This is a genomic window from Actinomadura hibisca NBRC 15177, assembly GCF_001552635.1.
GTDB classification, from domain to species: Bacteria; Actinomycetota; Actinomycetes; order Streptosporangiales; family Streptosporangiaceae; genus Spirillospora; species Spirillospora hibisca.
The window spans coordinates 1-56,784 of sequence record NZ_BCRO01000076.1 but is presented as its reverse complement, the minus strand read 5'-3'; the positions used below and the strand labels follow the sequence as shown (position 1 = coordinate 56,784).

The following is a 56,784-nucleotide window of genomic DNA, read 5'->3' as shown; positions in this document are numbered from 1 at the left end:
GGCGCGCGGCCGGGCACCGACGCGCGGGACGAGCCCCGCGCGGCGCGCCCGGCCGCGGCGTCCGCGGCCTGCCGGCCGACGTCCTCTAGATCATGACACGCTTCGGGTCGTGACGTGACGCAAGTGCCACATCACTCTTCGACAAGGCGGATGACGCCGTAGTCCCAGCCGCGGCGGCGGTAGACCACCGAGGGCGAGCCGTTGGCCTTGTCGCGGAACAGGAAGAAGTCGTGGCCCACCAACTCCATCTCGAACAGGGCCTGCTCGATGCCCATCGGCTCGGCCTTGTGAAACTTCTCGCGGACGACGACCGGGCCGTCGCCGTCCATGGGGATCGGCACCAGGTTGCCATCGAGGTCGGAGGTCGCCTCGTCGGCGGCCGCCGCGGCGTCGGTGTCGGGGTCGGTACGGGTGTCGGGTTCGGCCACCGTGGCGACCGCCGCGCCGAACGCGGGCAGCGGCGCGGCCTCCATGGCGGCGAGCTTGGCGTTGTTGCGGCTGCCGTGGTGCGGCTTGCGCCGGTCGGCGTCGCGGCGGAGCCGGGACTCCAGCTTGTCCAGGGCCAGGTCGAGCGCGCCGTACCGGTCGTCGGCGGCGGCCTCGGCCCGCACCACCGGGCCGCGGCCGCGGATGGTGATCTCGACCCGTTCGCGCTGGTCGGCCAGGCGCGGGTTGCGCTCTTCGGACACCTCCACGTCCACGCGGGTGATCTTCTGGTTGAGCCGCTCGATCTTGGTCAGCTTGGTGTCGCAGTGCCGACGGAACCTGTCGTTGACGTCGGTGTGCCGGCCCCTCACGATGATGTCCACGCGGGACCCCCCTTCTCCCGGTTGTCGTTCGACGTTGGGACGGGGGTCTCCCCATCCCGACGCGAACTACACAGCTGGATGGGTCGCACCCGCCCGGCCGACCTGGTCTTCGTCCCCACATCCGCCTGCCGAGGGGCTCGCAGCTCTGTTGCCACTACTGCCCTTCTCCCGGTACGGAGGATGTCTGATCCTCCGGCGGGGCAGGACTTACCTCTAAGGCGCACCGTGATCGGTCGACGAGAAGTCGCCTTACGTGGGCCGTTTCGCCTGCGCCTGGCATCGGCTAGCCGGACCGCCTTCCGTGCTCGCGACGAGCACTGCGATCCAACGCAACCACGGACCCGGGCGGGTGCCATGTCAGGAACGCTAACCCCTTACGCCACGAATGTCAGGGGGGTGGAGGGAGGAAAAACTCACTGACCGTCATCGGAGGGCCCTCCGGAGGGGTGCCCGGGGCCCCTCCGGCCGCCGCTCACATGCCGTGAAACCCTGTATGCGCAGGGGTTGCGGCCGATCGTCGGGACGCAGGTCAGCGGGACCTCACCACCGGTCTGGTTTGCAAAATCTCTACTCGGCAACGGACCATCGGTGACCGTTGATATCGCAACCAATCACGCCATCGCCGACATCTCGGACGGTTGATGGTTACAACAGGTAACTACCGTCCGGGCGTGTCACCGTGAAGAAAGTCACCTTCCCCGGCACCGCCCAGTATCAGGCCCGCCAGTCCGACATCACCTGATCATGAGGGGTAGGCGGGGCGGCACGGCGCCGGGTCCGGCGCGGCGCGCGGGTGGTGGCGCGTCAGGAGCCGGGCCTACGGAGGGTGACCGCGACGGTCGCGGCGGCCGGAACGTCGGCGCCCGCCTCCTCCAGGGCCCGTGTCGCTTCCGCGAGGGTGTGCCCGGACGTCAGGACGTCATCCGCCAGGAGGGCCGTGCGGCCCGCTACGTCTGCGGCCGGGTGCGTTTCCAGGGCACCGGCCAGGTTCGCAGCGCGAGCGGGCCGGGACAGGGCCGCCTGGTCGCGGACGCGGCGGCACTGGCGCAGGGCCGCCAGGCCCGTGGCAGGCAGACCGGCACGGCGCAGTTCCCGGACGGCCGCCTCCGCCATGCGGCGCATGTGGTCGTGGCCACGGCGGCGCACGGCGCGGCGGGCTGACGGAACGGGGACCACCAGGAAGGGGCCGTCGGTCGGCATGTCGGCTGTCGCGGCTTTGAGGGCCTGAGCCAAGGCGCGTCCCAACGGATCGACCAGGGGCGTGCGGCCGTCGTCCTTGTAGGCGGTGATCATCTTGCGGACCGGGCCCGCGTAGGCGGTGACCGACCAGACCGGTGGCAGGACGGGCGATGCGGGGCCGGGGCTGCCCCGGGTGGGGGCAGAGTCCAGTAAGGCCCCGCAGCGGCCACAGAGAAGCCCTGAGGGCCGGGAACAGCCCGCGCAGCGTAGCGGGAGGAGCAGATCGAGGAAGGCGGTGTACGAGCGCATGAGACAAGTCTGCGCCGTCCGGCGGGACTTCGGGCGACGAGTTTCCAGCCTGTGGATAACTTCGGCGCCCAGTCGGGGTGGGGCAGGTTCGTCGGGACGGGTAGGGCAGGTCCGTGAGGCTGGGTGGGGCGGGTCCGTCGGGCCGGGGCCGTCGGGACAGGTGGGCCGGGGCCGTCAGGCCGGGCGGGCGGGATCCGTCAGTTCAGGTGGGCCGGGTCCGTTGGGGTGGGGTGGGGCCGGTTCTTCAGTTCGGGTAGGTCGGGTCCGTCGCCGGGATCGAGCATGTCCACTCGCTGAACTGCTCGCTCGGGTTGCGCTGCCGGCACACCCGCAGCCCCTCCGACGTCCGGGTGCCGATCAGCACCGGGGCCCCGGGCGCGGCCGCGATCGTGCGGGCCGAGTTCAGCACCCCGCCGCCCAGCGGCGAGATCGCGCCGCCGCCGACCGGCATCAGGTAGGGCAGCACCGTCTCGTCCAGCTCCTTGCGGCCCAGGACCGCGAGGCTGCCGTAGTCGCGCCAGGACAGGTCGCGTGCGTCGGGCAGCTCGGAGCTGACCGGCAGGAACGACCCCACGTCCAGCGCCCCGTCGGGCGCGCGGATGACGCGGCCGAGCTGCACCTGGTTCATGCCCTCGATGCGGACGATGACGGCCGCGCGCACCCCGTCGCGGGCGACCTGGAAGGCCAGCACCTGGCGGCCGCTCAGCCCCCACACCTTGACCTGCACGGGCGGGCCGCCGCGCTCGCGCACCCACAACCAGGACTTGTCGGCGCTGCTCTCGACCGTCCACAGGCGGCCGTGGCGGTCGAAGGCGGGCGCGGTGAAGCGCGACTGCTTGCCCCGCCCGGTCAGCAGGGGGCGCAGGCGCTGGTCCCCGGCCAGGTCGGTGACCAGGACCTGGTCGCCCTTGCGGCTGAGCCCGGCGGCTTCCCGGCGGTCGGGCGAGACGGCGGGGCGGCTGAGGCGGCCCGCGTCGTTGGTCATCACCGGCTGCGGCTTGTCGGCGGCCAGGCGGCTCAGGTCGCCGGCCAGGCCCATCGCGTACGCCTCGCCGCCGCGGTGCTCGCGCGGGCCGTCGGGGGCGTACTCCTCCCAGGACCGCGACACCGGCTGGGTCTCGCCCATGCCCTCGGGCGTGTAGTTCTCGCCGTCGATCCGCAACTTCCAGTAGCGGATCTCCGACAGCTGCCGCAGCGTCCAGCTGAGCTGCGCCGACATCCGCCGCAGGTCGCCGGAGGCGGCCTCCCGGCTCAGCTCCACGGTGGCGATCTCGTTGTCGACGGTGACGCCGCGCAGCTTGGTGCCGGCCGGGAACTCGCTGCGCACCGCGTCGCGCAACCACGACGTCGGGCCGCCCAGCAGCGCCTGGACGAGCTGGGCGGGCAGGCTCTGCCGGTCGACCAGCGGCAGGAAGATCCCGTTGGGCACCAGCGCGCCCCGGTCGGGGCCGAAGAAGTACAGGTCGACGGTGCGGAACGCGCGCTCCACGTCGCTCTTGGTCAGCAGCAGCCGCGCTCCGGCGTCGCCCGACAGCCCGGCGATCCGCCATCCGGCCTGCGGGTTCTTGGCCAGGTCGAAGGTGACGGCGACCTTCTTGGGGTCGGCGACGTACTGGCCGTCGGCGCGGATCGCGCCGAGCTGCTCGCCCTCCACCCGGACGGTGGCCTGGACGGCGTCCTGCTTGACCATGACGGGCTGGAGCCGGTCCTTGAAGACGGTGACCGACGGGCGCGGGCCGGGCGTCCACGCGCCGGGTTTGGCCAGGTAGGAGCGGGCGACGCGCTGCCCGTCGTCGAAGCTGCCGGAGGCCGCCAGGAAGCCCGACACGACCTGGTCGGGGGCCCAGCCGGCCTTCGGCGGGACCGGGATGATGCGGACGTAGGGGTCGTCGACCTGGTCGGCGCGCTCGACGGCCTTGCCGGACACCACGCGGCCGCTGGTGGGGACGTTGGCGCAGCCGACCGCGCCGATGGTGAGCGCCGCGGCGGCGGCCAGCGCGGCCGGGACGCGCCGCATGCGCGGCTCGCGGGCCTGCTCCGGGCGCTCCCCGAGCTGCCCTGGACGCTGCTTGCCGAGGTCCCCGGCCCGGTCGCGGCCCTGCTTCCCGGGCCCGCCGGCGGAGCCGGTCTCGTGCGCGGTGCCATACCCCGACGTCATTCGCCCGCCTCCAGTTCGGCGAACAGCGGCCGCGCCCCGCCCACGCCCGGCGGCACCAGCGGCAGCGGCGAGCCGCGCAGCTCGGTGCCCGCCACGCGCGGCAGCGACAGCCGGAACTGCGAGCCCGCGCCCGGCTCGCCCCACGCCTGGAGCCAGCCGCCGTGCAGCTGGGCGTCCTCGCGCGAGATGGACAGGCCGAGCCCGGTGCCGCCCGTCGTGCGGGCGCGCGCGGGGTCGGCCCGCCAGAAGCGGTCGAACACCATCTGGCCCTCCCCCGGTTTCAGCCCGACGCCGTGGTCGCGGACGGCCACCGCCACCGCGTCGCGGTCGGCGGCCACCGACACCACGATGTCCTCGCCCTCGCCGTGCTCGACGGCGTTGACCAGCAGGTTGCGCAGGATGCGCTCCACGCGGCGGCGGTCGACCTCGGCCATGCACGGCTCGCCGGGCAGTTGCAGCACGACCTTGCTGCCCTTGCGCTCGGCGAGGCCCTGGATGTCGCCGACGCAGCGCAGCACCAGGTCGCGCATGTCCAGCGACTCGGCGTCCAGGGTGGCCGCGCCCGCGTCGTGGCGGCTGATCTCCAGCAGGTCGGCCAGCAGCGACTCGAAGCGCTCCAGCTGGCTCTGCAGCAGCTCGGCCGAGCGGCCGACGGCGGGGTCGTCGAAGGTGTCGCGGCTCTCGTAGAGCATGTCGGCGGCGATGCGGATGGTGGTGAGCGGGGTGCGCAGCTCGTGCGAGACGTCCGACACGAACTGCCGCTGCACCTGCGACAGGTCCTCCAGCTCGCCGATCTTCTCCTGGAGGTTGGCGGCCATGTCGTTGAACGAGCGGGCGAGGCGCGCGAGGTCGTCCTCGCCGCGCACCCGCATGCGCTCCTCCAGCCGTCCGGCGGCCAGCCGCTGCGCGCCCTGGGCGGCGAGCCGGACGGGCGTGACGACCTGCCGGGTGACCAGCGAGGCGATCGCGGCCAGCAGCAGCACCAGCACCACGCCGACCCCGACCAGCGACCGGCTGACCAGCGTCAGCGTGTGCTGCTCCTGGGTGAGCGGGAACAGGTAGTACAGCTCCAGCTGGCCGGTCTTGCCGCCCATGATCAGGCCCTGGACGGGCGCGCCCTTGTTGTAGGTCAGCCAGCCGTAGGTGTAGACGCGGGCGCCGGTCGGGGCGTGCCGCAGCTCCTCGCGCATGCGCTGCGGCACGCTCTCGCTGAGCAGCTCGTTGGTGGCGAAGCCGTCGTAGGTCTGCTCGCGGGTGTCGCGGATGTAGACCTCGTACAGGCCGGACGGGCCGCTGCGGGCCTTCAGGCCGTCCACGGCGCGCTTGAGGCGGTCGGTGTCGTCGGTGGTGCTGCCCCGGTTGCCGAGGTCGCGCTGCACCTGGGCGAGGCCGTCGTCGAGCTGGGCCTGGGCCGTCTTGGCCTTGCCGTCCATCAGGGCGTTGGACATGCGCTGGGTGATGAAGATGCCGAGGATCGCCACGACGACCGCCGACAGGACCAGCGTCCAGGTCACCACGCGGATCTGGAGGGAGCGGCGCCAGCGCGAGTAGCCGCTGCGGAAGACGCGGCGCAGGGCGCGGCGGGCCCTGGCGAGGGCGCGGCGGGAGCGTCCGGCGCCGGCGCGGCCGGGACGTCCGGCCGGTCCGGTGGCGGTGCGGCCCCGGCGCAGCGGACGGACGGCGCGCCGGCGGGTGACGCCGCTCACCGGGACGCCACGCCCGCGCCGCCCGGGAGGGGGCGACGCGTCCTGCGCGTGCTGGGGCATCGGCATCCGCGCACGCTGCGCGTGTCACGCGTCCCATGGATGCCACACGTCCCGTGGGGGCCGCGCATCCCGTGAGGGCCGCGCGTCCCGTGGATGCCGCGTGTGCTGTGTGTTCCGCGGGTGTTGAGCACGCTGTGCTTCTTGCGCGTGCCGTGCGTCCCGCTAGCGGTCTCCAGGGCCCGCCGGGGCAGCCCGAGGGCCCGCGCCTGCCGGGCAGGGCGGGTCGGGCGGGGTCGGCGGGCCACCGGAGGGCGCGGCGGGCTCATCGGGACGGCGCGTTCAGGCCGGGCCGGCCTTGTAGCCGACGCCCCGGACGGTCACCACGATCTCCGGCCGCTCCGGGTCCTTCTCGATCTTGGCGCGCAGCCGCTGCACGTGCACGTTGACCAGCCGGGTGTCGGCCGCGTGCCGGTAGCCCCACACCTGCTCCAGCAGCACCTCGCGGGTGAAGACCTGGCGCGGCTTGCGGGCCAGCGCCACCAGCAGGTCGAACTCCAGCGGGGTCAGCGGGATGTGCCGGTCGGCGCGCTTGACCGAGTGGCCCGCCACGTCGATGGTGATGTCGCCGATCTGCAGCGTCTCGGGAGCGGGCTCGTCGGTGCGGCGCAGCCGGGCCCGCACGCGCGCCACCAGCTCCTTGGGCTTGAACGGCTTGACGATGTAGTCGTCGGCGCCCGACTCCAGCCCGAGCACCACGTCCACGGTGTCGCTCTTGGCGGTCAGCATGACGATCGGGATGCCGGACTCGGCGCGGATCTGGCGGCACACGTCGATGCCGTCGGCGCCGGGCAGCATCAGGTCCAGCAGCACCAGGTCGGGCCGGGTCTCCCGGAACGCCTCCAGCGCCTTGTCGCCGTCGTGCACGAACGACGGTTCGAAACCCTCGCCCCTCAGCACGATGCCGAGCATCTCGGCGAGAGCGAGATCGTCGTCGACGACCAGTACACGTCCTCTCATGGCCCTCATCGTCACTAGGTCGGGGTTCGGTGGGGATCGGGATTCCGGCGGCGGACCGCCGCCTTCGGGACCGGGTCCGGGCCCACCTCGCCAGGGTGAGATATGCCTCGGCACGCAAGGTTACCTGCGTTTGCCTCGTACATGACTCCCCCTGATTTCCCGAAACCGGGTCCTGACCCGCCTCGGCCGCGTCCGATGCCTGGCGGGCGGGCCTGCGGGACGCGGGGGAAAGGGCGCGGCACGCCGGGCCCCGACCCGGACTGTACGGGCAATCCAGGCGGTCCGACATGACAGGATGACCGGATCCGACAGGCGCATGGGGAGTTGGCATGGCGAGACCGGAGGAGCGGGGCGGCGACGCGACCGCGCCCGCCGATGTGCCCGCCGACGCCTCCATCAACCCGTCCGGCGACACGCCGGGGAGCCCGGCGGATGGCATGCCCGTCTGGACATTGGGCAGCCCGGCTGTCGGCGCGGCTGGCGGGATGCCGGGCAGCCCGATCGGCGACGCGGCCAGTGGGATGTCGAACGGCCCGGCCGTCGGCGCGGCCAACGGAATCCCGGGCAGCTCGGCCGATGGCGCGTCTCAGGGGACGCCGGGCGGCCCCGCCGACGGAACGCCGGGCGGTGCGGCCGACGACGCGCCCGCTGACCTGGCTTCCATGGACACCGCCACCCTTCTCGGCGGGGACATCCCGTTCCGCCCCATGTCGATCTCGGAGATGCTCGACGGCGCCGTCGCAGGCATCCGCCGCGCCCCCCGCACCACGCTGGGCCTGTCGCTCGCCGTCACCACCGTCATCCAGGTGGCCGGTTCGGTCACCGCCTACTTCTTCGTCGGCGACCAGGCCCGCGACGAGGTCACCCCGAGCGTGCTGCTGCGCTCGCTCGGCGCCCAGTTCACGCTGGGGATGATCAGCCTGGTGCTGTCGGCCTACGGCGTGCTGCTGCTGGCCGGGCTGCTCGGCCCGGTGCTCGGCCGGGGCCTGTTCGGGCTGCCCAACCCGCCGCGCCAGGCGTGGCGGGACGCCCGGCCCAAGGTCGGCGCGCTGCTGGTCGTCAGCCTGGCGATCATGGGGGCGGCGCTGCTGGGGCTGCTGGTGCCGGCCGGGCCGTTCCTGGCGCTGCTGGCGGTGGACGCGCATCCGGCGCTGAGCGCGCTGGCGGCGATCGTCGGCGTCCCGGCCGGGATCGCGCTGATGGTGTGGTTGTACGTGCTGCTGGTGCTGGCCGCGCCCGCGGTGGTGCTGGAGCGCCAGCCGGTCGGGAGGGCGCTGGCCCGCGCCCGGCACCTGTCGCGGGGCCGCTGGTGGCGGACCTGCGGGACGTTGCTGCTGGCCCTGCTGGTGACGGTGTTCATGGGGTTCTTCGCCCTGCGCATCCCGTTCCTGCTCGCCCAGCTGATCTTCTTCGGGGACGCGGAGGGCGGCGGCGCGGCCCTCGGCGCGCTGGCGCTGGACACCGTGGGCCGGATCGTGAGCTGGTCGGTGGTGCTGCCGTTCGACGCGGGCGTGATCGCGCTGCTGTACATGGACCGCCGGATGCGCCGCGAGGGCATGGACCTCGACCTGCGCACCCGCTCCCGGGCCGGGGCGGACGGCTTCTTCGAGCTCTGGCGGCCGGCGGAACGGCCCGCCCAGCCGCCGACGCAGCCGCCTTTCCAGCCGCCCGCGCAGCCCCCGAACCAGTGGCCCGCGGCACGCCCGGAGGCCGGACGCCGATGATCCGCACCGATCCCATCGGCCGCGACGAGGCCCGCGAGCTGGCCCGCCGCGAGCTGGACAAGCCCATCTACCAGCGCGACAAGCCGTCCTGGCTGGAGCGGGCCTGGGACTCCTTCTCCGACTGGCTGCGCGAGCTGTTCCAGCGCACCGCCCAGCCCGAGGCGCACGGCAGCGGCGCGATGGGCTGGGTGTCCTGGGTGGTGATCATCGTGCTGCTGCTGGCGGCGGTCGCCCTGGTGGTGTGGCTGATGCGCGGCGGCCGCAACGTGCGCTCGGCGCAGGACGCGCTGCTGGACGACGCGCCGTCCTCGGCCCTGGACCACCGCGCCGAGGCCGAACGGCTGGCCGCCACCGGCGCGTGGCCCCAGGCGATCCGCGAGCGGCTGCGCGCGCTGGCCCGCGACCTGGAGGAGCGCGCCATCCTGGCGCCCCGTCCGGGCCGCACCGCCGACGAGCTGGCGGCCGAGGCGGGCGAGGCGCTGCCGGACCTGGCGGGCGACCTGGCCGCCGCCGTGCGGATCTTCGACGACGTCTGGTACGGCGACCGTCCGGGCAGCGCGCCCGCCTACGAGCAGGTCAAGGCCGTGGACGACCGCGTCCGCGCGGCCCGCCCCCGCGCCCTGGACGACGAGCGCGCCGACGACCCCGCGCTGACCGGCGCCGACCAGGACGGGGGCCCGCGATGGTGACGCGCGCGGGAACGCCGGACGGGGCCGCCGTTCCGTCGGCGCGGCAGGTCGCCGGGCGGCGCTGGCGCGCCTCGCGCGGGGTGCTGCTCGCGCTCCTCGCCATGGTCGCCATCGCGGTGGCGCTGGCCGCGCTGCGCCCCTCCGGCACCGCGCAGGACCTCGACCCCACCTCGCCCGGCGCGGGCGGCACCCGTGCCCTCGCCGAGATCCTCAAGCAGCGCGGCACACCCGTCGCGGTGTCCCGCCGGGCCGCCGACGCCGCCGGACGCGCCACCGGCGACGCGGTCCTGGTCGTCACCCGGACCGAGCGCCTGACCGACGCCGACCTGGAGCGCCTGCGCTCGGCCCCCGGCGACCTGCTGCTGGTCGCGCCCGGCCGCGACGCCCTGGCCGCGCTCGCCCCGGGCGTCCGGGAGGCCGCCCCCAGCTTCGAGCGCGCCGACGACCCCGACTGCGCCCTGCCCGCCGCCGCCCAGGCCGGGCGCGCCACGTTCGCCAACGCCGAGACCTACGAGGTCCCGCCCGGCGCGACCGGCTGCTACCAGGCCGACGGGCTGCCCCGCCTCGTGCAGGCGTCGATCGGCGGCCGCACCGTCACCGTCCTCGGCTCCAGCTCCCCGCTCACCAACGAGCACCTGGCCGAGGAGGGCAACGCCGCGCTGGCGATGAACCTGGTCGGGGCCCGCTCCTCGATGGTGTGGCTGATCCCCGACCTGCCCGAGCCGGGCGCGGAGGGCGGCGAGCGGACGCTGGGCGACCTGCTGCCGTTCGGCGTCAAGCTGTTCTTCCTGGAGCTGCTGGTCGCGGTCGTGCTGGTGGCGTTGTGGCGCTCCCGGCGGCTGGGGCCGGTGGTGGCCGAGGCGCTGCCGGTGGTGGTGCGCTCCAGCGAGACCGTGGAGGGGCGCGCGCGCCTCTACCGGGCCCACCGCGCCCGCGACCGGGCCGCCGACGCGCTGCGCGCCGGGGCCCGCGAGCGCCTGGTGCCGCTGCTGGGACTGCCGCGCGGCGCGGCGCAGGACCCCGCCGCCGCGAACGGGATCGTCTCGGCGGTCGCGCTGCGCACCGGCCGGGCCGAGGCCGAGGTGGGCGCGGCCCTGTACGGTCCCGAACCGGCCGACGACGCCGGGCTCGTCCGGCTCTCCGATCTTCTCGACGACCTGGAAAGGCAGGTACGCGACTCGTGAACCACCCTGTGGACCTCGACAAGGACGACGACGTCCCGGCGGACGCCCCGCCGGCGGGCGCCGAGGAGGCGCGGGCGGCGCTGGCCGCGCTGCGCGCCGAGGTCGGCAAGACCGTCGTCGGCCAGGACTCGGTGGTGACCGGGCTGGTCATCGCGCTGCTGTGCCGCGGCCACGTGCTGCTGGAGGGCGTGCCGGGCACGGCCAAGACGCTGCTGGTCAAGACGTTGTCGCGGGCGCTGGACCTGGACTTCAAGCGGGTGCAGTTCACCCCGGACCTGATGCCGGGCGACGTCACCGGCTCGATGGTCTACGACGCGCGCACCGCCGAGTTCGACTTCCGGGCCGGGCCGGTGTTCACCAACCTGCTGCTCGCCGACGAGATCAACCGCACCCCGCCCAAGACGCAGGCGTCGCTGCTGGAGGCGATGGAGGAGCGGCAGGTGTCGGTGGACGGCAAGGCCCGCCCGCTGCCCGACCCGTTCGTGGTGTGCGCGACGCAGAACCCGGTCGAGTACGAGGGCACCTACCCGCTGCCCGAGGCGCAGCTCGACCGCTTCCTGGTGAAGCTGACGGTGCCGGTCCCGTCCCGGGACGAGGAGATCGCGATGCTCCAGCGGCACGCGTCCGGCTTCGACCCGCGCGACCTGTCGCGGGTGCGGCCGGTCGCTGGGGCGGCGGAGCTGGCGGCCGGGCAGGCGGCGGTGCGCACGGTGCACCTGGACGCCAAGGTCGCCGCGTACGTGGTGGACCTGTGCCGCGCGACCCGGCAGTCGCCGTCGCTGGCGCTCGGGGTGTCGCCGCGCGGCGCGACCGCGCTGCTGGCGACCTCGCGCGCGTGGGCGTGGTTGTCGGGCCGCGACTACGTGACGCCCGACGACGTGAAGGCGCTGGCCCGCCCGACGTTGCGGCACCGGGTCCAGCTGCGGCCCGAGGCCGAGCTGGAGGGCGCGACCGCCGACGGCGTGCTGGAGGGCATCCTCGCCCACGTCCCCGCGCCGCGCTGATGGCGCTGACCGGGCGGCTCGGGCTGCTGGCGCTGCTCGGCGCGCTGGTGCCGCTGGTGCTGCCGAGCTGGAGCACCCTGTGGGTGTTGTGGGGCGTGCTGCTGGCGGGCGTGGTCGCGGACCTGCTGCTGGCGGGGAACGTGCGGGCGCTGCGCTTCCACCGGTCCGGCGACGCCAACGTGCGGCTCGGCGAGACCGCGCACGTGGCGCTGACGGTGGAGAACCTGGGGCGGCGGCGCGTCAAGGCGCGGCTGCGCGACGTGTGGCCGCCGAGCGCCGGGGCCGCGCCGCGCGTGACGCGGATCGACGTGCCCGCCGGGGAGCGGCGGCGCGTCGAGATGACGCTGGTGCCGTCGCGGCGCGGCGACCGCGAGGCCGTGACGGTCGTGGTGCGGTCGGTGGGGCCGCTGGGGCTGGCGGCGCGGCAGTTGTCGCGTCCCGCGCCGTGGCGGGTGCGGGTGCTGCCCGCCTTCCCCTCGCGCCGCCACCTGCCGGGCAAGCTGGCCAAGCTGCGCGAGCTGACCGGCGCGCACGTGGCGCTGATCCGGGGGCAGGGCACCGAGTTCGACTCGTTGCGCGAGTACGTGGACGGCGACGACGTGCGCTCCATCGACTGGCGGGCCACGGCGCGGCGCGGCGACGTCGTGGTGCGGACCTGGCGTCCCGAGCGCGACCGCCGCATCTACCTGGTCCTGGACACCGGCCGCACCGCCGCCGGGCGGGTCGGCGACGTCCCCCGGTTGGACTGCTCGATGGACGCGGCGCTGCTGCTGGGCGCTTTGGCGTCGCGGGCGGGCGACCGGGTGGACCTGCTGGCCTACGACCGGCGCGTACGCGCGCGCGTGGAGGGGGCCTCGCGCACCGACCTGCTGCCCGCGATGGTGCAGGCGATGGCGCCGCTGGAGCCGGAGCTGATCGAGAGCGACGCGGCGGGCATGGTGTCCACGCTGATGTCGCGGGTGCGGCAGCGGTGCCTGGTGGTGCTGCTGACGGAGCTGAACACCGCCGCGATCGAGGAGGGGCTGCTGCCGCTGTTGCCGCAGCTCACGGCGCGGCACATGGTGATGGTGGCGGCGATCTCGGACCCGCGGGTGACGGAGATGGCGGCGGCGCGCGGCGATCTGGCGGCGGTGTACGACGCGGCGGCGGCCGAGCGGGCGCGCGCGGACCGGCGTCGGCTGACGGCGGAGCTGCGCTCCTACGGCGTGGAGGTCGTGGACGCGCCGCCGGAGGAGATCGCGCCCGCGCTGGCCGACGCGTACCTGGCCCTGAAGGCCGCCGGCCGCCTGTGAGGGGTTCGGACGGCACCGGGCCGAACGCCGTGAGCAGACCGGACGTCGCGGACGGGCCGGACGCCGCGAGCGAGCCGGGCGGGGGGTCAGCCGGAGGTGGGGGCCAGGTCGGGGCGGAGCTCGGCGTCGCCCGTCTCGCCGCCGCGCACCGCGCGGCGGCCCAGCACCACCACGTACGCCAGGAACGCCGCCTCGGCCACCACGCCGATGCCGATGCGCAGCCACGTGACGTGCACCCAGCCCGTCACGAAGCCCTCGATCAGGCCCGACACCAGCAGCACCCCGATGAGCCCGAGCGCGATGCTCATCGCGGCGCGGCCCTCCTCGGCGAGCGCCTGGCCGCGCCGCCGGGGGCCGGGGTCGATGACCGTCCAGCCGAGTTTCAGGCCCGCCGCGACCGCCAGGTAGACGGCGGTCAGCTCCAGCAGGCCGTGCGGCAGGATCAGGCCGAAGAACACCTCGCCCTTGTCGTGGGCGAACATCAGGCCGCCGGTGACGCCCAGGTTGAGCTGGTTGCTCAGCAGGACGTAGATCGTCGGGATGCCCAGGAAGATGCCGAAGATCAGCGCGACCGCCGACACCCACGCGTTGTTGATCCACACCTGGAACGCGAACGAGGCCGCCGAGTGCTCGGTGTAGTAGTTGGCGAAGTCGTGCTCGACCAGCTCGCGCACCTGGTACGGGGTGGCGATCGCGGCCTGCACCTCGGGATTGCGCGCCACCCAGATGCCGAGGGCGAGCGTCAGCACGTTGCCCAGCAGCGCGTTGCCGAGCCACCACCAGCGCAACCGGTAGGCGGCGGCCGGGAACGCGACCGTGGCGAGGCGCGACACGTCCCGCCACAGCGGCGCTCGCGCGCCCGCGACGGCGGCGCGTCCGCGCGCCACCAGCGACGACAGGCGCGACACCAGCATCGGGTCGGGCGAGCTGGAGCGCACCACCGACAGGTGGGTGGCGGTCCGCTGGTACAGCTCGACCAGCTCGTCGATCTCGGGGCCGGACAGCTTGCGCCCGGAGTTGATCAGCTTCTCCAGGCGCTGCCACTCGGGGTTGTGCGCGGCCACGTAGGCGTCGACGTCCACCCGGCGAGACTAACGCCTCCCCCCGCGCACCGGGCAAAATGGGCGGCCACTACCGAAGGAGGGTCATGCCCGAACTGGTGACCGGCGAGGCCGTGGCGCTGGACCTGCGCGTCGCGCGCCTGGCCAGCCGGGGCTGCGCCCTCCTGCTGGACCTGATGTTCCAGCTCGCGGTGCTCAACTTCGCCGTCTACATCGTGTCGATGACCGCGCTGGTCGCCGACGAGGCGTGGACGATCGGGCTGGTGCTGCTGACCAGCGTGCTGGTCCTGGTGGGCTACCCGTGCGCGTTCGAGACGCTGACGCGCGGCCGGTCGCTGGGCAAGATGGCGCTGGGCCTGCGGGTGGTGGCCGAGGACGGCGGGCCGGTGCGGTTCCGGCAGGCGTTGGTGCGGGCGCTGGCCGGGGTGCCGGAGTTCTGGATGTTCTACGGCGCGCCCGCGCTGCTGACCTCGCTGGGCAGCAGGCGCGGCAAGCGGCTGGGCGACGTGTTCGCCGGGACGATCGTGATCCAGGAGCGGGTGCCCAGCACGGGGATGTTCGGGCCGGTCGCGGTGATGCCGCCGCCGCTGCTGCCGTGGGCGCAACGGCTGGAGCTGTCGCAGATCTCCGACGAGCTGGCGCTGACGGCCCGCCAGTACCTGTCGCGGTTCTGGGAGCTGCTGCCGGAGGTGCGCGACGAGCTGGGGCAGCGCATCGCCGGGCAGGTCGTCGCGGTGATCAGCCCGCCCCCGCCGCCGGGGGTGCGGCCGGAGATCCTGCTGGCGGCGGTGCTGGCCGAGCGCCGGGTGCGCGAGGAACGCCGCCTGGCCGAGCGCCGGTTCCGGCGGATGCGGCGCCTGGGGCTGACGCCGGAGCCGCAGCCCGTCCCGGCGATGGTGATGACGGCGGCGGGCCCGCAGCCGGTGGGAGCGCCGCGCCAGGGCCCGCCCGCACCGCCGCCGTTCAGCACGCCGCGTCCGGGCCAGCCCGCCTTCCTGCCGCCGCAGCACTACGGGGCGGGTCCGTACCAGCAGGTCCTGGCACCACGGCCGCCCGCGCCGTACCCCGGCGGCCCCTATCCGGGCCCGTACCCGGGTGGCGCGCAACCGTCCCGTCCCTACCCGGGCAGCCCGTATCCGGGCGGCGCGCAACCGCCGCGCCCCTACCCGGGCGGTCCCCACTGGCCGGGGCAGGGCGTACCGCCCAACGGTCCCGCTCCCCAGGGGCCTGGCCGGGCAGGTCCGCCGAACGGCCCCGCGCCGCACTGGCCGGGCCAGGCAGGCCCGAACGGTCCTACGCCCCAAGGACCGGGCCAGGACGGGCCGCCGAACGGTCCTGCGCCGCAGTAGCCCCATCCGCCCTCCGCGTCCCTCCTTCATCAACTGTCGCCATGACACCGCGCCGTTGTTGGCGATTTCTCCCACTGGCCACGCCTCCCGAGCCCGGCCTAATATCCGAGCAACTTTCATATTTGGTCGGTCGCTTGCTCAGGAGGCGGTATGCGCGCCCGTTCCGTGCCCACCCGGGCCCTCACCCTCACCGCCACCCTGACAGCCGTCCTCGCCGCCGGAACCGTGGTCTCCCCCGCCGAGGCCGCGCCCGCCGCCGCGCCGCCGCCGCCCGTCATCACCGACGGCCAGGGGCGCGCACTGATCCTGCACGGCCTCAACACCGCCAGTTCCGCCAAAGGCCCCTCCGGCCTCCCCTGGATCAGCCGCGCGGACGTCGTCCGCGAGGCCCGCGAGCTGGGCAGCAACTCCGTCCGCTACCTGATCCAGTGGAAGAACGTCGAGCCCAGCCCCGGCCGCTACGACGAGAAGTACCTCGACGAGGTCGCGCGCCGCGTCGCCTGGTACCGCGAGCAGGGCATGCACGTCGTCCTCGACATGCACCAGGACATCTACGGCCCGGCCGCCTGCAAGGGCGCGGGCAACGGCACGCCCGCCTGGGCCACCCACACCGACGGCCTGCCCTGCACGCCCCAGACGCCCTGGGTCCTCACCTACCTGCAACCCGCCGTCGTCCGCGCCTACGACAACTTCTGGAACCACACCGGCAAGCACCCGGAACTGATGCGGCACTACACCGCGATGTGGCGGCACGTGGCCGCGCGGTTCGCCAAGGACCCGGCCGTGCTCGGCTACGACCTGATGAACGAGCCGTTCGGCGGCACCCGGCAGTTCGGGTTCTTCGAGAAGCCCACGCTCACGCCCTTCTACCAGCGGATCGTCAACGCGATCCGGGAGGTCGACCGGGACAACTGGATCTTCTTCGAGCCGCAGGCGCTCGGCACCAACGAGGGCGCCGACACCTCGCTCGGCGCCGTCACCGACCCGCGTCCCGGCGGCAAGCGGCTGGTGTTCGCGCCGCACTTCTACCCCGTCGGCATCGACCTCGGCGGCTCCTACAGCGGCGCGACCAAGCTCCTGGCCCGCGCCCAGTTCGAGCTGTGGAAGCGCAACCTGCCCGCCGCCGCCAAGCGCCTCAACCTGCCCATGTGGATCGGCGAGGTCGGCGGCATGAACGCCGACGCTCCCGGCGCGGCCGACTTCACCCGCGACTGGCTGGACATGGCCGACGGGCTGGGCGTCGGCTGGGCCTACTGGTCCAGCGACCCGGGCGGCGCGGGCCCCACCGACGCCCAGGGCAACTGGACGGTGTTCGGCAGGCTGCTCGCCCGCCCCTACCCGCGCGCCGTCGCGGGCACCCCCACGAAGATCTCCTACAGCTCGGGCACGCTCACCGTCGGCTGGCGGAACCGCGCCGGGGTCACCGCGCCCACCGAGATCTGGTGGCCGTCCGGCACGCCCAAGGTCGCCAGCACCGACGCGGCGGGCAAGTGGCGGTACCGGTGGGACGCCGCGCGCCGCGTCCTGTCGGTGTGGGCCGACCCGGGGACGGCCGCGCACACCGTCACCCTCAGGCCCTGAGGTTCGGCGGCGACTCCAGGTCGGTCAGCTCGACGCCGGGCGCGTCCACCACCACGTCGCCCGCCAGGTGCACGCTGCGGATCTCGCCGGTGGCGAGGTCGGCGACCTCGTAGCGCTCGACGGGCAGCGGGCCGCTGTCGGTGTCGTGCGCGGTGACGTCGGCGAGCCGCCAGCGTTCGGCGACGGTCAGCGCGGCCAGATTCGGCCCCGACAACCGCACCAGCCGCACGTCGGCCTGCGCGCCCTCGGCCAGGTCCAGGGACCGGGCGACCGCGACCAGGAAGCCCGGCGACTCCCCCAGGAAACCCTTGGCGGGGGCGTCGTGCCCGGCCGCGTCGTCGCCCGCGCCGCGCACCCACGCGACGGCGGGCCCGGTGACGCCGCCCCGCGCCCACCAGGCAGGGGCGACGATCTCGACACGGATCTGCCGCCACCGCGAGTCCACGACCAGGTCGGTGCGGACGCCGTCGGCGCGCTCCCCCACGTAGCGCCAGCCGCCGGGGCCCGGCGCGCACTGGAAGGTCTCGGCGACCCCCTCGTCCAGGTGCAGGTACGTTCCGCGCGGCATCCGCCAGACGCTACCGGTCGCGCGGCGGCCGCAGAAATCGGCTTCCCGGCGTGAACCGAACGCGCGGTATTGCTGATCTAATCGAAGACGTCCGGAGGGGCCCGGACCCGACGAGGCCGCGAGGTGAGCGCTGGGATGACGATGCGGCCGCTGGAGCCCGGCGATCCGCGGATGATCGGCGAGTACGAGCTGGTGGGGCGGCTCGGCCAGGGCGGGATGGGCACCGTCTACTTCGGCTGGACCCCGAGCGGGCGCGCGGTCGCCGTGAAGGTCATCCGCGCGGACTTCGCGGGGCTGCCGCAACTGCGCCGCCGGTTCGCCGCCGAGGTGCGGGCGGCGATGGGCGTCAGCGCGTTCTACACCGCGCCGGTGGTCGACGCCGACCCCGAGGGCGACCCGCCGTGGCTGGTCACCGCCTACATCCCCGGCCCCACGCTGGACGCGGCGGTGTACGGGCACGGCCCGCTGCCCGCCGACACCGTGCGGCTGCTGGGCGCGCACCTCGCCGAGGGGCTGGCGGCGATCCACCGGGGCGGCCTGGTGCACCGCGACCTGAAGCCGGGCAACGTGATCCTGGCCGAGGACGGGCCGCGCATCATCGACTTCGGCATCGCGCTGGCGTCCGGCACCACGCGCCACACGGCGGTGAGCGGGCCGCTGGGCACCCCGGCGTACATGTCGCCCGAGCAGGCGCGCGGCGAGGGCGACATCGACTGGCGGACGGACGTGTTCGCGCTGGGCGGCGTGCTGGCGTTCGCGGCGACGGGGCAGGGCCCGTTCGGCGACGGCCGCCCGGAGGCGCTGATCTACCGGATCTGCTCGCAGGAGCCCATGCTCGACGCCGTGCCCGACGAGCTGCGCGAGGTGGTCGCGGCGTGCCTGGCGAAGGAGCCCGCCGACCGCCCGGCCCCGCGCGAGGTGCTGGAACGCCTGCGGCTGCCGCGCACGACGGCCGACCAGACCGGCCGGACGACCTGGCTGCCCCCCGGCGTCACCACGATGATCGCCGACCGCGAGGAACCCGCCGCGACGGAAGCGGCCCCACCCCCGACCGCGATCGCCCCCGACCACACCACCGCTTCCGGGCACACCACGGCTCGGGCCACCGGCCACGCCGCCGCCCTGCTCGAACGCAGCCATACCGCCCTCGCCCAAGGCGATCTCGGCGCCGCCCGGCACGGGTACCGCGAAGCCGTCGCCTCCGGCGACACCGGGGCCGTTCCCGTCGCGCTCTACGGGCTCGGCAACGTCGCCGAACGCGAGGGCGACCACGCCGCCGCCCGCCACTGGTACGAGCGCGCCGCCGCCACCGGCCACACCCTCATCGTGCCCCGCGCCCTGCGGCGGCTCGGCGTCGCCGCCGACGAGCAGGGCGACCTCCACCAGGCCCGCCGCTGGTACCAGGAGGCCGCCGCCACCGGGCACACCGGCATCGCCCCCACCGCCATGACCGATCTCGCCGGGGTCGCCGAGCGGCAGGGCGAGCGGGACGAGGCCCGGCACTGGTACGAGCGCGCCGCCGCCAGCAGCCACCCCAACGCCGCGCCGCACGCCATGCACTGCCTGGGCGCCCTCGCCACCCAGGACGGCGACCCCGACGCCGCCCGCCACTGGTACGGCCGCGCCGCCGCCACCGGGCACGCCGACTACGCCCCGCGCGCCATGCGGCGGCTCGGGCTCGCCGCGCAGGAGCGCGGCGACGTCGAGGCCGCGCGGGACTGGTTCGAGCGCGCCGCCGCCACCCCGCACGCCGACGCCGCCCCGCGCGCCATGCGTCACCTCGGCCTGCTCGCCCGCCAGACGGGCGACGCGGACGCCGCGCGCGCCTGGTTCGAGCGCGCCGCCGCCACCTCGCACGCCGACGCCGCGCCCCGCTCCTTCCGCAGCCTCGGCCTGCTCGCCCAGGAGGCGGGGCTGCTGGCGCAGGCCCGCGCCTGGTACGAGCGCGCCGTCGCCAGCGCCTACCCGCCTGTCGCCCCCGCCGCCATGAACGACCTGGGCGTGATCGCCGAGAAGCAGGGCCACCTCGCCGACGCCCGCGATTGGTACGAGCGCGCCGCCGCGTCCGCCGACGCCGAGATCGCGCCCCGCGCCATGCACAACCTCGGGTTCATCGCCCAGGACCAGGGCGACCTCGCCGGGGCCCGCGCGTGGTGGGAGCGCGCCGTCGCCACCGGCCATCCCGCGATCGCGTCGGCCGCCCGCAAGAACCTGCGCGACCTCGATTCCTGAAAAAAAGTCCGGCGGTGATGTCGAGACCGCGTCGGCGGCTCCGACCAGTGGGTGAATCGACCCAGAAGGAGACGGACGGATGAACAAGGTCACCTGTGACATCGCGGTCTCGCTCGACGGTTTCGCCGCGGGCCCGGACCAGAGCCTGGAGTACCCGATCGGCGTGCACGCGGGCGTGCACGCCGGCGATCTGCTGCACCGCTGGATGTTCGAGCGTCCCGAGGAGAACGCCGAGGTCATCGAGGCCATCACCGAGGCGGGCGCCTACATCATGGGCCGCAACATGTTCAGCCACGGCCGTGGCTCCTGGGACCTGGACTGGACGGGCTGGTGGGGCGAGAACCCGCCCTACCACGCGCCGGTGTTCGTGCTCACCCACCACCCGCGCGAGCCCGTGACCATGAAGGGCGGCACCACGTTTTTCTTCGTCACCGACGGAATTGAGGCGGCCCTCGCGCGCGCCCGCGAGGCCGCCGGGGACCGTACCGTCTCCATCGCGGGCGGCGCGCAGACCGTGAACCAATACCTGGCCGCCGGTCTTCTCGACGAGCTACGCCTGCACATCTCCCCGGTGCTCCTCGGCACGGGCGAGCGCCTGTTCGAGGGCGTCGGCGACCTGGACCTGACGCCGCTGAGCAGCGCGACCACCGACCTGGTCACCCACGTGACCTACCGCGTGGGCCGCTGAGTTCTACAGTTCGTGTCGCGAACTAGCGGGCGCCGTCCAGGAACACCATCGGCACCTCGTTGTCGTTCACCAGGCGGCCCAGCAGGTCCGCCAGCGTCGCGCGCTCGGCCTCGCTCAGCGAGGCCGGGAGCACGTCGACCCGGGCGCAGGTCTCGGCGTAGAAGACGTCGGCGAGCGCGGTCCCGGCCCCGGTGAGCGCGACCCGCACCGCGCGGCCGTCCTCGGGGTCGGGCTCGCGGCGCACCAGGCCGAGCTTGGCGGTGCGGTCCACCAGGCCGGTCAGGCTCGACTTGGCCAGCCCCAGCGTCTCGCCCAGCTCGGTCATGCCGAGCGGCCGCCCCATCAGCACGCAGAGCAGCTGGCCCTGCTGCGAGGTGATGCCGTGCTCGCGCGCCGAGGCGGTGTACACCGCGTTGACCAGGTAGGAGGAGCGCACCAGCGCGGTGACGACCCCCATCGGCCCCTCTTCGCCCTTCGTCATCGGACCAGAATACGCGCGTTCATTCGTGGCACGAATTAACCGGGTTCAGGAGCCCAGCCGCCACGAGCGCAGGTAGTCCTCCTGCTCGAAGGTGAGGGCGTCGATGTCGACCCCCATCGAGGCGAGCTTCAGCCGGGCCACCTCGGTGTCGATCTCCTTGGGCACCTCGTGCACCGCCGCGTCCAGGCCGGGGTGGGCGGTGGCGAGCCAGGCGCAGGTCAGCGCCTGGTCGGCGAACGACATGTCCATCACCGCCGGGGGGTGCCCCTCGGCCGCCGCCAGGTTGACCAGGCGGCCCTCGGCCAGCAGCACCAGGCGGCGGCCGTCGCTCAGCACGTACTCGTCGGCCTGCGGGCGCACGTCCCGGTGCACCGCGACCGCCAGCGCGTCCAGGGCGCGCACGTCGATCTCCACGTCGAAGTGGCCGGAGTTGGCGAGGATCGCGCCGTCCTTCATCGCCGCCAGGTGCGCCGCGCCGATCACGTCGCGGTTGCCGGTGACGGTGATGAACACGTCGCCGTGCCGCGCCGCGACCGCCATCGGCTGCACCTCGAAACCCTGCAACGTCGCGTCCAGCGCCTTCACCGGGTCGATCTCTGTCACCACCACCCGCGCGCCGAGGCCGCGGGCGCGCTCGGCCAGGCCCCGGCCGCAGTAGCCGAAGCCCGCGACGACGATCGTCTTGCCCGCCAGCAGCGTGTTGGTGGCGCGGATGATGCCGTCCAGCGTGGACTGCCCGGTGCCGTACCGGTTGTCGAACATGTGCTTGGTGTCGGTGTCGTTCACCGCGACCACCGGGAACCGCAGCGCGCCCTCGCGGGCCATCTGGTGCAGCCGGATCACGCCGGTGGTGGTCTCCTCGCACCCGGCCTTGACGGTGCCGAGCAGGTCGGTGCGCTCGGTGTGCAGGATGTTGACCAGGTCGCAGCCGTCGTCCAGCACCAGGTCGGGGCCGATCTCCAGCGCCCGGTGGATGTGCTGGTAGTAGCCCTCGCGGTCGGTCCCGGCGCGGGCGTAGACCTCGGCGCCGTACTCGTGGACGAGGGCGGCGGCGGTGTCGTCCTGGGTGGACAGCGGGTTGGACGCGGCGAGCGCCACCCGCGCGCCGCCCGCCTGGAGGGTGCGGATCAGCCCGGCGGTCTCGGTGGTGACGTGCATGCACGCGGCGATCGCCAGGCCGTCCAGCGGGCGTTCGGCGGCGAAGCGCTCGCGGATCTGCCGCAACACCGGCATGCTCCGGTCGGCCCACTCGATCCGCTTGACGCCCTCGTACGCCAGCGCGGCGTCGGAGATGTCGCTCATCGGCCGTCCTCCAGGGCGTGGGAGACCGCCGCCGCACCGCCCGTGCGGGGCGGTGCGGCGGCGGAGGGTGCTTCTACCTGCGTGCTACCGGTGGATCAGTAGCGGTAGTGGTCGGGCTTGTAGGGGCCCTCGACGTCCACGCCGATGTACTCGGCCTGCTGCTTGGTCAGCTCGGTGAGCTTGACGCCCAGCGCGTCCAGGTGCAGGCGGGCGACCTTCTCGTCCAGGTGCTTCGGCAGCACGTACACGCCGACCGGGTACTCCTCGGTCTTGGTGAACAGCTCGATCTGCGCGATGACCTGGTTGGTGAAGGAGTTCGACATCACGAACGAGGGGTGGCCGGTGGCGCAGCCCAGGTTCATCAGCCGGCCCTCGGCCAGCACCAGCACCGAGTGGCCGTCGGGGAAGCGCCACTCGTGCACCTGCGGCTTGATCTCGATCTTCTCGACGCCGTCGATGCGGGCCAGGCCCGCCATGTCGATCTCGTTGTCGAAGTGGCCGATGTTGCTGACGATGGCCTGGTGCTTCATCCGCTCCATGTGGTCGGCGCGGATGATGTTGAAGTTGCCGGTGGTGGTCACGAAGATGTCGACCTGGTCCACCACGTCGTCCAGGCGGGCGACCTGGAAGCCGTCCATGGCGGCCTGCAGGGCGCAGATCGGGTCGACCTCGGTGACGATGACGCGCGCGCCCTGGCCCTTCAGCGCCTCGGCGCAGCCCTTGCCGACGTCGCCGTAGCCGGCGACCAGCGCGACCTTGCCGCCGATCAGCACGTCGGTGGCGCGGTTCAGGCCGTCGATCACCGAGTGGCGGCAGCCGTACTTGTTGTCGAACTTCGACTTGGTGACCGAGTCGTTGACGTTGATCGCCGGGAAGGCCAGGGTGCCGGCCTTGGCCATCTCGTACAGCCGGTGCACGCCGGTGGTGGTCTCCTCGGTGACGCCCTTGATCGCGGCGGCGGCCTCGGTCCAGCGGCCCGGCTTGTCGCCGATGGTGCGGCGCAGGGTCTCCAGGATGATCCCCCACTCCTCCGGGTCGTCGGCCGAGGCGGTCGGCACGGCGCCGGCCTTCTCGTACTCGGCGCCCTTGTGGACCAGCAGGGTGGCGTCGCCGCCGTCGTCCAGGATCATGTTCGGGGCCGACCCGTCGGGCCACTGGAGGGCCTGGTCGGTGCACCACCAGTACTCGTCCAGGGTCTCGCCCTTCCAGGCGAAGACCGGGACGCCCCGGGGGTCCTCGACGGTGCCGTCGCGGCCGACGACGACCGCGGCGGCGGCGTGGTCCTGGGTGGAGAAGATGTTGCAGGACACCCAGCGCACGTCGGCGCCGAGCTCCACCAGGGTCTCGATGAGCACGGCGGTCTGGATCGTCATGTGCAGCGAGCCCATGATCTTGGCCCCGCGCAGCGGCTTGGCCTCCGCGTACTCCTCGCGCACGGCCATCAGGCCGGGCATCTCGTGCTCGGCGAGCCGGATCTCCCGGCGCCCGAAGTCGGCCAGCGCCAGGTCGGCGACCTTGTAATCCATGCTTTCGTTGCTCCTTGGGTCCTCGCGGATGCGGCGCCCGCTCGCGGCGGCCGACGGAGGGCGCGCGGTGCGCTGGGGCACCGCGCCGGGCGTCGGCACGAGGGCGTGGGCCGGGGTCTGCGAGCGAGTCTAGGCGCGGACGGGCCGTCGCGGCACGGTTGGCCCCGCGTTTCTGACACGAATTTGTCAGAATGGTCGCCATGCGCATCACGGAGGCCGCGCGCCGCCTCGGGACCTCGCCCCGAATGCTCCGCTACCGGGAGAGCCTCGGCCTGCTCCCGCCCACCCGCGACGCCGCGCCCGGCGGGCACCGCCGCTTCGACGAGGCCGAGCTGCGCGCGATCGCGCTGGCCCTGGCGCTGGAGAAGCGCTACGACATCGGCCCGGCCGAGCTGGCGTTCGGGCTGCGGGTGCTGGCCGAGCCGGAGGTGCAGGCGCGCGTCCGCGAGCTGGGCGAACGCATCGGCCGCGTCTCCGCGCCGCCCGCACGCTACCTGGATTTCGAGAAGGAGAAGGCGTTGCGGCTGCTCCAGCGCCGCCGCTGAGTCCTGGTCCGGCTGCGTGGGCCCGCCCTCAGGACGGGCCCGCGCAGCCGGGCTGGTCAGGCCGGGACCGGGACCAGGACCGGGTAGTCGGTGTAGCCCTGCTCGGTCCCGCCGTACCAGTGCTCGGGCCGGGGCTCGTTGAGGGGCGCGCCCTGCTGGAGCCGCTCGACCAGGTCGGGGTTCGCCAGGAACGCCCGGCCGAGCGAGACCAGGTCCGCGCCCGCCGCCAGCAGGCGTTCGCCCTCGGCGCGCCCGCCGTCGGCCGGGAACGGGCTCGGCCACGGGAGGGCCGGGTTGGCGACCAGGACGGTCGGCCAGAGGCGGCGCAGCTCGTGGAAGAGCGGCGCGTCGGGGTCGGCGAACACGATGTGCAGGTAGGCGAGGCGGCGGGTGGACAGTTCCCTGGTCAGGACCGGGTAGAGGGCTTCGACGTCGCTCTCCTGCATCGCGTTGGCGGTGACGCCGGGGGCGAGGCGGATGCCCACCCGCTCCGCGCCGACGGCCGCCACGACCGCGTCCACCACCTCCAGGACGAAGCGGATGCGGTTCTCGATCGAGCCGCCGTAGGCGTCGGCGCGGTGGTTGGTGTGGGTGGACAGGAACTGGTGCAGCAGGTAGCCGTTCGCGGCGTGGATCTCGACCCCGGAGAAGCCCGCCGCGACGGCGTTGCGGGCCGCCTGGGCGAAGTCGGCGACGGTGGCGCTGATGTCGTCGAGGGTCATCTCGCGAGGCACCGGGGCCGGTTGCGGGCCGTCCGGAGTGTGGATCACGTCGGGGAACGGGACCGGGGACGGCGCGACCGGGTCGAGCCCGCTGTTGGCGGGATGGCCGATGCGCCCGCCGTGCTGGAGTTGCAGGAACATCCGGCCCCCGGCGGCGCGGACGGCGTCGGTGACGTGCCGCCAGCCCTCCGTCTGCGCCTGGGCGTAGGCGCCGGGGATGTCGGGGTAGGTCTGGCCGACGCGGTTGGGCGTGGCGGCCTCGGCGACGATCAGTCCGGCGGTGGCGCGCTGGGCGTAGTACTCGGCCATCAGGGGCGTCGGGACGCCCTCGGCGGTCGCGCGGTTGCGGGTCATCGGGGCCATCACCAGGCGGTTTGGCAGGGTCAGCGGGCCGAGGGCGGCGGGGGTGAACAGCGTGCTCATGACGGGTCTCCTCAGATTTCAGTGCTGGGTGGGGAAAGCGCGGGTGCGGGCCGCCAGGACCGTGACCAGCACCGGAACCAGCAGGATCAGGACGGTCCAGGGGAACGAGGCGGCCCCGAACCGGTCGAGCAGCACGCCGCCGAGGACGCCTCCGGCGGCCATCGCGACGTTCCAGAGCGTGACGAGCAACGTCTGCGCGGCGTCGGCCCGCTCGCCCCCGGCGTGGCCCACGGCGGTCTGGAGCAGGGTCGGCACGCCGCCCCAGCCCAGGCCCCACAACACCGCCGCGACGTAGACGAGGACGTGGGTGCCGGACGCCACCGCCAGCAGGGCCGCGCCCGCCGCGACCAGCAGCGTGCTCGCGACGGTCAGGGCGCGCAGGCGGCGGTCGATGCGCGCGCCGACCGCCCAGATGCTCGCCAGGGACGCCGCGCCGAACGCCAGCAGCACCAGGTCGGCGGCGTCCTCCATGCCGAGGTCGGCGAGAAACGTGGCGATGTAGGCGTACAGGACCGTGTGGGCCAGGACGAACACCGTGGTGACGAACAGGACCGCCCCCACGCCCGGCACCCGCAGCGCGCCCAGCACCGGGACGCGCTCGCCCCGCCGATGCCCGGGGAAGTCGGGGACCGTCACGACGATCCAGACGATCAGGACGGCGGTGAGGGCGGTCATCGCCCAGAACGCCGTCCGCCACCCGAACGCCTGCCCGGCGAACGTCCCGGCCGGGACGCCCAGCGACAGCGCGACCGGGATGCCCGCCATCGCGATCGCGATGGCCCGGCCCTGGAGGTGGGGCGGCGCGAGCCGCCGGGCGTACCCGGCCAGCAGCGCCCAGGCGAGACCGGCCGCGACACCGGCGACGAAGCGGGCCGTCATCGTCAGCAGGTACTGCGACGACACGGCGGTGACGGTGTTGGCGACCGCGAACGCCGCCACCGCCGTCAGCAGCAGGCGCTTGCGCCGCCATCCGGCGGTGGCCGCCGTCAGCGGGATCGCCAGCAGCGCGGTGCCGATGGCGTAGATCGTGACGGTCTGGCCCGCGGCGGACTCGGTGACGCCGAGGGCCCGGCTCATCTGCGGCAGCACGCCCGCGGGCAGGGTCTCGGTGAGGCTCGTGATGAACACGGCCGTCGCCAGGGCGAGCAGGGCGGGCATCGGGAGGCGGTCGGGGGCTTGCGGGCGGGCGCCGGGCGGCGCCTCGGTGGGAACGCTCGACATGATCGTTTCTCCGGGGGGGTCAGTCGTGCAGGGTCAGGCCGCCGTCGACCGGCAGGCGCGCGCCGGTCGTGAAGGTGGCGTCGGCGGCCAGGAAGAGCGCGGCGCGCGCGACCTCGTCGGGGGCGCCGAGGCGGCGCAGCGGGGTGCGGGCGTCGCAACGTTCGCGCAGGTCGGCGTAGTGGTCGAGGGGGACGCCGGGGGCGGGGTCGAGGAAGCCGGTCGCGACGGCGTTCACCCGCACGCCGCGCCCGGCCAGCTCGACGGCCAGCGCCCGAACGGCTTCCTCGTCGGCGGGCGGGGGGCCGAGGAGGACGATCGCGCCGCCGTCCGCCAGCAGGGGCAGCAGCGGGCGGGCGTCCGGTGGTCCGGCGGCGAAGACGAGGTCCAGGCCGTCCAGCACCTCCGCGACGGCTCCGGCCCGCGTCCCGGCCAGCAGGCGGACGCCGGAACCGAGGTCGGCGGTCGCCGGTCCGCCCGCGCCGGGGTCGGCGAGCACGACCTGCGCGCCGCCTTCCACCAGGCGTTTGGCGATGGCCAGGCCGACGTCCGTCGCACCTACGACGATCGCCCTCGTGCCTGCGTACTTGGTCATGGGAGAACCGTGCCGCGAGGCGCTTCGGGCGGGCTGACGGTTCGCTGACGGAGCGGCCGTCAGCGCTGTGTACGGTTCTGGGCATGCGTTTCGGGGTGCTGGGCCAGCTGGCGGTGTGGGACGGGTCGGGCGCGCCCGTCGTCGTCCCGGAGGCCAAGGTCCGGGCGCTGCTGGCCGACCTGCTCGTGCACGAGGGACGTCCGGTGCCCGCTGACCGGCTGATCGACGACCTGTGGGGCGACCGGCCGCCGGGCCGTCCCGCCAACGCGCTGCAAGCGAAGGTGTCGCAGCTCCGCCGGGTGCTCGGCCGCGACCGGGTCGTCCACGAGGCGGCGGGGTACCGGTTGCGGCTCGACGATCCGCAGGAGGTGGACGCGGCCCGCTTCCGCGCGCTGGCCGGTCAGGCGGGCGCGGCGGCCGATCCGGCGGCGCGGGCGGCGGCGCTGACGGAGGCGCTGGAGTTGTGGCGGGGCCCGGCGTTCGCGGACTTCGCCGACGCGGAGTTCGCGCGGGCGGCGGCCGACCGGCTGAACGAGCAGCGCTTGGCGGTCCTGGAGGAGCAGGCCGAGGCCCGCTTGGAGTTGGGCGACCACACCCTTCTCGTTGGCGAGCTGGCGGACCTGGTGGCGCAGCACCCGCTTCGCGAACGCCTGCACGCCGTACACCTGCGCGCCCTGTACCTGGCGGGCCGCCAGCAGGAGGCGCTGGCGTCCTACGCCGAGCTACGCGACCGCCTAGCGGAAGAACTCGGCATTGACCCGAGCCCGGAACTGTCCGCCCTCCACCAGGCGATCCTGCGCCAGGACGCCGCTTTGCTCCCGTCCTCGCCTCCCACCGTGTCCCTGCCACCTGCCGCGTCCCCGCCACCCGCACCACTCGCGCCCGCGCGCGAGGAGCCCGCTGGACGTCCGCCGACGAACCTGCCCGCCCCCGTCACCTCGCTCATCGGGCGCGATCAGGCCCTGGACGAGGTCGAACGCCTTCTGGACAGCGCGCGGCTGGTCACCCTCATCGGCCCCGGCGGCGTCGGCAAGACGCGGCTGTCGGTGGCGGTCGCGGCCCGGTTCGTGCCGCGCCTCCCGGACGGGGTGTGCCTGGTCGAGCTGGCCGGGTTGGCTCCCGGCGGCGACGTCGCGCAGGCCGTCGCCGCCGCGCTCGGCGTCCGCGACGACATGCCCGGCGCCGCCTCCTCCCCCGCCGACCGGCTCGCCGCCGCCCTCCGCGACCGCCGCCCCCTGCTCGTCCTGGACAACTGCGAGCACGTCGTCGGCCCGGCCGCCGACCTGGTGGACCTCCTGCTGCGCGCCGCCCCCGGCCTCCGTGTGCTGGCCACCAGCCGCGAACCGCTCGACGCGGCGGGCGAGGCCGTCGTGCCGGTCGAGCCCCTGCCGGACGCCGACGCGGCACGGCTGTTCACCGAGCGCGCCCGCGCCGCCGCGCCGGGCGTCGTGCTGGACGAGGCGTCCCGCGCGGCCGTCGCCGAGATCTGCCGGCGGCTCGACGGCCTCCCCCTCGCGCTGGAGCTGGCCGCGACCCGGGTGCGCGGCCTCGGCGTCCGGGAGCTGGCGGCGCGGCTGGAGAACCGGTTCCGGGTGCTGGCCGCCGGGCGGCGCGGGGCCCCGGCCCGGCAGCGCACGCTCCGCGCGATGATCGACTGGAGCTGGGACCTGCTCGGCGCGCCCGAGCGCATCGTGCTGCGCCGCCTCGCCGTGCACCGCGACGGGTGCGACCTCGCCGCCGCCGAGGCGGTGTGCGCCGGGGACGGCGTGGCCCGCGAGGAGGTCCTCGACCTGGTGACGCGGCTGGTGGACCGTTCCCTGGTGGTGATGGTGGACGGTCCGGAAGGCCCGCGCTACCGGCTGCTGGAGTCGGTGGCGGCGTACGCGGCCGAGCGGCTGGAGGAGTTCGCGGACCTGGCCGAGGTCCGCCGCCGCCACCTGGACCACTACCTCGACCTCGCCGAACGCGCCGCGTCCCGCCTGCACGGCCCCGGCCAGTGCGACCGGCTGATCCTGCTGGACACCGAGTCGGCCAACCTCCGGGCCGCCCTGGCGGAGGCGCTGGAGCACGCCGAGGACAAGGCGGTCCGTCTCGTCCGGGCGTTGGCGTGGTGGTGGCTGCTGCGCGGACGGCTGCACGAGGGACGGAGCGCGCTGGCGACGGTACGGGAGCACTCCGCCGAGATCGGGCTGCTGCACGGCGCGTTCGGACTGCTGACCGGCGACCGATCGGCCACGCCCCCGCCATGGGAGGACGAGACGGGCGAAGACGTCCTGCGAGCGGCCTGGCTCTCCGCGTTCGGCCTGTTCAGCGCGGGCGAGCTGGACGCCAGCGAGAAGCTCTGCGGACGCGTCCTCGACCTGGCCGGCGCCGACCGCTGGACCACCGCCGCCGCGCTCGGGCTGCGGGCGATGCACGCGCTGGTCCGGGGCGACCTTGACGGCATCGCGCGGGACGGGCACCGCAGCGCCGAGATCTTCCAGGATCTCGGGGACCGCTGGGGCGGCCTCCAGTCCCTCACCCCGCGCGCCGCGCTCGCCGAGATCAAGGGCGACTACGCCGAGGCCGAACGCCTCCAGGCCGAGGGATTGCGCACCGCCCGCGACCTGGGCCTCGCGACGGAGGTGTCCGCGCGCACCTCGGGCCTGGGTCGGCTGGCGCTGCTGACCCGCGACTGGGACCGTGCCCGTGACCTGCACGAACGCGCGCTGGAGCAGGCCGCCCGGCAGGGCTACATCTACGGCGAGGTCCACGCGCTGATGGGCCTGGCGCTCGGCGCGCGCCGTTCCGGCGACCTGGACGCCGCCGAACGGCACCTGACCCGCATCCGCGACGGGTACGCCTCCTCGACGATCGGCGAACACCTGCTGGCGGCCGAGTTCGGCTTCCTGGCGGAGCTGCGCGGCGACCTCCGGACGGCCGCCGAGCACCACGGACGCGGCCTGGGACTCGCCCGCTCGATCGGCGAACCCCGCGCCCTGGCGCTCTCCCTGGAAGGGCTGGCGGGCACAGCCGGAGACGCCGAACAGGCGGCGTTCCTGCTGGGCGCGGCCGACGGAGCCCGGCGCAGCGTGGGCGCGCCGCTGCCGACCGGCGAGCGTTTCGACGTCGACCGCATCGCCGCAGCGGCCCGGACCAAGCTCGGGACGAACGCGTTCGACGCGGCGTTCGCCCGGGGCGCGGCGGTGCCGGACTACTGGTCGGCCGCCTCCTGGCCGCCCGGGACCACCACGCCGGACTCGTAGGCCAGCATCACCGCCTGCGCCCGGTCGCGCAGCCCGAGCTTGGTGAACACCCGCGCCACGTGCGTCTTCACCGTGTGCTCGCTCACCACCAGCCGCCGGGCGATCTCGCCGTTGGACAGGCCGCCCGCGATCAGCACCAGCACCTCGGTCTCGCGCGCGGTCAGCGTGGCCAGCTCGGCGGGGGCCTGCGGGCGGCTGCGGCGCTGCCGGGTGAACTCGCGGATCAGGCGGCCGGTGACCTGCGGAGCCAGCAACGAGTCGCCGCGCGCCACCACGCGGACCGCCGACACCAGCTCGTCGGCGGTGGCGTCCTTGAGCAGGAAGCCGCTCGCGCCGACCGACAGCGCCTCGTAGACGTACTCGTCCACGTCGAAGGTGGTCAGCACCAGCACCCGCACCTCGTCGGCGCCGGGGCGGCCGAGGATGCGGCGGGTCGCCTCGATGCCGTCCATGCGGGGCATCCGGATGTCCATCACGACGACGTCGGGGCGGTGCTGCTCGGCCAGCCGCACCGCGTCGTGGCCGTCGCCGCCCTCGCCGACCACCGTGATGTCGGGCTGAGCGCCCAGCAGCGCGGCGAAGCCCGCCCGGACGATCGTCTGGTCGTCCACCACCGCGACCTTGATCACCGCCGCCTCCGGGCGGGGTCAGCGGCGGGGCGGTCCCTGCGAACCGGGATCACGAGACGGGTTCTCCTCCCTGGACAGCGGCAGTTCGGCCTCCACCAGGAACCCGCCCTGGTTCGCCGGGCCGGCGGAGAACCGTCCGCCCAGCATGGTCGCACGTTCCCGCATGCCCACGAGACCGTGGCCGCCACCGGACGGATCGGACGCGGGCTGCACGCGGGTGTGCCCGGTGGGGTCGGGGACGGTGCCCGTGGGATCCAGGGAGGGGTCCAGTACGGCGGTACGGGAGTGGGGGCGCTCGCGGTTCAGCACCATCGTCTCCCGCGCCGACCCGTCGTCGACCACCCGCACCGCCAGCCGGTCGGGCAGGTAGGTCAGCTCCACCCGCACCTCCGAGCCGGGCGCGTGCCGCCGCGCGTTGGTCAGCGCCTCCTGGACGATCCGGTACGCCGACAGCTCCACCGTCGTGGACAGCGCGCGCGGGTCGCCCTGGACCGCCAGGTCCACCCGGCCGCCCGCGCCCCGGTGCTGCTCGATCAGCTCGGGCAGCCGGTCCAGCCGGGGCTGCGGGGCCGAGTCGGGCTCGGGGCGGGCGTCGGCGCGCAGCACGCTGAGCAGCCGCCGCATCTCCACCAGCGCCTCGCGGGCCGTCTTGGCGATCTCGGTGTAGCCCTCGCGGGCCTGCGGGGACAGGCCGTCCATGGTGTAGGGCGCGGTCTCGGCCTGCACCGCGATCATGGAGACCGAGTGCGCGACGACGTCGTGCAGCTCGCGCGCGATGCGGGCCCGCTCGCGCATCACGGCCTGCTCGCGCTGCACGGCCGTCAGCCGGGTGAGGGTCGCGTTGTTGCGCTCCTGCGCGGCGGCCTCGGTGCGGCCCGCGCTCTCGACGGCCCGGCCCGCGTCGCCGAGGCCGATGGCGGCCAGCACCGCGACGACGGCGGCGGGCCAGGGCACCTCGTCCAGCGTGGAGGTCGCCAGGTAGACGACCGCGACGGTGACGACGCCGCCGACCGCCAGCACCCCGGCCGACTGGCGGGGCAGCTCGCGGCCCAGCGCGTACAGCGTGTAGAGCGCGGCGAAGGTGGTGGTGACCAGCAGCGGCTGCCCGGTGAGCAGGCCCGCCGCGAACGCGCCCAGCGCCACCGCCGCGACGGGCCGCAGGTACTCGCGCCGCCACACCAGCGGCAACGTGCAGGCGACGGCGAACGCCCCGGCCACGCCGAGCGGCGTCGCCACGCGCGGGGCCAGCTCGGCGACGGCGGCGATCGTCAGCGCGAACCCGGTGAGGGGCGCGAACCACCACGTCCCGGCGACCTCGCCCCACACGCTCATCCAGCGGGGCAGCGGCGTGGCCTGGGTGTCGCCGGGCGCGGGCCGCCGGTCGAACCTGGCGGCGATCTTGCGGCCGAGCGGGCGCAGCAGCGCCCCGACGCCGGTCAGGACCCACAACAACAGCTGGCCGACGCCCGCCACGATGCGGCCCGAAAGCCGCCAGGCGTGGTGGGCGAGGGCGGGGCCGAAGGCGGTCGGCGCGGCGGGCGGGGCGGCGTCTGCGCGGTCGTTCCTGGTCACCCCTCCATAGTGCGCGCTGACCCCGGCCCGTCACCTCACCGCGGGGGGCTATGCCTCAGGGCCGTATCCCCCTCAGGGACGACCCCTTTTCCCTCCTTTGGGGGGACGTGCAGGTGATCCGGGCCCGCGTAGTGTCATAACCGTGACCAACGCGGCGGCGCCGCCGGCTTAGGGGGTTCGGCGGAGCTGCCGCGGTCACGCCAGAACCGTCCGGAATCAGGGGCCGGACGGGGAGCAATGGGAAGAGGCGCCCTCGCCGGACGGCCGACCTGACCGGTCATGTCCTGGGCTGGGGTCGACCGGCACCACACCGGCCGGCCGGCGAGGGGATCGCCTACTTATTGAAGTCCTGACCCAAGGGGTTCGCCTGGGGGCTCACCCCTTGATCATGACTTTGCGGGTGCCAATCGCTTCGCGATCCGATGCGGCGGGCTCGCCTTCGGCATCGTCCCACCGCCTCGGGTCGGGCACCCGCCCTCGGTTTCCGTTCGTGATCCAGGGACGGCATTTGCCCTCGCCGGATGTCCGCCACTCTCACGCTGGGCGGACACCCGGCCTTCAAAGGCGACAGACCCGGTCACGGCTTGTACGGGGGCCACTGGTCGGTCGGGAGCGGGAAGTCGAACGGCGGAGGAAGAAGGATCTCCTCGCCGTAGGGCCCGGCGCTGACGATCTGGTAGCGCGGCCATCCCTCGGCCAGCCCGTAGAGGGTCCAGCGCTGGAGCTCCTGGTCCACCAACAGGTAGAAGGGCACGTTGCCCTTGGCGTAGTGCACCGGCTTGACCTCGCGGTCGTTGAACACGGTGTTGGGAGAGCGCGGTGAGGTGATCTCGACGATCAGCACGACGCCCTCCTGCTCCCGCTCCGGGTCGCGCGCCGCGTCCGGATGGACGACCGTCAGGTCGGGAATGCAGAAGCGCCGGGTCTCGTCCGGAAACTCCCACTGGAAGTTCTCCGAGTTCAACCCCCAGCGCAGCTCGGTCCTGCCCAGCGCCGACGCGTAGTTGAAGTCCGACACGATCTCTCCGACGATCTGTCGGTGCGTGAACCCGGCGGGTGTCATGACCAGCAGCACTCCCTCTTCGACGTACTCGACCCGGTGGGTTTCGAGCAGCCGGTCGGCGAGCGCACGCAGTTCGTCGTCGGACTCCATAAGGGCATCATCCAACGCGTAAGCGGGTTCGGCCACCATGAAATGCCTCCACTCCGTATCCGGCGGATCACAGAGTGACACATGACAAAGCCGGGTGTCCGCCGTTCTCGGGATACGGCGGACACCCGGCTTAAAAGGTGACAGGGCCGGTCAGGGCGTCGTGGAGGTGTCCGGGGTGGTGGGGGTGTCCAGGGTCGTGGGGGTTGCCGGCTGGGGGTTGCGGCGGTCGGCCTCGTCCAGGGCCGGCTCCAGGTAGATCAGCGTCGCCTCCGGGAACTGGGCCCGGATCCGCGCCTCGGCCGCGTCGATGCCGCGGGCCACCTCGGCGGCGGTGTCGTCGTGGTAGACGGCGATCTTGGCGGCGATCAGCAGCTCCTCCGGGCCCACGTACTCGGTCCGGATGTGGATGACGTGGTCGACCTCGTCCACCGACTCCAGCGCGGCGATGATGCGCTCCTCCTGCTCGGGGTCGGCGCCCTCGCCGATCAGCAGGCTCTTGGTCTCGATCGCCAGGATGATCGCGATGGCGGCCAGCAGCACGCCGATGCAGACGGTGCCGACGCCGTCCCAGACCAGGTCGCCGGTCACCACGGCCAGCGTGACGCCGCCCAGCGCCAGGATCAGGCCGACCAGCGCGCCGAGGTCCTCCAGCAGCACCACCGGCAGCTCGGGGGCCTTGGCGCGGCGGATGAACTGCCACCAGGACTTGTCGCCCCGGATCAGGTTGGACTCCTTGATCGCGGTGCGGAAGGAGAACGACTCCAGCACGATCGCCACGATCAGCACGCCGAACGCCCAGGCGGGCGAGTCCATGGTGGCGTCCGGGTGCTCGGTCGCCTCGTGGATCTTGTGGTAGCCCTCGTACAGCGAGAACAGCGCGCCGATGGTGAACAGCACCACCGCGACCACGAACGCGTAGAAGTAGCGCTCCCGGCCGTAGCCGAAGGGGTGCTTGGGCGTGCGGCTGCGCGCGGACCGCTTGCGGCCCAGCAGCAGCAGGCCCTGGTTGCCGGAGTCGGCGACCGAGTGGATGCCTTCCGCCAGCATCGACGACGAGCCGGTGAACCCGAACGCGACGAACTTGGCGGTGGCGATGCCGAGGTTGGCGGCCAGCGCGGCGACGATCGCCTTGGTCCCGCCTTCTGCACTCATCTACGCAATCCTCGCTTTGAGCTCTTGGATGGCCGATACGGGCGTGGGGTCGACACCCAGCGCGATAGCCAAGTAAACCGTCACGTAGTCCGCCAGCGCGATCAATGTCGCGATTCTCTCCAGCGGATGATCGCCCTCGGCGGCGATCTCGGTGACCGCGACGCCCCGTCCCCGCGCCAGCTCGACCGACGCCTCGCGGCGCTTGCGCGCCTGCGGGTGCTCCTCGGTGTCGCGCAGCACGAGCAGGTGCAACCCGTGCTCGGCGTCGTCGGCGCGGTCCCGGAAGAAGTCGTCGGGGTCGCCCTTGCGCTGCTCGGCGAAGAAGCCGTCGAACGCCATCACCTGGTTGTGGTTGGCCTCCGGCAGTTCCCCGAACACCCCCGGGTACTTGGCGTTCTCGTTGAGCTGGCAGCAGAACCGGTACGCGGCCGTGCCCGCCAGCGGCGAGGAGCCCCACACCATCGGCACGTCCCCGGCCAGGTCCAGCGCCACGCGCTTGGCCGGGTTGACGAACGCCTCGCTGTCGGGACGGCACCGGTTGGCCACGTCCTCCAGCCGCGCGGCCGTCGCCTCCAGCACCTCGTCGGTGACGTCGTTGAGGCCCAGCTCGCGGGCCGCCATGATCAGCGGGACCGTCAGGCCCCACAACGTCGCGCGCGGCTGCCCCACCGACCGCACCGGCACGAACAACGCGCGGCTGCGCGCCGCCAGGTCGGCCAGCGGCGAGTCCGCGCCGCCCACCAGCAGCAGGCGGCAGCCCCGGCGCGCGGCCTCGGCCGCCACCGCCAGGGTCTCCTCGGTGCCACCCGAGCAGGACACCGCGATCACCAGGTCGGCCGCGCCGACCCAGCCGGGCAGCAGGTAGCCGCGCACGGTCACGACCGGCACGGGGCAGCCCGCGCCGCACACCGCCGCCAGCACGTCGCCGGAGATCGCCGAGCCGCCCATGCCCGCCACCACGACCGCGCGTGGCCGCCCGTCGGCGGCCAGCGCCGCGACGCCGGCCTCCCGGGCGGTGCGCACCGCCTCGCGGATCTGCGCGGCCGACGAGGCGACCTGGCGCAACATGCCGCCGGGATCGGCGGCCTCGATCGCGGACGCGTCGTCCAGCACGTCCGCCTCGACCACGCCGCTCACGGGGCCGGGGCCCGAGCCTCGTCCACCAGCAGCACCGGGATGTCGTCGCGCACCGCGTAGACGTAGTGGCAGGTGCCGACGCACGCCAGCTCGTCGGCGTCGTCGGCGGGCCGCAGGTCGCCGCCGCAGTTGGGGCAGGCCAGGATCTCCAGCAGCCAGGAGTCGAGTTTCACCGTCACTTCTCCCTCACGATCGCCAGGACCTCGTCGCGGACGGCGGCCATGGCGGGCTCGTCGGCGGCCTCCGCGTTGAGGCGCAGCAGCGGTTCGGTGTTGGACGGCCGCAGGTTGAACCACCAGTCGCCGCCATCGACGGTCAGGCCGTCAAGTTCGTCGATCGTAACGCCCGGCCGGTCCGCGAAGGCCGACCGGACCCGCTCGGCGGCCGCCGCCTGGTCGTGCACCTCGCTGTTGATCTCGCCGGAGGCGGCGTAGCGGGCGTACCCGGCCAGCAGCTCCGACAGCGGCCGGTCCTGCTGCTCGCCGAGCGCCGCCAGCACGTGCAGCGCGGCCAGCATGCCCGAGTCGGCGAACCAGAAGTCGCGGAAGTAGAAGTGCGCCGAGTGCTCGCCGCCGAACACCGCGCCGCTCTCGGCCATCGTCTGCTTGATGAACGAGTGGCCCACGCGGGTGCGCACCGGGACGCCGCCGTGCTCGGCGATGATCTCCGGCACGGCCTTGGAGGTGATCAGGTTGTGCACGATCGGCGCGCCGGGGTGCTTGGCCAGCTCCCGGGCCGCCACCAGCGCGGTGATCGTCGACGGGGACACGATCTCGCCGCGCTCGTCCACCACGAAGCAGCGGTCGGCGTCGCCGTCGAAGGCCAGGCCGATGTCGGCGCCGGTCTCGCGCACCTTGGCCTGGAGGTCGCGCAGGTTCTCCGGCTCGATGGGGTTGGCCTCGTGGTTGGGGAAGGTGCCGTCCAGCTCGAAGTACAGCGGCACCAGGTCGATGGGCAGGCCCTCGAACGTGGTGGGGACGGTGTGGCCGCCCATGCCGTTGCCCGCGTCCACCACGACCTTCAGCGGCCGGATGCCCGACAGGTCCACCAGCGTCTTGAGGTGGTCGGCGTAGCCCTTGAGCAGGTCACGTTGCGACACCGTGCCCGGCTCGCCGTCGTGGGCGGGCACGCCCTGCTCGACCAGGTCGCGGATCTCGGTGAGGCCGGTGTCGCGGCCGATGGGGCGGGCCCCGGCGCGGCAGAGCTTCATCCCGTTGTACTTGGCGGGGTTGTGGCTGGCGGTGAACATCACGCCGGGCAGCTCCAGCACGCCGCTGGCGTAGTAGAGCAGGTCGGTGGAGCCGAGCCCGGCCTCGATCACGTCCGCGCCCTGCGCGGTGGCCCCGCGGGCGAACGCGGCGGCCAGCGGGCCGGACGACTCGCGCATGTCGTGGGCGGTGACGACGGCGGACGCCCCGGTCACCCGCACGAAGGCGGCCCCGACCGCCTCGGCGGTCGCGGCGTCCAACTCCTGCGGCACCACGCCGCGGATGTCGTACGCCTTGAAGATCTTGGCGAGGTCGCCCACTCCCGTGCTCCCCTGTCTGCTCGCCCAACGTCTGCGGGCCCCGAGCCTACCGGGGCCGGACGCGCCCGCCGCCCGGGGTGGACGGACCGGGCATGGGAGCCGAGCGGACTACTCCTGGGCGGGCTTGGTGGCGGCGGGCTCGGAGCGCAGCACGCGCAGGTGGCCGCGGCGGCCGACCTCGGTGCCCTGGCCGACCGGCTCGGTGCGGCCGTCGGGCGCGGGGCGGGCGGCCTCGCGGACCGCGTCGGCGAGCGCCTCCAGGTCGTCGGCGCTCGGCTCGGACTCGGTCTCGACGGGGAGGCGGACCAGTTCCCACCCCATGGGGGCGGTGAGCCGCTCGGAATGCTCCGCGCACAGGTCGTAGCAGTGTGGCTCGGCGTACGTGGCGAGAGGCCCCAGAACAGCGGTGGAGTCGCGGTAGACGTACGTGAGCGTGAACACTGCGGACGCCTTGCAGGCGGTGCGGGAGCAGATGCGGACGGGGCTCACGATGGCCGACCGTACCTCCCCGCCGCCGCCTCCGCCACCACCCCGCTGCACGTGTCGCCGTTACCGGTCAATTTCCCCGGCAACGATCACATTCACGCAGCTAACGATCACTATCCGTCACCGGCGCCGTCCGGCGGGGCCGCGGTGCCCAGCCAGGAGGCGATGGCGGCGCCCCGGGTGCGCACGCCGAGCTTGGTGAAGATCCGGTTCACGTGGTTCTTCACGGTGAACTCCGACAACACCAGCATGGCCGCGATCTCCCCGTTGGCGCGGCCCCGGGCGATGAGGTCCATCACCTCGGCCTCGCGCCGCGACAGGCCCCAGCGGTCGCGCGAGGGCCCGGCGGGGTGCTCCGGGGCCCGCCCGGCGGGCCCGGCGCCGCGCAGCGCCTCCACCACCGCCACGCTCGCGGCCGGGGACAGCGGGCTGGCGCGCCCTTCGACCGTGTCGTGGACGGCGGCGATCAACTCCGCCACGCCGAACGTGCCGTGCACCAGGTAGCCCGCCGCGCCGTTGCGGACGGCCGCGCCGATGACCTCGGCGTCGGTGTCGTAGGACAACATCAGCACCTTGGCCAGCTCGCTGAGCGGACCGGCCGCCGCCACGCCGTCCATCTCCGGCATCCGCACGTCCAGCAGCACGAGGTCGGGCCGCAGCAGCCGCGCCTGCTCCACCGCGTGCCGGCCGTCCACGGCCTCGCCCGCCACCGTCAGGCCCCCGGCCTCCAGCAGGGCGACCAGGCCCGCCCGGACGACGGGGTTGTCGTCCACCACCAGCACCCGCAGGCCGGGCCGCGCGCTCATCGGGCCGCCTCCGCGTCGCTCTCGGAGCCGGGCAGCGGGCGGGCGTACGGGACGGCCATCCGGACGGCGGCGCCGCCGCCGGGCGAGGAGTCGACGCGGAACCGGCCGCCGACGCGGCGCGCCCGCTCGGCCATGCCCAGCAGCCCGTAGTGGCCCGCGCGGGACAGCAGGTCGAAGCGGCCCCCGTCGGGCGGCTCGAAGCCCTTGCCGTCGTCGCGCACCACCAGCTCGACGCCGTTCGGGAAGGGGCGCAGCGTCACCTCCACCGACCGGGCCCCGGCATGCCGTCCCACGTTGACCAGCGCCTCCTTCAGCACCGCGATGATCTCGTACCTGACCAGCGGCGGGGGTTCGGGCCGCGCCTCGTGCCCGCAGTCGGGGATCCGCAGCTCGACGGGCACGCCGTCGCTCGCGCTCCACTGCGCGCACAACCGCCGCACCCCCTCCCCCAGCGGCAGCAGGAACGCCTCCTCGCGCAGGTCGGCGATCAGGCCGCGGGCCTCCCGGCGGGCCGCCGCCAGCGCCGCGATGATGGCGGCGGCGTCGCGCTCGGCGCGTTCGGGGGCGTTCCGGATGCGGACCGGCAGCACGCTCGCCGACAGCGCGACGCCCTCCAGCGTCTTGGCGAGCGAGTCGTGCATCTCGCGGGCCAGCCGGGCGCGCTCCTCGGCGGCGGCGAGCGCGCTCTCGGCGGTCCGCCGCGCCTCCTCGGCCTCGGCGTACTGGTCGAACAGGCGGCGCAGCACGACCCCGGCGCAGGCCGCGAACGGGTAGAAGACCGGCAGGCCCATCAGCAGGCCGGGACCCTCGTGCCCGCTGGGGACGGTCCCGGGCATCGCCAGGTAGCACAGCGCGATCTGCACCATGCAGACCGCCAGCACCGGCCCCCACGCGTACAGCACCCCGGCCAGGGCGGACGTCATGACCGTGAACAGGAAGACCGGGCCGAACACCCCGCCCTGCACCACGACGGCGAACACCAGCACCGCGTCCAGGCAGACCAGCGCCGGATGGCGCAGCAGGACGGGCAGGACGCGCCGCCACAGCGCCGCCGCCAGCGCCGTCTCGACGCCCAGCAGCGCGACGGCGGCCAGCAGCGCCGGATCGATCCTCGGGCCCGGCATCAGCGCCAGCGCCATCGCCGCCAGCAGGCCGCGCAGCAGCAGGAGCAGGCGGAAGGTCACCGCCAGGCGCGTGTCCGCGGCGTGCCCGGCCGGGCCGCCGGTACCGGTCAGTCGGGGCATCGGGGGTCGTCGCAGGCGCGCCAGGCGTCGGAGTCGCGCAGCAGCTGCACCACCTGGCTGCGGTCGCGCAGCGTGAACGCGCCGCCGTCGGTGCTCGCGGCGAGGGCGCGCAGGTCGGGCGGGACGGCCGCGCCGACGCTCAGCACGACCACGCTCACCGGGCGGCGCGGGTCGAACGAGGCGGCCAGCTCCTTGCGGGTGCGGTCGAGGTCGCCGCGCGCGCCGCCGCCGTCCCCGCCGGCGGTGAGGACGATCACCACGTTGAGGTCGCCCTCGTCGTAGCGGCGGCTCGCCACCCGGTAGGCGGCCGTGATCGCGCCGTACAGGCCGGTTCCGGGGCCCGGCCGGGCCTTGACCTTCCGCAGCGCGTCCTGGATCTCCAGGCGCTGGGTGTGGCCGCTCGGGCGGAGCGCGGCCAGCGGGCGCATCGGCGCCAGGACGCGGGGCCGGTCGCCGGGGCGCTCGCCGAGCGTCCAGAGCCCGAACTCGGTGTCGTCCAGCATCAGCGAGGAGCCCTGGGCGAGGGTGGCGCGCATCAGATCCAGCCGCGGTCCGCGCGCCGGGCCGGTCTGGTCGATCAGCGCCAGCGCGTTGACGCCCTGCTTGATCCGCCGCCAGTACTCCTGGACCTGCCGGGCGACCCGCTCGTCCGCGACCGGCAGCACCGGCGGGGCGGGGCGGGCGAACTGGGCGTCGACGGCCCGCACGGCGGGCAGGCCGGGGCCGGCCGGTGGCGGCGCGTCCGGCTTGACCGGGCGGCGCAGGCCGACGCGGTGCAGGTCGGCGGCGGTGCGTCGGTCTCGCAGCGCGGTCAGGAAGTCCGCGGCGACCCGGCGGCGACCCGCGTCGCGGGCGACACCGACGTAGGGGAAGTCCAGGGCGGGCGTGCTCTGCGCCGGGTGCACGACGGCGAGCCGGGCGGCGGGGTCGCGGGCGTCCCGGTTCTGCCGCCAGACCTGCTGCTCGGGGACGGCGGCGACCTCCGGCCGCCCGTCGGCGTCGTCGTCGCCGCCGAACGCGCGCTCCAGCGGGCGGTCGGCGGGCAGCGGCTCCACCGAGTGCAGCGTGCCGGCGAACCGCTTCGGCCCGGCGGCCGAGCGCCACAACGCCTGGAGCGCCAGGCTTCCGGCGCCCGTCTGGGCGGGGTCGGAGATCCACAGGCGGAACCGGTCGGCGTCCTGATGGGCGGGGCCGAAGCCCGCCCAGGCGCGTTGCTCCAGCGTGGAGCGGTAGCGCTGGGCGGTCGCCTGCGGCAGCGCGAACACCAATGGCGAGGAGGCGACCGACGGCGCGGCGCGGTCGGCCCCGGCGGCCCCGGCCCAGAAGGAGGAGTCGGGGATCCAGACGTCGGGGACCGCCCGGCCCTGGCGCAGCACCGTGACCGTCTCGGCGGAGTCGCCCGCCACGACCTTCACCACCGCGCACCGGCCGTCGGCGCGCTGGGCGTCGTTGTAGCGGTCGGCGACGGCGAGGACGGCCGGGACGACGGCCGGGTCGGCGGTCACGGTCAGCCACTGGGTGCGCCCGTCGCAGTGGGCGTCGCGGGTGGCGTAGGCCCAGCCGCCGCCGCCGAGCAGGAGCCCGAGGCCGAGCGCCACGGCGGCGGCCACCGAGACGCGGTCGCGGTTCCGGCCGTCGCGGGCGGCGGTCGCGGGGGCGCTCCAGTGGCGCTCACCCGCGGCGCGAGCGGCGGCGGCCGGGATCGTGTCCTCGCCGTGCCAGGCCGCGTTCGACGATGCGGGTTCCAACGCGAGCGACCCTTCTTGACACTTAAACCAAAATCTGCCTCAGGAGGCCATACGCGCAACTTTAACCTTGTTCATCCCGCTAGAATCCCCCGTTTCCCCGGCCCCCACCGGCGCGTTGTCGCTGACCTGCGCCGTCGGCGCGCGAAGCCCCGGCAAGATCACCATGGGTCACCGGGCGGGCGCGGCCACCGGCCCTCAGGCACCAGTGGGCGGTGGCGCGATTGGTCCCGTGGCACCTGTCCCGGCGGCGGCGCGCGGCGGCAGTCTGTGCCTGGTCGCGGGGGCGACGACCGAGCCGCCGGGGGCGGCGGCGCCCGAGGCCCCTCCCGGAGGACGAGATGACAGAGACCCTGCGCCGATCGTCACCCACCGCCAAGGTCGGCTACGTGATCGTCGTGGCCGAGAACCTGGCCGACATCGAGTCGATCAACGAGCTGCTGCGGTTCGACTCCGCCGTGGTGGTGGTGCGGGCGGTCGAGCACGCCGCGCACTGGATGGCCCGGGAGAGGGAGGGCTCGCCTGATCCTGGGGACGGCGGCCCCGGGGACGGGGACCGCGTCCGGGTGGGACGGCTGGAGATCCGGCCCGGCGAGCGCCGGGTGTTGTGGTGCGGACGGCCGCTGGACCTCAGCCAGCAGGAGGTCTCGATCCTGAGCTGCCTGGCGGGCGCGCCCGGCCGCGCGTACTCCTTCAAGGAGATCGCGGAGGCGGCGTGGGGCGGCGCGCACCGGATCGAGCCGACGGTGGTGCACAGCGCGCTCAGGCGGCTGCGACGCAAGCTGGCGGGCGCGGGCGTGGGGGCGCGCATCGAGTCGGTGCGCGGCTACGGCCTGCGGCTGATCCCGGAGGGCACGGGAGATCTGGGCACGGCGACGGCGTGAGCACGCCGTCCGGCCGTCAGCCGCCTGCGCAGGCTTGGAAGCCGTAGCGTTCGGCGAACTCGCGCATCGTCTCTTCGGGGCGGTAGGAGGCGAGCGACTCCTCGACGGCCTTGGCGGCGGCCGTCTCGTCGCCCGCGCGCAGCGCGGTCTCGGCGCGGTCGGCCAGGCCGGTCAGCCGCCCGGCCATCTGCCGTCCCGGCGCGACGAACTCGCGCCGCAACCGCCCGGCGTCGGCGGACGGCGGCTGCACGGCCTCGATCCGGCCCATGGCGTCGGTCATCAGCCGGGCGGCGCGCCGCAGCTCGGCGACCTCGGCCGCCGCCCCTTCGGAGGTCGGCTCCTCGTGCTTTTGGCCCGCGTCGGCGCAGACGGCGTCCACCGCCGCGATGTAGCGGCGCTTGGCGTCGGCGTGGCTCCGCTCGTCGGCCTGCGCGTCGGCGTGGTACCACCAGCCGGCCGAGCCGCAGGCGATCAGCACGGCGGGCACCAGGCCGAGCAGGACGCGGTGACGGGCCATCGGGTGCTCCCTCGTCGGGCGGGGTCGTGGGGGCCGCCGACCCCGCGGTCGGGTCCGCGGAGCCGGCGGGCGGGTGTGGAACTGGAGCGGGAAGGGCGTCAGCAGCGGATGCGGGCCTGCTCGCTGCTGCGGTACAGGTTCGCCGTCTGGCTGCCGCGGAGCACCGAGTACGCCTGGAGGATCGCCTTCGGGCGGTAGAGCTGGCTGCCGCCGGAGCACTTCCAGGAGGCGGTCACCGTCTTGGTGTAGGCGTGCGAGGCGTTGCCGTCGCTGTGCTTGGCGGTCGCCTTGTTGCGCCACAGGCCGAGGCCCCGGTACTGCTGGAGGTCGAGGCGGACGTTGATCTTCCGGCCCCAGCCGCCGGAGTTGCAGTGGAACGTCTGGCTGGTCTTGATGTACTTGCCGGTCTTGTACGGCTTGAGCACCTTGTAGTAGCCGCGGCACTGCGGGTGGTAGCCGCTGTCGAAGTTCCGCTTGCCCGACCAGCCCGTGGCCGAGTAGGTCGGCGCGGCCTTGGCCGTGGCGGCCTTGGCGACGGTCCCGGTGTCGGCGGCGGCCATCGCGGCCGGACCGGCGACGGCGAACCCGCCGCCCACGGCGACCGCCACGACGGCCATTTTGGCCACTTTACTGTTACGCATCGATGTACGCCTTCCTGTTGCCGGGCATTCCCGGGAATCGCTTCGAGCGACATTTGCCATAATCGTGAACGGCGAATGTCGGCTCAATTCCCGGACGCGGTCGGTTCGGCGGCGAAACGCGTCTGGGCGGGCCGGCGGGCGGCTCGCGGCGGGGGCCGCCGGAGGGGTGCGCCGAGGCCGTCCGGCATCGGCCGGGGCTGATCAGGGGGGCGCGGCGGTAGGCTGGGACACGTGCGATCCCGTGTGGCGGGCGTACGGCGCCGCGACCGGCACGGCCGCGGCCTCCGTGGCCCCCTGACGCCCCCGCAGGCGCCGATCTCCCGCACCAGGGCGGAGCGGTTCGACGATCTCGTCGAGGACGAGGTGCGCCGGCTCGGCCGCCGTTGGGGCCGTGAGCTGGCCGGAGTCGAGTTCGTCGTCGCGGAGGTCCCCGACCTCGAACCGGACTTCACCGGCCCCGCCCCGCTCGGCATGACGCTGCCCGGCGACGAGGGCGAGCACGCCGACGTCCGGGCGCGCATCGTGGTCTACCGCCGCCCGGTCGAGGCCCGCGCCGACGGCGACGCCGAGACGGTCCGGCTGGTGCGCGACCTGCTGGTGGAGGAGGTCGCCGACCTGCTCGACCTGCCGCCCGAGTCGGTCGACCCCAGCTACGACTCCCCCGACGAGTAGCGCCCCGCCCCGCGTTTTCCTTCCTTTTTTCCGCGCCCTTCGAGGGTGACCCTTTTCCGGAATCTGGTGCGCGTCCGACCGCGCCCGGATTCCTGCTAGTGCCACGGCACTAATCCGCCCCGCCGCGAATAGAACCGGCGGGGGATTCCGGTGGCGGCCCTGTACCGCCAGGGTTTCCGTTGGCCGCGATCACGGTGATGGCGGCCTCCGCCGCCTCGAAGGGTCACCGGTATGCCCGACTCCGCCCTCCGCACGCCTTCCATCACCCCGATGCCGCGGTGAACCGCCGGGTCCCGGTCCGCGCCGCCGCCGTCGCCGCCACGCTGTCCACCGTGGCCGCGCCGGTCGTCGGCCAGGCCGCCGCTACCGCCGCCACCACGCCCGCCGCGCCCGCCGCCGTCGCGTCCGTCCCCGACGCCTTCGCCGCCCGCGCCGCCGGAACCAACCCCGTCTACTTCGTGCACGGCATCGACTGGAACCGCTCCCGCCCCGGCAACGCCCAGATCAACTGCGACAGCACCTGGAAGTCCGCCATCGCCGCGCTGCGCGCCAAGGGCTGGAAGGGCCCCATGGTGACCTGGGGCTACTACGCCAAGGACACCCGCTGCACCCGCAAGTTCAACGGCGACCTGAACACCCGGCTCCAGGAGCTCGGCCGGCGGCTGGCCTGGGACATCAACGACCACTACGGCAAGTCCGGCAAGCCCGTGGACGTCGTCGCCCACTCGATGGGCGGCCTGGTGGTGCGGGCCGCCGTCGAGGGCGTCCGCCGGTACGGCAAGAACAAGGACTGGCCGGACCGCCTGCTCATCCGCGACGTCGTCACCTACAGCACCCCGCACACCGGGACGAGCTGGGGCACCAGCTGCGTGGCGCTGCGCGGCTGGAAGCAGTGCAGCGACGTGCGGCCGAACAGCGGCTTCCTGAAGTGGGCCGGGCAGGACCCGCAGGGCGCGGGAGGCACCGACTGGACGCTGGTCGGCGCCAGCGACGACGACACCATCACCAGCGGCTCGGCCACCGGCATGCGCGCCCGGCACAAGGTGATCTACGCCGCGGGCCAGGGCCTGGAGCACTCGGTGATCAAGAACAAGGGCACCGGTAGCGGTTGGAAGCACCGCTACTCCAACGACCACGGCGCGACCTGGCGCTCGACGAGCGGCGGCGCGGGCCCGCTGCTGCTGCTCCACAACGCCCTGTCGGGCACCTCCGCCTGATCCCCCGCCCCGCTTCCGCCGGTTCACCGAAAGGAACCACGATGACCGTCAGCACGACCGCCGCCCTGCGCCGGACCGCCGCCGTCGGCGGCCTGACCGTCGCCCTCGGCGCGGGCGCGCTCGGCACCGCCGCCCACGCCGCCTCGCCCACCGCCGTCTCCAGGTCCTTCAACGTGTGCGTGCCGACCGTGACCAACTGCGCGGCGGTGCGCCAGCCCGCCGTGAGCGCCCAGGGCAAGTTCACCTTCACCCGCGACTCCGTGCACGGCAAGGTCAAGGCCGTCGAGCGGACGAACAAGCGCGCCACGTTCAAGGTCGCCTACCACCTCAAGAACGGGGCGGTCCGGACCGTCGTCCTGCCCATCGACAAAAAGCTCGACCGCAGCTTCGGCTATCCGGCGACCTCGCGCGCCATGCACAAGATCGTCGTTCGCGTGTGCGCGGGCACCGCCTGCGGAAAGCCGCAGACCATCAAGGTGCCCGCCGTCTGAGGCCGGTGCCCGGGCACTAACGCGGCCCGCCCGATTGGCCCCCTGCTCTCTGTTCCGGCACCACGGTTTTCGCGAACATTTCCAACGTCGGCGGCGCGGCCCCCTCGCAGCGCGCCCCCGACGTCAGACCGCCCCGCCCCACCGGAAGGAATCCCATGCGCACCATCAAGCTCCTCGGCGCCACGGCCGCGACCGGCATCGCCCTGACCGCGCTGTCCGCGCCGAGCGCCCACGCCGCCCCGGCCGCGCCCGCCGCGCCCGCCAAGGCCGCGACGGTCGCCGCCTCCGACCTCCACGCGACCGCGACCGCCAGCGTCAAGTGCGGCCCCGGCAAGGGCGGCAACAAGCGGGTCAACTTCAGCTGGCAGAAGGGGAGCGTCTCCACCAAGGTCTACTTCAACAACCACTGCACCAAGGGCAAGCGCATCCCCGCCACCGTGTGGGCCCGCGCCAAGAAGGGCCCGGGCGGCTACGTGTACAACTGGAAGTGCCTGAACACCAACGGCGGCACCAAGGGGAACAAGAAGTTCTCCACCGGCCGCTTCTCGATCTACAAGATCGTGAAGGACAACAAGTGCAAGTGAGCCGTCCCTGACGGTCCCCGCGTGCCACGCGGAGCGTGCGCCCCGGCCTGCCCAGGCCGGGGCGCACGCCCGTGCCGGGGGTCAGGGGACCAGCGAGCGGGGCGAGTCCCCCACCGGCGGCATCCGCTGCGCGACGGGCGCGGGCACGATCGGCAGCACCGTGAACGACCGCTCGCCGCCCTTGCCCGTGGCGAGAGTGCGGGCCGCGTGGACCGGCCCGGATCCGGGCCCCAGCGCGATCAGCGCGCCGAACGACGGCGCGCCGGGCGGGCCCGCGAGCCGGGCCTCGGCCGTCCGCCCGGCCGGAACCCGGATCTCCTGGACGGCGCCGGGCCCGTCCGGGCCGACCGGGGTGACGCGGACGGTCGCGGCGCGGTCGGGCGCGGTCAGGGTCAGCCACGACTCAAAACGGTTGTCGGCGACGACGCCGCCTACCTCGCCCAAGGGCTCGGTGGCCGTTCCGTAGGCGACGTCCGCGCCGCTCTGCGCAGTGAACCCGGCCACGATGGGCCGGTCGGAGGTGATCCGGACGGCGGCGGCCTTGCCCGCCAGGGTGCTCTCCAGCGGGACGGCGGTGACCGTCCCGGCCGGGGCGTCCAGCACGTCCTGGCCCTGCGGGGTGAACGCGCCGCGCGCCGTGATCGCGCGGATGCGGACCTGCGCGTCGTCGCCGCCGGGGACCGCGACCAGCAACTGCCGCTGGCCCGCTCCGCCCGGCACGCCCGGCAGCACCAGCGCGGTGGCGGGGGCGGGCGCGGGCGGCAGCCAGTCGATGCCCGCCTTGGCCGCCGAGCGGACCCGCAGGGACGCGGCCACCCGGCCTGACGTCGAGCGCACCCGGATGGCGATCTCGCGGGCGGCGGCCACGATGTCGCCCAGCCCCTCCGGCTGCTTGCCGATGCGGACGATCCGGGTGCTGTAGGGCTCGACGAGGGTGCCGCGACCGTCCGTCGTGTCCAGGGGGCCTTCACCTGACAGGGCGGTGACGTCGACGGAGGCGGGCTGGGCCTCCAGGTTGGTCAGGTACAGGTCGAGGCGCTCGGCAGCGTCGGGGCCGGGACCGGTGAACCACTGGTCGGCGTTGGGGGCGGCGCAGCGCACCCCGGCCAGGCCCCGGTCGCCGCCGGAGGGCCAGTGTGTGGTCTGCTCGACTTCCAGGCCCGCCGCGAGGTGGCCGTAGGCGCGGACGGCGAACGAGTCGCGGGTCTTGGCGAGGTCCTTGGACCAGACGGTGCCGGGTGCGGCGGGCGTGCCGAGCGGAGTGCCGCCGCGCGTCGGGACGACCTCGCCTTTGCCGGGAACGGCGGATTTGGCGGCAGACGGCGGGGCGAGGGTGCTCAGGCGCAGCCCCTCACCACCCGGACAGGCCACCAGCGCCGCCGTGACGGACGTTCGCACGCCCGTGGCGGCACGGGCCGGACCGTCGGGCCGTGACAACGCGGCGGCCCCGTACAGCGCCGCCAAGGCCAGCAGGACGAGCGCAGCCACGGCGTAGCGGTAGGCCGTCAGCCGCATGACGCGCTCCAGAACCTTCGCGATCACGACCACTCCCCGACCGACTCCTCAGCGGTCTCGGTAGTCCCCGCAGTCCCGCCAGGCCCTGCGGCCTCGGCAGCCCCAGCAGGCTCGACAGCCCCGGCGGGCCCGGCATTCCTGGTAAGTCCCGCAGCCCCAGCAACTCCGGCGCGTTCCGCGGCCCCGGCATTCCTGGCAGGCCCGGCGGGATCAGCAGCCCTCCCAGCGGCCCCAGCGGGCCCGGCGGGTTCGGCGGGCTTGGTGGAGACGGCCCCGGGGCCGTGTCGGGGTGTGATGCGGCGGCGTAGCGAGCCCGCCGCCGCGCGTGCCCGGCGGCGGCCGTTCGAGGTGGTGAACCGGTCCGGCTGCGCTCCGGGCAACGCCAGGATGATCACCAAGAGGACGGCCGCTCCCTGCACCGTCACCCAGGTGTGGCGCAACCGCTGGTCTCTCTTCAGGGCGAAGTCCCCGCCCGAGGCCGGGATCTCGTAGGACGCCGCCCAGCCGTCGGCCGGACGGGGTTCCAGCTCGCGCCCGTTCAAGGTCGCGTGCCAGCCGTCGTCCGCCGATTCAGCCAGCAGCAGGGTCCGGAGGCTTGCAGCGGACGGGATGCGGATCCGGGCTGTCACGCTGTCCACAGCAAGGGGTTCGGGTTCCGCGCCGCCCAGCAGCGTCAGGCGTCCGGCCGGTTGCTGGAAGCGCCAGGTGCCGAACGTCTCGGTGCGGCTGAACCGGGTCAACTCCGGCGCGGCGTCCAGCACCGTCGTCAGCCGTTCCTCGGCCGGGCGCGCCACCAGCACGTACTGCACGCCCATCCTCGTCAGCGCCTGGCCCTCGTCGCCCGCGCGTCCCCCGGCCAGTCCCGCGACCAGGTCGTCCATGCGGCGGCGCGCCCGCTCGTCCGGCGGCGTCTCGGTCTCCCCCAGGTGCGGTTCGCCGCCGCGCAGCACGCTGTAGAGCACGCGGCCGTCAGGCCCGCTGCGCAGCAGCAGCGTGCGCGGGCCGGTCGGCTCGGCCAGGAACTCGGGGACGGTGGCCTCGGACACCTTGGCCAGCGGCCCGCTCCCGCCGACGATCCACAGGACGGCGGCGCAACCGGGCGCGGTGAGGGCCGCCAGCACGACCAGCGCGCCGCCCACCTGGTAGATCAGGTGCGTCCCGGCCAGCGATTCGGCGGCGCGCCGGACCGCCGCCGTCGCCGCCAGCAGCAATCCGCACGCGGCGAACAGCAGCGCCGCGCCCGGCCACGCCGGAGCCTCGTCAGCACCCTTGACGACGGTGAACGCGCTCACCGCCACCGCCGTCATCAGCCCGAACAGCGCCAGCAACCATCCCGCGAGCACGATCGTCCGGCGGTTCCGCAACGGCAGCGCGCACAGCGCCGCCAGCAGCAGCCCGTAGGTCGCCCAGCGCGCCGGGGTCCCGGGCCCGCCCGGACTGAGGGCCAGCAGGTCGGCGGCGTCCGGGAGCGGGACCATCGCGGCGTGCGGCCCCGCCTCCAGCAGGAAGCGCGACGGGTGCCGCAGCAGCCCCAGCGTCCACGGCCCCAGCAGCAGCGGCGGCACGCCCAGCATGATCGCCAGGTTGCGGCGGCTCCGCCGGAACAACGTCCCCACCAGCGCGCCCGCCGCCAGCGCCAGCGGCCACACCAGCGGCACGAACGCCATCGCCACCGCCAGCAGCAGCGCCGCCGTCCACGCCGCCCGCCCCTCGGTGCGCCGGTCGCGACGGCGCGGCAACCCGCACGCGCGCGCCCCCGCGAGGCCGACCAGCGGCAGCAGCACCAGCACCACGGCCGTGCCCAGCCGCCCGCCCGCGATCGCGCCGGTAGCGGCGGGCAGCAGCGCGTACGTCGCCGCGAACCACATCCGGATCGCGGTCAGCGGCACACGGCAGCGGCTCCGGGCCCGGCGCGTCCGGGACGGCTCCGCCACCAGCGGCCGCGCCGCCGCGTAGGCCGCGAGCCCCGCCAGCGGGACGCTCGCCAGCAGCAGCACCGACACCGCCAGCCACGGCTTGCCGAACAGCAGCGACGACACCGCCGCCAGCGCCCCGACGTAGGGCGGGCTCCCGTCGTCGGAGCCCAGCCCGGCCGGATGCCAGCCCGCCCAGTACTGCGCCCACAGATCGCTAGCGCCGCCCCCGGTGGGCAGCAGCGCACCCCCACCTAGGCGGCTTCCCGCGAACACCAGGGAACGTTCGGCGGCCAGGGCCACCGCCGTCAACGTCAGGAACAGCAGCACGCCGGGACGCGCCGACAACCAGCGCGCCGTCGCAGCCAGGGCACGACGGCCACTGTGCCGCCGCTCCTCCAGGTCCTCGTCCAGATCGCGGCGACGCTCGGCCTCATGCGCGGCCACGTGCGCCGACAGTTCCTCGTACAGGCGGCGCAGCGCCACGCGCCGCGCCATATGGCGGCGAACGCTGTGGTAGACGTGTCGCCTCCCCTGCGCGCGTGCGACGCGAACCCGTCGCAGCCGCAACGGATGAAGCGCCACGTCCGCGAACCCGCCCAGCTCAGCGCGCGCCGCCGCGGGCTGCTTGACCGCCAGCAGGTACAACACGCGCGTCAGCGTCGTCCACAGGTTGCGCAGCAGCGCCCGCACCATCACCGGCCACGGCAAGTTCCCCAGCAGCGCGTTCAGGGCGTTGCGACGGTCGGTGCGACGCGGGCTCTCGGTATGCGCGCCGATCTCGCGGTCACCGCGCCGGGCCGCCTCCGCGTGGTGCACCACCGCGTCGCCGACCGCCACCACGCGGTGCCCGGCGGCCAGTGCCCGCCAGCAGAAGTCCAGGTCGTCGCGGAACAGCCCGAACGACGCGTCGAAGCCGCCGAGCCGGTCCCACACCTCGCGGCGCACCAGCATCCCGGCGCTGCTCACCGCCAGCACGTCGCGGACGCCGTCGTGCTGGCCCTGGTCGAACTCGCCGCGCTCCACGCCGGTCACGCGGCGGGCCGCGCGGTCCACGGTCGTGCCCAGCTCCAGCAGCAGGCGGCGGTCGTACCAGTCGCGCAGCTTGGGCCCCAGGACGGCCGCGCCGGACGCGGCGGCGCGCAGCAGCAGCCGTTCCAGGGCGTCGTGGGCGGGCGCGGAGTCGTCGTGCAGCAGCCACACCCACTCGGTGCGGGGCTCGCCGGGGTGGTCGTCGGGGACGGGCAGGGACGCGGCGGGGTGCCGCAGGGCGGCGGTGATCGCGTCGCCGTAGCCGGTGGCGCGGGGCAGCTCCAGCAGGTTCCCGGAGGTGACGACCTCGGCCAGCACGCCCGGCCCCCGGTCGCGGCTGCCGGTGTCCACGGCGACCATGCGCTGGACGGGGCGGGACTGGGTGAGCAGCGCCTTCAGCGTCTCCGGCAGCCAGCGCACGCCGTCGTGGGCGACCAGGACCGCGGTGACGACGTGCCGGTCGGTGGTGGCGGGGGCAGGGGGCACGGGGGGTTCCGCCCGATCTCGGGACGACAGACGGCAGCCGTGCCGGTCCCTGGCGGGCCGGCACGGCTGACACTGTACGCGCGACTGCGCGAAATCTCCGGAACTTCCCCGTTGTCCGGATTGCCGGGTCGCGCTCCCGGCGGCCGCCCGAGCCGCGGTCCGAGCCGCGCGGCCCGTGCCGCCTCCCTACGCCGTCTTCCGTGCCGTCTCCCGGCACCGCCTCCCCGCGCCGCCCCGCGTCACGCCCGGCCGACACCGCGGGAGGGCGGCCGGCGCGACGCGCTTCAGGGCGGCGGCGGGGGGATCAGACGGCCTGACGCTTCAACTTGCGACGCTCCCGCTCGGACAGACCCCCCCAAATACCGAAACGTTCATCGTGCTGCAGCGCGTACTCCAGGCACTCGGCCCGTACCTCGCAAGCCCGGCACACCTTCTTGGCCTCGCGAGTCGAACCGCCCTTCTCCGGAAAAAACGCCTCCGGGTCCGTCTGCGCGCACAGCGCACGCTCCTGCCAGCCCAACTCTTCGCCGTCCGTGCCGTGCGCCAGCGGGATCACCACCTCGCTCACAGCGCACCTCCTAGCCCGTGGAGCCCCCTGGTCAATGCCTTCCCTCCAGCTCCGTCCCCCGAGAAGGCATAGAACTACACCCACGAAATTACACGCGTGTAGCGCCCACTCCGTCAAGCGGAACAAGTTTCCGATGGGACAAAGAGGGGTTTTTGGGGTATGAGCGCGATCTGCTTTGACCGGAGATCAGATAATCGCGCCTTCACCAGGGGTAATCAGGGTCTCACGGAGACGTCACTGCGGGGGGCGGTTGTCCCGATACCAGTCGCCGCCCTCGTCCGGACGCTGCTCGCCCTGCGGCGGCTGCTGCCCGTAACCGGACTGCCCGTACCCGGGGTGGCTCTGCTGGCCGGGCTGTCCGGGCTGCTGGTGGCCGGGCTGCTGGCCGCCCTCGCCGCCGGGGCCGCCGTAGGCGCGCGTCCACTCGCCGACGCCCTCGCCGGTGTCGGACGGCGACTGCTGCTGCCCCTCGCCGCCCTGCCCGTAGCCGGGCTGCTGGCCGTACTGCTGGTACTGCTGGCCGGGCTGCTGCTGGCCGTGCTGCCCCTGCTGGTAGTCCTGCGGCTGCTGGCCCGGCTGCCCGTACTGGACCTGCTGGCCGTAGCCCTGCTGGCCCTCGCCGTAACCGGGCTGCTGCTGGCCCTCGCCGCCCTGGCCGTAACCCGGCTGCTGGCCGTACTGCTGGTACTGCTGCCCCGGCTGCTGCTGGCCCTGCTGGAAGTCCTGCGGCTGCCCGAACTGCTGGCCGCCGTACTGCTGCTGCCCCTGCTGGTAGCCGAAGTCGGGGTACCCCTGGCCCATCTGCCCCTGCGGGGCGGCCGGGCGGGGCGGCTGCATCCCCTTGAAGAGCGTCAGCACGAACCAGATCGCCAGGCCCACCACGGCCAGCCGGGACGCGCCGTACAGGAAGACGCCGAGCTTCTCGGCCGCGCCGGCCGCCACCGAGTCCACCAGCATCGCGCTCAGCCAGCACACCACCGCGAACAGCGCGATGCCGCCGAGCACGCCGAGCGCGCCCATGACGACGGTGCGCGCCTGCTTGGTCGGCGGGCCGCCCCACAACGAGACCGCCACCGCCCCCACCACCAGCGCCACCGTGACCGCGCTCGTGAACAGGCCGCCGGTGATCTCGCCGAAGGCACGGCCCTTGAAGCTGCTGGCCTCGCCCCCGCCCGCCAGCAGCACGATCAGACCGGCGAGCAGTTGCAGGCCCGCGGCCCCGAGCAGGACCCAGGCGGCCGGTTCGCGCAGGCGCTGGACGGCTTCCTTGTTCACGACCAACATCTCCAGACGGTGTCTGCCCGGGGCGGTGCCCCAGGCCCCGGGCGTCGCCCGAAAGGCTGTTACAGGCAATCGGATTACTGCGCAAAGCTTTGCACATCCGGCACCGGTGCGTCCCGCAGGCAATGATCGCGTTGTCGAGGGCCACCGGCGTGCGGGGCGTGCGGCCGGGACGCCTAGGCTGATCCCCATGAGGATCGTTGCGCTGGCGGGCGGTATCGGCGGGGCCCGCTTCCTGCGCGGACTCCAGGCGGCCGCCCCCGAGGCCGACATCACCGTGATCGGGAACACCGGCGACGACATCTCGTTGTTCGGGCTCCGGGTATGCCCCGATCTGGACACCGTCATGTACACCCTCGGCGGCGGCATCAACGAGGAGCAGGGCTGGGGCCGCGCCGACGAGACGTTCACCGTCAAGCAGGAGCTGGCGGCCTACGGCGTGGGCCCGTCCTGGTTCGGCCTGGGCGACCGCGACTTCGCCACCCACATCGTGCGCACGCAGATGCTGGAGGCCGGGTACAAGCTGTCGGCGGTCACCGAGGCGTTGTGCGACCGGTGGAAGCCGGGCGTGCGGCTGATCCCGATGACCGACGACCAGGTCGAGACGCACGTGGTGGTCGACGACCCCGAGCACGGCCGCCGCGCGATCCACTTCCAGGAGTGGTGGGTGAAGCTCCGGGCGTCGGTCCCGGCGCAGGCGATCACCGCGATCGGCGCGCCGGACGCCAAGCCCGCGCCCGGCGTGCTGAAGGCGATCGAGGCGGCCGACGTGGTGTTGTTCCCGCCGTCCAACCCGGTGGTGAGCATCGGCACCATCCTGTCGGTGCCGGGCGTCCGCGCGGCGGTGGCGGCCAAGACCGTCGTCGGCGTCTCCCCGATCATCGGGGACGCGCCGGTGCGCGGCATGGCCGACGCGTGCCTGACCGCGATCGGCGTGGAGACCTCCGCGCGGGCCGTCGCCGAGCACTACGGCGCCGACCTGATCGACGGGTGGCTGGTGGACGAGGCCGACGCGGGCGTCACCGTCGAGGGCGTCGAGGTGCGGTCGCGGCCGCTGCTGATGAGCGACCCGGAGGCGACCGAGGCGATCGCCGCCGCCGCGCTGGACCTGGCCCGGGAGCTCGCCCAGTGAACATGCAGGTCTTCGGCGTCCACGGCCTGCCCGAGGTGGCCGAGGGCGCCGACATCGCCGCGCTCGTCCCGGCCGACCTGCTGGAGGACGGTGACGTGCTGGTCGTCACCTCCAAGATCGTCAGCAAGGCGGAGGGGCGCGTCCTGGTCGCCGACGACCGGGAGAAGGCCATCGACGCCGAGACCGTGCGGGTGGTGGCCCGTCGCGCGCACGCGCGCGGCGAGACACGGATCGTCGAGACCCAGCAGGGCCTGGTCATGGCCGCCGCCGGGGTGGACGCCTCCAACACCGAGCGCGGCACCGTGCTGCTGCTGCCGGAGGACCCCGACGCCTCGGCCCGCCGCATCCGCGCGCGCCTGCGCGAGCGGACCGGCGCGAACGTCGCGGTCATCGTGTCCGACACCTTCGGGCGGCCGTGGCGCAACGGGCTGACCGACGTGGCGATCGGCGTCGCCGGGATGGCCCCGCTGGAGGACTTCCGGGGCCGCAGCGACACGTTCGGCAACGCGCTGGAGGCGACCGTCACCGCCGTCGCCGACGAGCTGGCCTCGGCCGCCGAGCTGGTCAAGGGCAAGCTGGACGGCGTGCCGATCGCGGTCGTGCGCGGACTCGGCGCGCTGGTCACCGACGACGACGGGCCGGGCGCGCGCGCGATGGTGCGTCCCTCGGCCGAGGACATGTTCCGCTACGGGTCGGCCGACGTGCTGTACGCGCGCCGCACCATCCGCGAGTTCACCGGCGAGCCGGTGGACCCGGCTGCGGTGCGCCGCGCCGTCGCCGCCGCGATCACCGCGCCCGCGCCGCACCACACCACGCCGTGGCGCTTCGTGCTGCTGGAATCGGAGGAGGCGCGGACCGGACTGCTGGACGCGATGCGCGACGCGTGGGAGGCCGACCTGCGCCGCGACGGCTTCTCCGAGGAGTCGATCACCAAGCGGCTGCGCCGGGGCGACGTGCTGCGCCGCGCCCCCTACCTGGTGGTGCCGTGCCTGGTGATGGACGGCTCGCACGACTACCCCGACGAGCGCCGCTCGCGCGCCGAGCGGGAGATGTTCGTGGTGGCGACCGGCGCGGGCGTGCAGAACCTGCTGGTGCAGCTCGCGGTGGAGGGACTGGGCTCGTGCTGGGTGTCCAGCACGATGTTCTGCCGCGACGTGGTCCGCGAGGCCCTGGACCTGCCGGAGACCTGGGACCCGATGGGCGCGGTCGGCGTCGGCCACGCAGCCGCTCCCCCGCGCGAGCGCCCGCCGCGCAAGCCGGACGCCTTCATCGAGGTGCGCTAGCGCCAGTGTGGAAACCGCGCGGGGTGGGGTTGGTGGGGGCATGCAGAGCCGCGTGGGGTGGGGTTGACGGTCAGGCTTGGGGAACCTGCACGGGGTTGGGGTGCTGGACGCCTGGATCAACCCCGTGTGGGGTTGGGGTTGGTGAGCGGATGCGGGGCGCGGGGTTGAGGTAGGTGCTTGGGTGCAGGGAACCCGGGCGGGTTGGGGTTGGTGGGCTCCTGGATCAACCCCGCGCGGGGTAGGGGTTGTTGGTTGGGTGCGGGGCGCGGGGTTGAGGTAGGTGGTCGGGTGCGGGAAACCCGCACGGGCTGAGGTCGCTGGGCTCCCGGATCAACCCCGCGCGGGCTGGGGTTGTTGGTTGGGTGCGGGGCGCGGGGTTGAGGTTGATGCTCGGGTGCGGAAAACCCGCACGGGCTGGGGTTGGTGGGCCCCTGGATCAACCCCGCGCGGGGCTGGGGTTGTTGGTTGGGTGCGGAAAACCCGCGCGGGGCTGGGGTTGGGCGATCACG

At 74.3% G+C, this 56,784-nt stretch carries 48 protein-coding genes; 18 read left to right on the top strand and 30 right to left on the bottom strand.

Features of this window, described 5'->3' with window-relative positions:
- Positions 1–131: 131 nt before the first annotated feature.
- From hpf to mtrA, 5 genes are all read right to left on the bottom strand, one after another.
- On the bottom strand, positions 132–809 hold the full coding sequence (gene hpf, locus AH6_RS30990) for a ribosome hibernation-promoting factor, HPF/YfiA family (protein WP_067487155.1): 678 nt from the start codon (positions 807–809) through the stop codon (positions 132–134).
- 804 nt (positions 810–1,613) lie between these two features.
- Positions 1,614–2,102, bottom strand: a complete 489-nt coding sequence (locus AH6_RS30985) for a ComF family protein (protein WP_245679539.1) — start codon at positions 2,100–2,102, stop codon at positions 1,614–1,616.
- Between the two features lie 439 nt (positions 2,103–2,541).
- Positions 2,542–4,455 carry an LpqB family beta-propeller domain-containing protein gene (locus AH6_RS30980; protein WP_245679538.1) on the bottom strand — a complete coding sequence of 638 codons (1,914 nt, stop codon included), beginning with the start codon at positions 4,453–4,455 and terminating at the stop codon, positions 2,542–2,544.
- A complete protein-coding gene (gene mtrB / locus AH6_RS30975) occupies positions 4,452–6,227 on the bottom strand; it encodes an MtrAB system histidine kinase MtrB (RefSeq protein ID WP_245679537.1) in 1,776 nt (591 codons plus the stop codon). The genes AH6_RS30980 and mtrB overlap by 4 nt, the downstream gene beginning before the upstream one ends.
- 273 nt (positions 6,228–6,500) lie before the next feature.
- Positions 6,501–7,178 (bottom strand): MtrAB system response regulator MtrA, encoded by a 678-nt coding sequence (mtrA, locus tag AH6_RS30970; RefSeq protein WP_067487147.1) that lies wholly within the window; start codon positions 7,176–7,178, stop codon positions 6,501–6,503.
- A 329-nt stretch (positions 7,179–7,507) separates the two neighbouring features.
- On the opposite strand from mtrA, the gene AH6_RS30965 reads away from it, so the two are divergent.
- Genes AH6_RS30965 through AH6_RS30945 form a run of 5 tightly spaced genes read left to right on the top strand, consistent with a single transcriptional unit; the run spans position 7,508 to position 13,071 of the window.
- Positions 7,508–8,902, top strand: a complete 1,395-nt coding sequence (locus AH6_RS30965; protein WP_067487144.1) for a hypothetical protein — start codon at positions 7,508–7,510, stop codon at positions 8,900–8,902.
- Positions 8,899–9,591 (top strand): DUF4129 domain-containing protein, encoded by a 693-nt coding sequence (locus AH6_RS30960; RefSeq protein ID WP_067487176.1) that lies wholly within the window; start codon positions 8,899–8,901, stop codon positions 9,589–9,591. The genes AH6_RS30965 and AH6_RS30960 overlap by 4 nt, the downstream gene beginning before the upstream one ends.
- A complete protein-coding gene (locus AH6_RS30955) occupies positions 9,585–10,775 on the top strand; it encodes a DUF4350 domain-containing protein (RefSeq protein ID WP_067487141.1) in 1,191 nt (396 codons plus the stop codon). The genes AH6_RS30960 and AH6_RS30955 overlap by 7 nt, the downstream gene beginning before the upstream one ends.
- An 8-nt stretch (positions 10,776–10,783) precedes the next feature.
- Entirely contained in the window at positions 10,784–11,779 is a 996-nt protein-coding gene (locus tag AH6_RS30950) for an AAA family ATPase (RefSeq protein WP_067487139.1), read from the top strand.
- Complete coding sequence (locus tag AH6_RS30945; protein WP_067487136.1) at positions 11,779–13,071, top strand: DUF58 domain-containing protein; 1,293 nt, start codon at positions 11,779–11,781, stop codon at positions 13,069–13,071. Before AH6_RS30950 ends, AH6_RS30945 begins: the two co-directional genes overlap by 1 nt.
- An 86-nt stretch (positions 13,072–13,157) precedes the next feature.
- Here the strand turns inward: AH6_RS30945 and AH6_RS30940 are convergent, their stop codons facing one another.
- A complete protein-coding gene (locus AH6_RS30940) occupies positions 13,158–14,153 on the bottom strand; it encodes a stage II sporulation protein M (RefSeq protein WP_067487133.1) in 996 nt (331 codons plus the stop codon).
- 65 nt (positions 14,154–14,218) lie between these two features.
- On the opposite strand from AH6_RS30940, the gene AH6_RS46795 reads away from it, so the two are divergent.
- Both AH6_RS46795 and AH6_RS30930 read left to right on the top strand, forming a co-directional pair.
- The gene (locus AH6_RS46795; RefSeq protein ID WP_083983642.1) at positions 14,219–15,481 is read left to right on the top strand and encodes an RDD family protein; all 1,263 of its coding nucleotides are present in this window, start codon (positions 14,219–14,221) and stop codon (positions 15,479–15,481) included.
- 150 nt (positions 15,482–15,631) lie between these two features.
- Positions 15,632–17,062, top strand: coding sequence for a cellulase family glycosylhydrolase (locus AH6_RS30930; protein WP_067487130.1), 1,431 nt, complete (start codon positions 15,632–15,634; stop codon positions 17,060–17,062).
- On the opposite strand, the gene AH6_RS30925 is transcribed toward AH6_RS30930, so the two are convergent.
- Positions 17,052–17,630 carry a hypothetical protein gene (locus tag AH6_RS30925; protein ID WP_067487126.1) on the bottom strand — a complete coding sequence of 193 codons (579 nt, stop codon included), beginning with the start codon at positions 17,628–17,630 and terminating at the stop codon, positions 17,052–17,054. The genes AH6_RS30930 and AH6_RS30925 overlap by 11 nt on opposite strands.
- A gap of 135 nt (positions 17,631–17,765) precedes the next feature.
- On the opposite strand from AH6_RS30925, the gene AH6_RS30920 reads away from it, so the two are divergent.
- Both AH6_RS30920 and AH6_RS30915 read left to right on the top strand, forming a co-directional pair.
- Positions 17,766–19,862 (top strand): protein kinase domain-containing protein, encoded by a 2,097-nt coding sequence (locus tag AH6_RS30920; RefSeq protein WP_067487123.1) that lies wholly within the window; start codon positions 17,766–17,768, stop codon positions 19,860–19,862.
- 79 nt (positions 19,863–19,941) lie between these two features.
- Positions 19,942–20,550 carry a dihydrofolate reductase family protein gene (locus tag AH6_RS30915; RefSeq protein ID WP_067487120.1) on the top strand — a complete coding sequence of 203 codons (609 nt, stop codon included), beginning with the start codon at positions 19,942–19,944 and terminating at the stop codon, positions 20,548–20,550.
- 22 nt (positions 20,551–20,572) lie between these two features.
- Here AH6_RS30915 and AH6_RS30910 read toward each other — a convergent pair whose 3' ends face one another.
- The 3 genes from AH6_RS30910 to ahcY (AH6_RS30900) all read right to left on the bottom strand — a co-directional run bounded on the left by AH6_RS30910 (position 20,573) and on the right by ahcY (AH6_RS30900) (position 23,859).
- The gene (locus AH6_RS30910) at positions 20,573–21,031 is read right to left on the bottom strand and encodes a MarR family winged helix-turn-helix transcriptional regulator (RefSeq protein WP_218005973.1); all 459 of its coding nucleotides are present in this window, start codon (positions 21,029–21,031) and stop codon (positions 20,573–20,575) included.
- A gap of 45 nt (positions 21,032–21,076) precedes the next feature.
- Positions 21,077–22,333, bottom strand: coding sequence for an adenosylhomocysteinase (gene ahcY / locus AH6_RS30905; RefSeq protein ID WP_067487117.1), 1,257 nt, complete (start codon positions 22,331–22,333; stop codon positions 21,077–21,079).
- 95 nt (positions 22,334–22,428) lie between these two features.
- A complete protein-coding gene (ahcY, locus tag AH6_RS30900; RefSeq protein ID WP_067487114.1) occupies positions 22,429–23,859 on the bottom strand; it encodes an adenosylhomocysteinase in 1,431 nt (476 codons plus the stop codon).
- 200 nt (positions 23,860–24,059) lie between these two features.
- Between ahcY (AH6_RS30900) and AH6_RS30895 the strand changes: the two genes are divergently transcribed.
- Complete coding sequence (locus AH6_RS30895) at positions 24,060–24,404, top strand: MerR family transcriptional regulator (protein ID WP_067487170.1); 345 nt, start codon at positions 24,060–24,062, stop codon at positions 24,402–24,404.
- Between the two features lie 56 nt (positions 24,405–24,460).
- Here the strand turns inward: AH6_RS30895 and AH6_RS30890 are convergent, their stop codons facing one another.
- Genes AH6_RS30890 through AH6_RS30880 form a run of 3 tightly spaced genes read right to left on the bottom strand, consistent with a single transcriptional unit; the run spans position 24,461 to position 27,362 of the window.
- Positions 24,461–25,549, bottom strand: a complete 1,089-nt coding sequence (locus tag AH6_RS30890) for an alkene reductase (protein ID WP_067487111.1) — start codon at positions 25,547–25,549, stop codon at positions 24,461–24,463.
- Between the two features lie 18 nt (positions 25,550–25,567).
- Positions 25,568–26,770 (bottom strand): MFS transporter, encoded by a 1,203-nt coding sequence (locus tag AH6_RS30885; RefSeq protein WP_067487108.1) that lies wholly within the window; start codon positions 26,768–26,770, stop codon positions 25,568–25,570.
- 19 nt (positions 26,771–26,789) lie between these two features.
- Positions 26,790–27,362 (bottom strand): SDR family NAD(P)-dependent oxidoreductase, encoded by a 573-nt coding sequence (locus tag AH6_RS30880; protein ID WP_067487105.1) that lies wholly within the window; start codon positions 27,360–27,362, stop codon positions 26,790–26,792.
- A gap of 83 nt (positions 27,363–27,445) precedes the next feature.
- Between AH6_RS30880 and AH6_RS30875 the strand changes: the two genes are divergently transcribed.
- A complete protein-coding gene (locus AH6_RS30875; RefSeq protein WP_067487102.1) occupies positions 27,446–30,607 on the top strand; it encodes an AfsR/SARP family transcriptional regulator in 3,162 nt (1,053 codons plus the stop codon).
- Here the strand turns inward: AH6_RS30875 and AH6_RS30870 are convergent.
- From AH6_RS30870 to AH6_RS30820, 11 genes are all read right to left on the bottom strand, one after another.
- Entirely contained in the window at positions 30,556–31,236 is a 681-nt protein-coding gene (locus tag AH6_RS30870) for a response regulator (protein ID WP_067487099.1), read from the bottom strand. The genes AH6_RS30875 and AH6_RS30870 overlap by 52 nt on opposite strands.
- Before the next feature lie 18 nt (positions 31,237–31,254).
- Complete coding sequence (locus AH6_RS30865) at positions 31,255–32,808, bottom strand: sensor histidine kinase (protein ID WP_067487096.1); 1,554 nt, start codon at positions 32,806–32,808, stop codon at positions 31,255–31,257.
- 577 nt (positions 32,809–33,385) lie between these two features.
- Entirely contained in the window at positions 33,386–33,961 is a 576-nt protein-coding gene (locus AH6_RS30860; RefSeq protein ID WP_067487093.1) for a Uma2 family endonuclease, read from the bottom strand.
- 150 nt (positions 33,962–34,111) lie between these two features.
- Positions 34,112–35,113: a cation diffusion facilitator family transporter gene (locus AH6_RS30855; RefSeq protein WP_067487090.1), complete on the bottom strand. Its 1,002-nt coding sequence runs from the start codon at positions 35,111–35,113 to the stop codon at positions 34,112–34,114.
- Positions 35,114–36,241 (bottom strand): bifunctional phosphoglucose/phosphomannose isomerase, encoded by a 1,128-nt coding sequence (locus AH6_RS30850; RefSeq protein WP_307190404.1) that lies wholly within the window; start codon positions 36,239–36,241, stop codon positions 35,114–35,116. It lies immediately after the preceding gene.
- Between the two features lie 5 nt (positions 36,242–36,246).
- Positions 36,247–36,429: a Trm112 family protein gene (locus tag AH6_RS30845; protein WP_067487081.1), complete on the bottom strand. Its 183-nt coding sequence runs from the start codon at positions 36,427–36,429 to the stop codon at positions 36,247–36,249.
- The gene (locus AH6_RS30840) at positions 36,426–37,778 is read right to left on the bottom strand and encodes a phosphomannomutase/phosphoglucomutase (RefSeq protein ID WP_067487079.1); all 1,353 of its coding nucleotides are present in this window, start codon (positions 37,776–37,778) and stop codon (positions 36,426–36,428) included. Before AH6_RS30840 ends, AH6_RS30845 begins: the two co-directional genes overlap by 4 nt.
- A gap of 108 nt (positions 37,779–37,886) precedes the next feature.
- Positions 37,887–38,267: a DUF3499 domain-containing protein gene (locus tag AH6_RS30835; RefSeq protein WP_067487078.1), complete on the bottom strand. Its 381-nt coding sequence runs from the start codon at positions 38,265–38,267 to the stop codon at positions 37,887–37,889.
- A 110-nt stretch (positions 38,268–38,377) separates the two neighbouring features.
- The gene (locus tag AH6_RS30830) at positions 38,378–39,070 is read right to left on the bottom strand and encodes a response regulator (RefSeq protein ID WP_067487076.1); all 693 of its coding nucleotides are present in this window, start codon (positions 39,068–39,070) and stop codon (positions 38,378–38,380) included.
- Positions 39,067–40,314 carry a sensor histidine kinase gene (locus tag AH6_RS30825; RefSeq protein ID WP_067487073.1) on the bottom strand — a complete coding sequence of 416 codons (1,248 nt, stop codon included), beginning with the start codon at positions 40,312–40,314 and terminating at the stop codon, positions 39,067–39,069. The genes AH6_RS30830 and AH6_RS30825 overlap by 4 nt, the downstream gene beginning before the upstream one ends.
- Positions 40,302–42,062: a substrate-binding domain-containing protein gene (locus tag AH6_RS30820; RefSeq protein WP_067487070.1), complete on the bottom strand. Its 1,761-nt coding sequence runs from the start codon at positions 42,060–42,062 to the stop codon at positions 40,302–40,304. The genes AH6_RS30825 and AH6_RS30820 overlap by 13 nt, the downstream gene beginning before the upstream one ends.
- A 338-nt stretch (positions 42,063–42,400) precedes the next feature.
- Between AH6_RS30820 and AH6_RS30815 the strand changes: the two genes are divergently transcribed.
- On the top strand, positions 42,401–42,943 hold the full coding sequence (locus AH6_RS30815; protein WP_067487067.1) for a winged helix-turn-helix domain-containing protein: 543 nt from the start codon (positions 42,401–42,403) through the stop codon (positions 42,941–42,943).
- Positions 42,944–42,959: 16 nt separating this feature from the next.
- On the opposite strand, the gene AH6_RS30810 is transcribed toward AH6_RS30815, so the two are convergent.
- Both AH6_RS30810 and AH6_RS30805 read right to left on the bottom strand, forming a co-directional pair.
- Entirely contained in the window at positions 42,960–43,460 is a 501-nt protein-coding gene (locus tag AH6_RS30810; protein WP_067487064.1) for a hypothetical protein, read from the bottom strand.
- A 98-nt stretch (positions 43,461–43,558) separates the two neighbouring features.
- A complete protein-coding gene (locus AH6_RS30805) occupies positions 43,559–44,101 on the bottom strand; it encodes a hypothetical protein (protein ID WP_169807945.1) in 543 nt (180 codons plus the stop codon).
- 231 nt (positions 44,102–44,332) lie between these two features.
- On the opposite strand from AH6_RS30805, the gene AH6_RS30800 reads away from it, so the two are divergent.
- From AH6_RS30800 to AH6_RS30785, 4 genes are all read left to right on the top strand, one after another.
- A complete protein-coding gene (locus AH6_RS30800; RefSeq protein WP_245679536.1) occupies positions 44,333–44,773 on the top strand; it encodes a metallopeptidase family protein in 441 nt (146 codons plus the stop codon).
- A gap of 278 nt (positions 44,774–45,051) precedes the next feature.
- The gene (locus AH6_RS30795) at positions 45,052–45,990 is read left to right on the top strand and encodes an esterase/lipase family protein (protein ID WP_067487056.1); all 939 of its coding nucleotides are present in this window, start codon (positions 45,052–45,054) and stop codon (positions 45,988–45,990) included.
- Between the two features lie 41 nt (positions 45,991–46,031).
- A complete protein-coding gene (locus AH6_RS30790) occupies positions 46,032–46,481 on the top strand; it encodes a hypothetical protein (protein WP_067487053.1) in 450 nt (149 codons plus the stop codon).
- Between the two features lie 155 nt (positions 46,482–46,636).
- On the top strand, positions 46,637–47,065 hold the full coding sequence (locus tag AH6_RS30785) for a hypothetical protein (RefSeq protein WP_067487049.1): 429 nt from the start codon (positions 46,637–46,639) through the stop codon (positions 47,063–47,065).
- An 81-nt stretch (positions 47,066–47,146) separates the two neighbouring features.
- On the opposite strand, the gene AH6_RS30780 is transcribed toward AH6_RS30785, so the two are convergent.
- From AH6_RS30780 to AH6_RS45085, 4 genes are all read right to left on the bottom strand, one after another.
- Positions 47,147–48,607, bottom strand: coding sequence for a DUF5719 family protein (locus tag AH6_RS30780; protein WP_157431826.1), 1,461 nt, complete (start codon positions 48,605–48,607; stop codon positions 47,147–47,149).
- Complete coding sequence (locus tag AH6_RS46790) at positions 48,604–52,011, bottom strand: glycosyltransferase family 2 protein (protein ID WP_067487044.1); 3,408 nt, start codon at positions 52,009–52,011, stop codon at positions 48,604–48,606. Before AH6_RS46790 ends, AH6_RS30780 begins: the two co-directional genes overlap by 4 nt.
- Before the next feature lie 304 nt (positions 52,012–52,315).
- Positions 52,316–52,579: a WhiB family transcriptional regulator gene (locus tag AH6_RS30770; protein WP_067487041.1), complete on the bottom strand. Its 264-nt coding sequence runs from the start codon at positions 52,577–52,579 to the stop codon at positions 52,316–52,318.
- Between the two features lie 234 nt (positions 52,580–52,813).
- The gene (locus AH6_RS45085; RefSeq protein WP_067487039.1) at positions 52,814–53,863 is read right to left on the bottom strand and encodes a hypothetical protein; all 1,050 of its coding nucleotides are present in this window, start codon (positions 53,861–53,863) and stop codon (positions 52,814–52,816) included.
- Between the two features lie 187 nt (positions 53,864–54,050).
- On the opposite strand from AH6_RS45085, the gene cofD reads away from it, so the two are divergent.
- Both cofD and AH6_RS30755 read left to right on the top strand, forming a co-directional pair.
- Positions 54,051–54,992, top strand: a complete 942-nt coding sequence (cofD, locus tag AH6_RS30760; protein WP_067487036.1) for a 2-phospho-L-lactate transferase — start codon at positions 54,051–54,053, stop codon at positions 54,990–54,992.
- 2 nt (positions 54,993–54,994) lie between these two features.
- Positions 54,995–56,275 (top strand): coenzyme F420-0:L-glutamate ligase, encoded by a 1,281-nt coding sequence (locus AH6_RS30755; protein ID WP_067487167.1) that lies wholly within the window; start codon positions 54,995–54,997, stop codon positions 56,273–56,275.
- Positions 56,276–56,784 lie beyond the last annotated feature (509 nt).

What these genes read in the sequence shown, in the direction of transcription:
- AH6_RS30890 (WP_067487111.1), bottom strand. Translation starts at nt 25,549, where the DNA reads ATGAGCACGCTGTTCACCCCCGCCGCCCTCGGCCCGCTGACCCTGCCA.
- AH6_RS30755 (WP_067487167.1), top strand. Translation starts at nt 54,995, where the DNA reads ATGCAGGTCTTCGGCGTCCACGGCCTGCCCGAGGTGGCCGAGGGCGCC.
- AH6_RS30790 (WP_067487053.1), top strand. Translation starts at nt 46,032, where the DNA reads ATGACCGTCAGCACGACCGCCGCCCTGCGCCGGACCGCCGCCGTCGGC.
- AH6_RS30785 (WP_067487049.1), top strand. Translation starts at nt 46,637, where the DNA reads ATGCGCACCATCAAGCTCCTCGGCGCCACGGCCGCGACCGGCATCGCC.
- AH6_RS30805 (WP_169807945.1), bottom strand. Translation starts at nt 44,101, where the DNA reads ATGCGTAACAGTAAAGTGGCCAAAATGGCCGTCGTGGCGGTCGCCGTG.
- ahcY (WP_067487117.1), bottom strand. Translation starts at nt 22,333, where the DNA reads ATGAGCGACATCTCCGACGCCGCGCTGGCGTACGAGGGCGTCAAGCGG.
- AH6_RS30880 (WP_067487105.1), bottom strand. Translation starts at nt 27,362, where the DNA reads ATGACCAAGTACGCAGGCACGAGGGCGATCGTCGTAGGTGCGACGGAC.
- AH6_RS46795 (WP_083983642.1), top strand. Translation starts at nt 14,219, where the DNA reads ATGCCCGAACTGGTGACCGGCGAGGCCGTGGCGCTGGACCTGCGCGTC.
- AH6_RS30920 (WP_067487123.1), top strand. Translation starts at nt 17,766, where the DNA reads ATGACGATGCGGCCGCTGGAGCCCGGCGATCCGCGGATGATCGGCGAG.
- AH6_RS30815 (WP_067487067.1), top strand. Translation starts at nt 42,401, where the DNA reads ATGACAGAGACCCTGCGCCGATCGTCACCCACCGCCAAGGTCGGCTAC.
- AH6_RS30830 (WP_067487076.1), bottom strand. Translation starts at nt 39,070, where the DNA reads ATGAGCGCGCGGCCCGGCCTGCGGGTGCTGGTGGTGGACGACAACCCC.
- AH6_RS30985 (WP_245679539.1), bottom strand. Translation starts at nt 2,102, where the DNA reads ATGATCACCGCCTACAAGGACGACGGCCGCACGCCCCTGGTCGATCCG.
- AH6_RS30895 (WP_067487170.1), top strand. Translation starts at nt 24,060, where the DNA reads ATGCGCATCACGGAGGCCGCGCGCCGCCTCGGGACCTCGCCCCGAATG.
- AH6_RS30955 (WP_067487141.1), top strand. Translation starts at nt 9,585, where the DNA reads ATGGTGACGCGCGCGGGAACGCCGGACGGGGCCGCCGTTCCGTCGGCG.
- AH6_RS30810 (WP_067487064.1), bottom strand. Translation starts at nt 43,460, where the DNA reads ATGGCCCGTCACCGCGTCCTGCTCGGCCTGGTGCCCGCCGTGCTGATC.
- AH6_RS30875 (WP_067487102.1), top strand. Translation starts at nt 27,446, where the DNA reads ATGCGTTTCGGGGTGCTGGGCCAGCTGGCGGTGTGGGACGGGTCGGGC.
- AH6_RS30915 (WP_067487120.1), top strand. Translation starts at nt 19,942, where the DNA reads ATGAACAAGGTCACCTGTGACATCGCGGTCTCGCTCGACGGTTTCGCC.
- mtrB (WP_245679537.1), bottom strand. Translation starts at nt 6,227, where the DNA reads ATGCCGATGCCCCAGCACGCGCAGGACGCGTCGCCCCCTCCCGGGCGG.
- mtrA (WP_067487147.1), bottom strand. Translation starts at nt 7,178, where the DNA reads ATGAGAGGACGTGTACTGGTCGTCGACGACGATCTCGCTCTCGCCGAG.
- AH6_RS30885 (WP_067487108.1), bottom strand. Translation starts at nt 26,770, where the DNA reads ATGTCGAGCGTTCCCACCGAGGCGCCGCCCGGCGCCCGCCCGCAAGCC.
- AH6_RS30930 (WP_067487130.1), top strand. Translation starts at nt 15,632, where the DNA reads ATGCGCGCCCGTTCCGTGCCCACCCGGGCCCTCACCCTCACCGCCACC.
- AH6_RS30960 (WP_067487176.1), top strand. Translation starts at nt 8,899, where the DNA reads ATGATCCGCACCGATCCCATCGGCCGCGACGAGGCCCGCGAGCTGGCC.
- AH6_RS30945 (WP_067487136.1), top strand. Translation starts at nt 11,779, where the DNA reads ATGGCGCTGACCGGGCGGCTCGGGCTGCTGGCGCTGCTCGGCGCGCTG.
- AH6_RS30910 (WP_218005973.1), bottom strand. Translation starts at nt 21,031, where the DNA reads ATGACGAAGGGCGAAGAGGGGCCGATGGGGGTCGTCACCGCGCTGGTG.
- cofD (WP_067487036.1), top strand. Translation starts at nt 54,051, where the DNA reads ATGAGGATCGTTGCGCTGGCGGGCGGTATCGGCGGGGCCCGCTTCCTG.
- AH6_RS45085 (WP_067487039.1), bottom strand. Translation starts at nt 53,863, where the DNA reads ATGTTGGTCGTGAACAAGGAAGCCGTCCAGCGCCTGCGCGAACCGGCC.
- ahcY (WP_067487114.1), bottom strand. Translation starts at nt 23,859, where the DNA reads ATGGATTACAAGGTCGCCGACCTGGCGCTGGCCGACTTCGGGCGCCGG.
- AH6_RS30860 (WP_067487093.1), bottom strand. Translation starts at nt 33,961, where the DNA reads ATGGAGTCCGACGACGAACTGCGTGCGCTCGCCGACCGGCTGCTCGAA.
- AH6_RS30825 (WP_067487073.1), bottom strand. Translation starts at nt 40,314, where the DNA reads ATGCCCCGACTGACCGGTACCGGCGGCCCGGCCGGGCACGCCGCGGAC.
- AH6_RS30980 (WP_245679538.1), bottom strand. Translation starts at nt 4,455, where the DNA reads ATGACGTCGGGGTATGGCACCGCGCACGAGACCGGCTCCGCCGGCGGG.
- AH6_RS30925 (WP_067487126.1), bottom strand. Translation starts at nt 17,630, where the DNA reads ATGCCGCGCGGAACGTACCTGCACCTGGACGAGGGGGTCGCCGAGACC.
- AH6_RS30855 (WP_067487090.1), bottom strand. Translation starts at nt 35,113, where the DNA reads ATGAGTGCAGAAGGCGGGACCAAGGCGATCGTCGCCGCGCTGGCCGCC.
- AH6_RS30965 (WP_067487144.1), top strand. Translation starts at nt 7,508, where the DNA reads ATGGCGAGACCGGAGGAGCGGGGCGGCGACGCGACCGCGCCCGCCGAT.